Annotated in this window: 51 protein-coding genes, 1 tRNA gene and 1 other RNA gene (2 of these 53 cut by a window edge); 34 read left to right on the plus strand and 19 right to left on the minus strand. The window is 67.0% G+C overall.

The features are described 5' to 3' along the window. From AB0H12_RS31130 to AB0H12_RS31140, 3 genes are all read right to left on the minus strand, one after another. A protein-coding gene (locus tag AB0H12_RS31130) for a hypothetical protein (protein ID WP_499627778.1) crosses the window boundary here: on the minus strand, positions 1-773 show its 5' portion. It extends 52 nt beyond the left edge of the window; 773 of the gene's 825 nt are visible here — the first part of the coding sequence; its start codon is at positions 771-773; its stop codon lies off the left edge, out of view. Between the two features lie 17 nt (positions 774-790). Beyond that, positions 791-1,360 (minus strand): hypothetical protein, encoded by a 570-nt coding sequence (locus AB0H12_RS31135; protein ID WP_499627780.1) that lies wholly within the window; start codon positions 1,358-1,360, stop codon positions 791-793. A gap of 61 nt (positions 1,361-1,421) precedes the next feature. Then, a complete protein-coding gene (locus tag AB0H12_RS31140; RefSeq protein WP_499627781.1) occupies positions 1,422-1,964 on the minus strand; it encodes a prepilin peptidase in 543 nt (180 codons plus the stop codon). Positions 1,965-2,325: 361 nt separating this feature from the next. Between AB0H12_RS31140 and AB0H12_RS31145 the strand changes: the two genes are divergently transcribed. Beyond that, positions 2,326-4,653 (plus strand): tetratricopeptide repeat protein, encoded by a 2,328-nt coding sequence (locus AB0H12_RS31145; protein WP_499627783.1) that lies wholly within the window; start codon positions 2,326-2,328, stop codon positions 4,651-4,653. Here the strand turns inward: AB0H12_RS31145 and AB0H12_RS31150 are convergent. Then, positions 4,602-5,195, minus strand: coding sequence for an LOG family protein (locus AB0H12_RS31150; protein WP_499627785.1), 594 nt, complete (start codon positions 5,193-5,195; stop codon positions 4,602-4,604). The genes AB0H12_RS31145 and AB0H12_RS31150 overlap by 52 nt on opposite strands. A 73-nt stretch (positions 5,196-5,268) precedes the next feature. Between AB0H12_RS31150 and AB0H12_RS31155 the strand changes: the two genes are divergently transcribed. The 10 genes from AB0H12_RS31155 to AB0H12_RS31200 all read left to right on the plus strand — a co-directional run bounded on the left by AB0H12_RS31155 (position 5,269) and on the right by AB0H12_RS31200 (position 13,439). Continuing rightward, positions 5,269-6,219: a nucleoside hydrolase gene (locus AB0H12_RS31155; RefSeq protein WP_499627786.1), complete on the plus strand. Its 951-nt coding sequence runs from the start codon at positions 5,269-5,271 to the stop codon at positions 6,217-6,219. Positions 6,220-6,392: 173 nt separating this feature from the next. Next, positions 6,393-7,682, plus strand: coding sequence for a helix-turn-helix transcriptional regulator (locus AB0H12_RS31160; RefSeq protein WP_499627788.1), 1,290 nt, complete (start codon positions 6,393-6,395; stop codon positions 7,680-7,682). A gap of 64 nt (positions 7,683-7,746) precedes the next feature. Further along, a complete protein-coding gene (locus AB0H12_RS31165; RefSeq protein WP_499627789.1) occupies positions 7,747-8,700 on the plus strand; it encodes a phosphotransferase in 954 nt (317 codons plus the stop codon). Between the two features lie 377 nt (positions 8,701-9,077). Then, complete coding sequence (locus AB0H12_RS31170) at positions 9,078-9,362, plus strand: HC3 family zinc finger protein (RefSeq protein WP_499627790.1); 285 nt, start codon at positions 9,078-9,080, stop codon at positions 9,360-9,362. Further along, positions 9,359-9,673: a hypothetical protein gene (locus AB0H12_RS31175; RefSeq protein WP_499627792.1), complete on the plus strand. Its 315-nt coding sequence runs from the start codon at positions 9,359-9,361 to the stop codon at positions 9,671-9,673. The genes AB0H12_RS31170 and AB0H12_RS31175 overlap by 4 nt, the downstream gene beginning before the upstream one ends. A gap of 250 nt (positions 9,674-9,923) precedes the next feature. Continuing rightward, complete coding sequence (locus AB0H12_RS31180; RefSeq protein ID WP_499627794.1) at positions 9,924-10,481, plus strand: helix-turn-helix domain-containing protein; 558 nt, start codon at positions 9,924-9,926, stop codon at positions 10,479-10,481. Positions 10,482-10,602: 121 nt separating this feature from the next. Then, positions 10,603-11,496, plus strand: coding sequence for a DUF5753 domain-containing protein (locus tag AB0H12_RS31185; protein ID WP_499627795.1), 894 nt, complete (start codon positions 10,603-10,605; stop codon positions 11,494-11,496). A 25-nt stretch (positions 11,497-11,521) separates the two neighbouring features. Continuing rightward, entirely contained in the window at positions 11,522-11,770 is a 249-nt protein-coding gene (locus AB0H12_RS31190; protein ID WP_499627797.1) for a transcriptional regulator, read from the plus strand. Next, positions 11,767-12,477, plus strand: coding sequence for a hypothetical protein (locus AB0H12_RS31195; RefSeq protein ID WP_499627799.1), 711 nt, complete (start codon positions 11,767-11,769; stop codon positions 12,475-12,477). The genes AB0H12_RS31190 and AB0H12_RS31195 overlap by 4 nt, the downstream gene beginning before the upstream one ends. Before the next feature lie 242 nt (positions 12,478-12,719). Beyond that, on the plus strand, positions 12,720-13,439 hold the full coding sequence (locus AB0H12_RS31200) for a phosphoadenosine phosphosulfate reductase (protein WP_499627801.1): 720 nt from the start codon (positions 12,720-12,722) through the stop codon (positions 13,437-13,439). 514 nt (positions 13,440-13,953) lie between these two features. On the opposite strand, the gene AB0H12_RS31205 is transcribed toward AB0H12_RS31200, so the two are convergent. The 4 genes from AB0H12_RS31205 to AB0H12_RS31220 form a co-directional block, all read right to left on the minus strand. After that, positions 13,954-15,405, minus strand: a complete 1,452-nt coding sequence (locus tag AB0H12_RS31205; RefSeq protein WP_499627803.1) for a DNA phosphorothioation-associated putative methyltransferase — start codon at positions 15,403-15,405, stop codon at positions 13,954-13,956. A gap of 336 nt (positions 15,406-15,741) precedes the next feature. Further along, a complete protein-coding gene (locus AB0H12_RS31210; RefSeq protein WP_499627805.1) occupies positions 15,742-16,629 on the minus strand; it encodes a phospholipase D family protein in 888 nt (295 codons plus the stop codon). Beyond that, positions 16,626-18,503 carry an ATP-binding protein gene (locus AB0H12_RS31215; protein ID WP_499627807.1) on the minus strand — a complete coding sequence of 626 codons (1,878 nt, stop codon included), beginning with the start codon at positions 18,501-18,503 and terminating at the stop codon, positions 16,626-16,628. Before AB0H12_RS31215 ends, AB0H12_RS31210 begins: the two co-directional genes overlap by 4 nt. Beyond that, on the minus strand, positions 18,500-20,131 hold the full coding sequence (locus AB0H12_RS31220; RefSeq protein ID WP_499627808.1) for a DEAD/DEAH box helicase: 1,632 nt from the start codon (positions 20,129-20,131) through the stop codon (positions 18,500-18,502). The genes AB0H12_RS31215 and AB0H12_RS31220 overlap by 4 nt, the downstream gene beginning before the upstream one ends. A 578-nt stretch (positions 20,132-20,709) precedes the next feature. On the opposite strand from AB0H12_RS31220, the gene AB0H12_RS31225 reads away from it, so the two are divergent. The 8 genes from AB0H12_RS31225 (at position 20,710) to AB0H12_RS31260 (ending at position 31,381) form a co-directional block, all read left to right on the plus strand. Beyond that, positions 20,710-21,864, plus strand: coding sequence for a cysteine desulfurase family protein (locus tag AB0H12_RS31225; RefSeq protein ID WP_499627810.1), 1,155 nt, complete (start codon positions 20,710-20,712; stop codon positions 21,862-21,864). A 58-nt stretch (positions 21,865-21,922) separates the two neighbouring features. Next, positions 21,923-23,041, plus strand: coding sequence for a DUF4007 family protein (locus tag AB0H12_RS31230; protein WP_499627812.1), 1,119 nt, complete (start codon positions 21,923-21,925; stop codon positions 23,039-23,041). Continuing rightward, on the plus strand, positions 23,038-26,616 hold the full coding sequence (locus AB0H12_RS31235) for an ATP-binding protein (RefSeq protein ID WP_499627814.1): 3,579 nt from the start codon (positions 23,038-23,040) through the stop codon (positions 26,614-26,616). The genes AB0H12_RS31230 and AB0H12_RS31235 overlap by 4 nt, the downstream gene beginning before the upstream one ends. Then, positions 26,613-27,443 carry a phosphoadenosine phosphosulfate reductase domain-containing protein gene (locus tag AB0H12_RS31240; protein WP_499627816.1) on the plus strand — a complete coding sequence of 277 codons (831 nt, stop codon included), beginning with the start codon at positions 26,613-26,615 and terminating at the stop codon, positions 27,441-27,443. Before AB0H12_RS31235 ends, AB0H12_RS31240 begins: the two co-directional genes overlap by 4 nt. A gap of 258 nt (positions 27,444-27,701) precedes the next feature. Continuing rightward, complete coding sequence (locus AB0H12_RS31245) at positions 27,702-28,658, plus strand: DUF4365 domain-containing protein (RefSeq protein ID WP_499627818.1); 957 nt, start codon at positions 27,702-27,704, stop codon at positions 28,656-28,658. Between the two features lie 1,057 nt (positions 28,659-29,715). After that, the gene (locus tag AB0H12_RS31250; protein WP_499627821.1) at positions 29,716-29,958 is read left to right on the plus strand and encodes a helix-turn-helix domain-containing protein; all 243 of its coding nucleotides are present in this window, start codon (positions 29,716-29,718) and stop codon (positions 29,956-29,958) included. Positions 29,959-30,061: 103 nt separating this feature from the next. Continuing rightward, positions 30,062-31,246 (plus strand): tyrosine-type recombinase/integrase, encoded by a 1,185-nt coding sequence (locus AB0H12_RS31255; protein WP_499627822.1) that lies wholly within the window; start codon positions 30,062-30,064, stop codon positions 31,244-31,246. Positions 31,247-31,249: 3 nt separating this feature from the next. Then, positions 31,250-31,381, plus strand: a complete 132-nt coding sequence (locus tag AB0H12_RS31260) for a hypothetical protein (RefSeq protein WP_499627824.1) — start codon at positions 31,250-31,252, stop codon at positions 31,379-31,381. 383 nt (positions 31,382-31,764) lie between these two features. On the opposite strand, the gene AB0H12_RS31265 is transcribed toward AB0H12_RS31260, so the two are convergent. The 4 genes from AB0H12_RS31265 to AB0H12_RS31280 form a co-directional block, all read right to left on the minus strand. Beyond that, entirely contained in the window at positions 31,765-32,568 is an 804-nt protein-coding gene (locus tag AB0H12_RS31265; protein WP_499627940.1) for an aminoglycoside phosphotransferase, read from the minus strand. Positions 32,569-32,624: 56 nt separating this feature from the next. Further along, the gene (locus AB0H12_RS31270) at positions 32,625-33,374 is read right to left on the minus strand and encodes an AAA family ATPase (protein ID WP_499627826.1); all 750 of its coding nucleotides are present in this window, start codon (positions 33,372-33,374) and stop codon (positions 32,625-32,627) included. Between the two features lie 564 nt (positions 33,375-33,938). Continuing rightward, positions 33,939-34,559: a ribonuclease D gene (locus tag AB0H12_RS31275; protein ID WP_499627828.1), complete on the minus strand. Its 621-nt coding sequence runs from the start codon at positions 34,557-34,559 to the stop codon at positions 33,939-33,941. Beyond that, positions 34,534-35,334: a hypothetical protein gene (locus tag AB0H12_RS31280; protein WP_499627830.1), complete on the minus strand. Its 801-nt coding sequence runs from the start codon at positions 35,332-35,334 to the stop codon at positions 34,534-34,536. Before AB0H12_RS31280 ends, AB0H12_RS31275 begins: the two co-directional genes overlap by 26 nt. A gap of 620 nt (positions 35,335-35,954) precedes the next feature. Between AB0H12_RS31280 and AB0H12_RS31285 the strand changes: the two genes are divergently transcribed. The 12 genes from AB0H12_RS31285 to AB0H12_RS31340 all read left to right on the plus strand — a co-directional run bounded on the left by AB0H12_RS31285 (position 35,955) and on the right by AB0H12_RS31340 (position 48,523). Beyond that, entirely contained in the window at positions 35,955-36,197 is a 243-nt protein-coding gene (locus tag AB0H12_RS31285; protein WP_499627832.1) for a hypothetical protein, read from the plus strand. Continuing rightward, a complete protein-coding gene (locus tag AB0H12_RS31290; RefSeq protein WP_499627834.1) occupies positions 36,194-37,513 on the plus strand; it encodes an EsaB/YukD family protein in 1,320 nt (439 codons plus the stop codon). Before AB0H12_RS31285 ends, AB0H12_RS31290 begins: the two co-directional genes overlap by 4 nt. A 348-nt stretch (positions 37,514-37,861) precedes the next feature. After that, the gene (locus tag AB0H12_RS31295) at positions 37,862-38,545 is read left to right on the plus strand and encodes a MinD/ParA family ATP-binding protein (RefSeq protein ID WP_499627835.1); all 684 of its coding nucleotides are present in this window, start codon (positions 37,862-37,864) and stop codon (positions 38,543-38,545) included. Between the two features lie 8 nt (positions 38,546-38,553). Beyond that, on the plus strand, positions 38,554-42,522 hold the full coding sequence (gene eccCa, locus AB0H12_RS31300; protein WP_499627836.1) for a type VII secretion protein EccCa: 3,969 nt from the start codon (positions 38,554-38,556) through the stop codon (positions 42,520-42,522). Then, positions 42,519-42,872, plus strand: a complete 354-nt coding sequence (locus AB0H12_RS31305) for a hypothetical protein (protein ID WP_499627838.1) — start codon at positions 42,519-42,521, stop codon at positions 42,870-42,872. Before eccCa ends, AB0H12_RS31305 begins: the two co-directional genes overlap by 4 nt. Further along, positions 42,857-43,837: a DUF6177 family protein gene (locus AB0H12_RS31310; RefSeq protein ID WP_499627840.1), complete on the plus strand. Its 981-nt coding sequence runs from the start codon at positions 42,857-42,859 to the stop codon at positions 43,835-43,837. The genes AB0H12_RS31305 and AB0H12_RS31310 overlap by 16 nt, the downstream gene beginning before the upstream one ends. Before the next feature lie 291 nt (positions 43,838-44,128). After that, positions 44,129-44,464, plus strand: coding sequence for a hypothetical protein (locus AB0H12_RS31315; RefSeq protein ID WP_499627842.1), 336 nt, complete (start codon positions 44,129-44,131; stop codon positions 44,462-44,464). Positions 44,465-44,480: 16 nt separating this feature from the next. After that, the gene (locus tag AB0H12_RS31320) at positions 44,481-44,786 is read left to right on the plus strand and encodes a pore-forming ESAT-6 family protein (RefSeq protein WP_499627844.1); all 306 of its coding nucleotides are present in this window, start codon (positions 44,481-44,483) and stop codon (positions 44,784-44,786) included. Between the two features lie 42 nt (positions 44,787-44,828). Further along, positions 44,829-45,182: a DUF6507 family protein gene (locus AB0H12_RS31325; RefSeq protein WP_499627846.1), complete on the plus strand. Its 354-nt coding sequence runs from the start codon at positions 44,829-44,831 to the stop codon at positions 45,180-45,182. Then, positions 45,179-47,437 (plus strand): DNA/RNA non-specific endonuclease, encoded by a 2,259-nt coding sequence (locus AB0H12_RS31330; RefSeq protein WP_499627847.1) that lies wholly within the window; start codon positions 45,179-45,181, stop codon positions 47,435-47,437. The genes AB0H12_RS31325 and AB0H12_RS31330 overlap by 4 nt, the downstream gene beginning before the upstream one ends. A 53-nt stretch (positions 47,438-47,490) precedes the next feature. Beyond that, positions 47,491-47,949 (plus strand): hypothetical protein, encoded by a 459-nt coding sequence (locus AB0H12_RS31335; protein WP_499627849.1) that lies wholly within the window; start codon positions 47,491-47,493, stop codon positions 47,947-47,949. 256 nt (positions 47,950-48,205) lie between these two features. Beyond that, positions 48,206-48,523: a hypothetical protein gene (locus AB0H12_RS31340; protein ID WP_499627851.1), complete on the plus strand. Its 318-nt coding sequence runs from the start codon at positions 48,206-48,208 to the stop codon at positions 48,521-48,523. A gap of 355 nt (positions 48,524-48,878) precedes the next feature. Here the strand turns inward: AB0H12_RS31340 and AB0H12_RS31345 are convergent, their stop codons facing one another. The 6 genes from AB0H12_RS31345 to AB0H12_RS31370 all read right to left on the minus strand — a co-directional run bounded on the left by AB0H12_RS31345 (position 48,879) and on the right by AB0H12_RS31370 (position 53,793). Further along, entirely contained in the window at positions 48,879-49,217 is a 339-nt protein-coding gene (locus tag AB0H12_RS31345; RefSeq protein ID WP_499627853.1) for a hypothetical protein, read from the minus strand. A gap of 248 nt (positions 49,218-49,465) precedes the next feature. Beyond that, positions 49,466-49,538: transfer RNA gene (locus tag AB0H12_RS31350), tRNA-Ala, on the minus strand. Positions 49,539-49,668: 130 nt separating this feature from the next. After that, entirely contained in the window at positions 49,669-50,430 is a 762-nt protein-coding gene (locus AB0H12_RS31355) for a DsbA family protein (protein ID WP_499627856.1), read from the minus strand. A 67-nt stretch (positions 50,431-50,497) separates the two neighbouring features. Further along, on the minus strand, positions 50,498-51,814 hold the full coding sequence (locus tag AB0H12_RS31360) for an MFS transporter (protein WP_499627857.1): 1,317 nt from the start codon (positions 51,812-51,814) through the stop codon (positions 50,498-50,500). 61 nt (positions 51,815-51,875) lie between these two features. Further along, the gene (locus AB0H12_RS31365) at positions 51,876-52,688 is read right to left on the minus strand and encodes a GNAT family N-acetyltransferase (protein ID WP_499627859.1); all 813 of its coding nucleotides are present in this window, start codon (positions 52,686-52,688) and stop codon (positions 51,876-51,878) included. A 4-nt stretch (positions 52,689-52,692) separates the two neighbouring features. Beyond that, positions 52,693-53,793 carry a glycosyltransferase family 2 protein gene (locus AB0H12_RS31370; protein WP_499627861.1) on the minus strand — a complete coding sequence of 367 codons (1,101 nt, stop codon included), beginning with the start codon at positions 53,791-53,793 and terminating at the stop codon, positions 52,693-52,695. Positions 53,794-53,821: 28 nt separating this feature from the next. Between AB0H12_RS31370 and hrpB the strand changes: the two genes are divergently transcribed. The 3 genes from hrpB to AB0H12_RS31385 are packed head-to-tail and all read left to right on the plus strand — an operon-like array spanning position 53,822 to position 57,241. Further along, the gene (hrpB, locus tag AB0H12_RS31375) at positions 53,822-56,152 is read left to right on the plus strand and encodes an ATP-dependent helicase HrpB (protein WP_499627864.1); all 2,331 of its coding nucleotides are present in this window, start codon (positions 53,822-53,824) and stop codon (positions 56,150-56,152) included. A 55-nt stretch (positions 56,153-56,207) separates the two neighbouring features. Further along, positions 56,208-56,633 carry a hypothetical protein gene (locus tag AB0H12_RS31380; RefSeq protein ID WP_499627866.1) on the plus strand — a complete coding sequence of 142 codons (426 nt, stop codon included), beginning with the start codon at positions 56,208-56,210 and terminating at the stop codon, positions 56,631-56,633. After that, complete coding sequence (locus tag AB0H12_RS31385) at positions 56,630-57,241, plus strand: alpha/beta fold hydrolase (protein ID WP_499627867.1); 612 nt, start codon at positions 56,630-56,632, stop codon at positions 57,239-57,241. The genes AB0H12_RS31380 and AB0H12_RS31385 overlap by 4 nt, the downstream gene beginning before the upstream one ends. Before the next feature lie 130 nt (positions 57,242-57,371). Here the strand turns inward: AB0H12_RS31385 and ssrA are convergent. Next, positions 57,372-57,671: a transfer-messenger RNA gene (gene ssrA, locus AB0H12_RS31390) on the minus strand (it continues 73 nt past the right edge of the window).

Below are 57,671 nucleotides of genomic sequence, written 5' to 3' on the forward strand. Positions count from 1 at the left end.
TTGCCCGGCGTGGTCATGTTCGGGAACGTCCCGCCCTGACCAGCACCGGACCAGGACACCGTCCAGTGCACGGTCGCCGTCACCGGGTACGCCTGTCCCGGCTGGCTCGCCGAGGAGCGGCGGTAGACGTGGCCGCAGTCGGGCGAGGTCGCCTTTGGATCGGTGCCCGCCGCGTACGGCGTTCCCGCACCGGCGCAGGTCACCGTCGAGCCGTCACCCATCGACCAGGTCACCGAGGCCGGAGCCGCGACCGCCGTCACCGACACACCCGGAACCGACGCGCTCGCCGACACCTCCTGCCAACCACCGCTCAACCACAACCACGTCGGCAGGTTCACCAACTGCACCTCAGCGGGGCTGGCCGCGATCATGACCGAAGGCAGCCGCAAGCGGTTGCGCGCGATGGCGGCCACCTTCACCGGCGACAGCGCCGGTTGCGCAGCACCGCCGGTAGGCACCCACACCGGGCCGTGGGACAGCGGATCCTTGCCGTCCGGCGAACACAGCACCATGAACCAACCGCCCGGCTCCTCCGGCTGACCCTCCGGCGCGTGGTAGTCGACCGGCTTGTAGCTGCAGCCCGCATAGGGATCGTCGCCGTCGTCATGTTCGGAGGGTGGTTCTTTGCCTCCGGGGCGTCCGATCACCGGCCCGGGCCGGTTACCGATTCCAGCACCGAGGTCGCAGATCGGCGAGGGATCTTGGGTGCAGTTCACATCGCCCCAAGGGTCCTGGGCCCTGGCAGGCGCAGCTGTCATCGAGAGGATGAGCACTCCGATGATCACAGGACTCAGCATGTTCCCACCTCGTGTACGCCGAAGTCGCTGACCTTCCAGGATCCGTCGACCTGCTTCTCCACCACCGCGTTGATGTGCCGCTTGCCCCCAGGTTCGCCGTCAGCGAGGGCACCGCTGTCGGCGTAGTGCTTGGTCCATGTCGTCGAGTCACCGCAGTCGGAGACGATCACCTTGATGGGCAAGTCAGGAGGCTCCACTGAGGACACCGTCGGATTCAGAACGGGTTGCCCTCGCGTCACGATCCCCAACTCACGGTAGCCGAAAAGACCTCGGGTCAAGGTCGACAAGGCGTTGCCGGTGGCGTAGCGGGTCAGTTCCGGCGACTGCCAGTCGGCGGTGGTACCGGCTGTGGCGTAAGCAGTCCACATCTGCCGATAGGTTTGCACTCCTTGTTCCCGTGCCTCGTCGACCGGATTGGTTACCGCTGTTGATGTTCCAGGGAGGGGGCCGTCCACGTCGGCTGGCATGCCCGACTGGCCTGGCGACATGGAGGTTGAGGAACTGCACGCGGCCAGGAAGAGGAAGACGGCCAGAGCGGTGGCTGTGCCGTGGAAGATTTTCATATCAGCCCTCAGGTCTCGATCGTGGTGACGGGAGAAGGCACATCGGCAACCTTCCAGATGATCACGTTGCGACGAGAGCGAGCAGGGCCCCGCCGACGATGGCCGGACCGAAGGCGAGGCGGTCCGTCCGCGAGATTCGTCGGGCGATCAGCAGTGTTGTGCCTGCCATGGCGCCCAGAAGCAGCGCGAGCACAACGCCGCGCAACAGGTCGAGCCAGCCGACCCACCCAAGGTAAAGGGCGACCGCTCCCAGGAGCTTGACGTCGCCCGCCCCGAGAGCAGCAGGAATGATCATCGCCACTGTCAACGCCGCAGCGGACGTGATCCCGGCGGCGAGGAGCGCTCGCGTCAGGGCGTTCAGGTCATCATGGGAAGCCGCGACATATCCCAAGATCGCCACTCCGCCCACGAACAGGGCTCGGACGAGCGGGGAGGGCAGGCGGTGGCATGCCCAGTCGATCATCATCAGCGGAACGCCGATCGCTGCCAGCCACAGGACGGCGAACTGATGGGGCACACCGTCGAACCGCTGGTGAAGCACACCGAGTCCAACTCCGACGACCGAGCCCACCATGAACCCGTCGCGCGTCCCGAGCGCGTTCAACGAAGGCCAGGACCACAGCCCAGTCCCTGGACACGGAGCCTGTAGCCGCCCACCGATCACCTGAGGCCCGTCCGTGTCAGCTGAAGCTCGGGCCACGACGCCGAGCGTCACCGGGCCGCATGCCGTGCCGATCAATGCGACTTCAACCCACATGTCACAACCCTTCACGAGGTGAAGCGAAGATGACTTCACGTATCCGACAACCGCACCGTTCACTCGATCGGGGTTTCGTCGGATCGGTTGGACCATCGGTCTGCATCTGATCCCCATATCCTCGACTCCTGCCGGTCGCCATCAGGTCCGGCCAGCACCAACGGTGGCAAGGTCGCCTGGGAGGTGAAAAGAGGGGCGGTGTATTCACTTGGACGGAATAAAGAATAGGCAGGCCGACATAGGAACCGAGCTGCGCCGGAGGCGTGCCGCGGCAGGGCTCTCGCTGCAGCAGTTGGCGGACCGATGCCACTACAGCCCAGGGCACATCAGCAACGTCGAGCACGGAACCAAGCCTGCGAGCAAAGACTTCCTCCGCGCCTGCGACCAGGCACTCGACACTGGCGGCGCCCTGGTGGCACTGCTGTCCGCACGAGGCGACCGCGCCAACTCACGCCCGTGGAACAGTCCCTCGCAGTTGCCCCCGGTGCCACGACTGGTGGGCCGTTCCGCACTCGTCGACGAACTCGACAAGACACTTGACGCGGTGACGAACACCCGATCGTCGGGCATCATTGCACTGGACGGGGCGGCCGGTAGCGGCAAAACCACACTCGCTGTCACATGGAGCCACCGGATACGCCAAAACTTCCCCGATGGAGTGTTGTTTTACGATCTCCGCGGCTACTCAGCGAATTCCGCCCCAGCAGACCCGACCGAAGTACTGGAAACCTTCCTGCTCGATCTCGGGGTGCCGCCCGCAGACATCCCGGCGACCGCCGACCGCCGAGCCACCCTCCTGCGCACCAGGCTCGACCGGATGCGCGCCTTGCTGCTCTTGGACAACGCATCCAGCGCACAGCAGGTACGCCCCCTACTCCCTGGAGGGTCAGGCTGCCTGGTGATCGTCACGAGCCGTCAACGACTGTCCAGCCTGGCAGTCCGGGAGGGCGCCCGATGCGTCACTGTCCCGTCGTTCACCTCCGACGAGGCAGTGAACCTGTTGCGCGAAGCGATCGGCACCGAGCGCGTAAACAGCGAGCCGACCGCCGCACACGAGATAGCCAGATTGTGTGCGCACTTGCCGTTGGCGGTCAGGGTGGCCGCAGAGCGGATCAGCGCCCACCCGCACGTGACATTGGGCGAACTGGCGAGGGAGCTGTCCGCGATCGACAAGCGGTTGGACGTCCTCTCGCAGGAGGACGAAGCGGTGCGCGCGGTGTTCTCCTGGTCCTACCGCGCCCTGAGCGACGACGCGGCCAGGCTGTTTCGCCTGCTCGGCCTACACTCCGGTAACCGTTTCGGTCCGGACGCCGCCGCAGCGTTGTGCGGCATCGAGTCCCGCAGCGCGATGCCGCTGCTCAGGCAGCTGTCGGCCGTGCGGCTGGTTGACGAAGTCGGTCAAGACCGCTTTCGTCAGCATGACCTGCTCAAGGCCTACAGCGTCGAACTGGTCCGCATCGAAGAATCCGAGGATCAACGCGTCGGGGCCGTGACCAGGCTCGTCGACTGGTACCTGCACACCGCCTATCGAGCCAACCACGCCCTGGCCCCGCAACGGCGCGATCCCGAACTGGTTCCTCCTGCCGACGGGGTGCCGTCGTCACCGGCCAGCTTCACCTATGAGCAGGCGCTCACGTGGTGCGAAGCGGAGCTGCCGAACCTCGTCGCGGCCACCCGGTTGGCACATCACAGCGGCCTGCACAGGCAGGCGTGGCAGCTACCAGTCGGACTCTGGAACTACCTGCTCCTGCGCAAACCGTGGACGGCCTGGATCACCTCCCACACCATCGCCTTGGCCGCCGCAGAGGCCAGCGGAGACGTTTTCGGTCGGGCATGGGTGCTCAACAACCTCGCTCACGCCCACCGCGAGCGTCAGGAATACGACCTGGCCGGTCGCGAGCTGGACGAGGCGTTGACCCTACGTCGCCAGATCGGGGACGAGACGGGGCAGGCATGGACACTGACCGGCAGCGGCTACCTGGCCGCCGAACGGGGCCGGCGAGACGAGGCGGTGGAGCTGTTCAGCGAGGCGGTGGAGTTGTTCCGCGGTGTCGGCGATCGCCACGGTGAAGCCATCGCATCGGCCAGTCTCGGTGAGGCGATGCGACGTTCCGGCCGCGACGCGGAAGCCTTGCACCACCTGGGCAGCGCTCTGGAGATCATGCGTAGCACCGCCGATCGCTACGGCGAAGGCTTCACCCTGACCAAGCTCGGCACCACACTGCACGACCTGGGCCGGTATCAGGAAGCTCTCGGCCAGTTCGACCTCGCGCTGAAGACTCGTCGACAGGTCGGTGACAGGTGGGGCGAGGCCGAGACCCTGGTCAGCCGCGGCCACACCCTGAATGCTCTCGGCGACCGGCAAGAAGCGCAGGCCTCATGGCTCAAGGCGCTGGCCATCCTCGACGAGCTCGACGACCCGCGCGCGAACGAGGTCCGGGATTACCTGAGCTCCGCGAGCGATGACATGCCAACGCCTCGCAGTCATGAACCCGACGGTCCGGCGGTGTCCACCGGATCGTCCGACCAGGTGTAGTCGGGCGGTCGGTAAGCGATGAAGAGGTCCAGTAAGCGGTCCACGTCGTCGTCGACCAGCAGCATCTCGCGGTACGGCGGCTTGAGGAACCCCTCGACCACCATGTGGTCGATCATCGTCAGCAACGGGTCGAAGAACCCGGCCACGTTGAGCACACCGACCGGCTTGGCGTGCACCTTCAGCTGCGCCCACGTCCACGCCTCGAACAACTCGTCCAGCGTGCCCGCTCCGCCCGGCAACGCCAGCACCGCGTCCGACAATCCGGTCATCATCGCCTTGCGCTCGTGCAAGCCCGCCACCACACGCAGCTCGGTCAGCCCTTGGTGGGCGATCTCCCACCCCACCAGCGGCTCCGGGATCACCCCGATCACCCGACCACCGGCCTGCAGCGCCCCGTCGGCAACGGCTCCCATCGTGCCCACGCGGGCACCGCCGTACACCACCTCGATCCCCCTCCGGGCCAATGTCGCGCCGACCTGCCTGGCCGCCGAGAGGTAGGTCGCCCCGGCACTGGAGGAACCGCAGTAAACACACACCCGCATGACACCGAACCTAAAGGCACACCGCTCGAACGAGTGATAGCGACGCCCCTGACGAACCTGATTGGGTGACCACGTGCGCATCGTTCTGGACACCGACCCCGGCATCGACGACGCACTGGCCATCCTCTACCTCGCCGCTCAAGAGCAAGCCGAGATCGTGGCCGTGGGCAGCGTCCACGGCAACGTCCCGGCTCCCCAAGCCGCCGACAACGCGCTTCGGGTGCTCAAACTCGCGGGCCTGGACACCGTGCCTGTGGCAATCGGCGCACGTCGCCCATTGGCGCAGCCACTACACACCGCCGAGTTCGTCCACGGCCACGACGGCCTCGGCGGTCATGCCGGTCCTCCCACCGAAGGCCGTCCGATCCAGGAGTCCGCAGCCGAGCAGCTCGTCCGCCTGGCCCGCCAACACCCCGGCGAACTCACCCTCCTCGCCCTCGGCCCGCTGACCAACATCGCCCTGGCACTGCTGCTGGAACCCGAACTGCCCAGGCTGTTGCGCTCGGTCATCGTCATGGGCGGCGCCCTGACCGCCCCCGGCAACATCACCCCTTCGGCCGACGCCAACTCCTGGCACGACCCCGAAGCGACCGACCTCGTCCTGGGAGCCGGATTCCCCCTAACCCTCATCGGCCTGGAGGTCACCGAAGCAGCCCGCGTCGACCAGACGTGGCTGGACACACTTGCCACGATCGACAACCCCCGCGCCCGCTTCGCCACGAGCATCATCGGCCACTACGCCAACTTCTACGCCGCTATGTTCGGCCGTCGCGAATGCACCCTGCACGACCCGCTCGCCGCCGCCATCACGCTGGATCCCGAACTGGCCACCTACCGTCGACTGGCTGTGGCCGTCGAGCTCACCGGCACCCACACCCGCGGCCGGCTCATCGCCGACCTGCGCCCCATCGTCAACACCACCCATATCGAAAGCTCCATCACCACGGACCGCCATCCCGTTGACGTCGCCCTCACCGCCGACGCCGACACCTTCTTGTCCAGACTGCTCGAAGCACTCAGCTGATCAACAGTCGCGCCCAGCGCTGCCATACCCCCACGCACCACAGCACGTGTCCATAACCTTCTTGCAAGTCTCCCGGCATTCTCCCTGAAGGATGGTGCAGCCGTCGCAGTGTGGACCACTGGCCATTGCTTTATTCCGCTATCGTGGTGCATTCCAGCATACGGAGGGCAACAATGGGGTCGCAGATCAAGGTGCCGCGAGAAGCTCTGGCGCAAGCACGAGATCAAGCTGGGTTCAGCCAGGAGAGCCTTGCTGATGCCCTAGGGGTGCACCCCACCACGGTCGGCAACTGGGAAAACGGCAGGACGTCCCCGTTGCCACACCACCGACGCCCTCTTGCGCAACTACTTCACATCAGCTTGAGCGAACTTGCCAACCTACTCGGCCCAGGGCAGTCCCCGACTGCCCCTAATACGTTGTCCCTGAGCAACGGCCAGTCAAGTTCATCACGCGATCGACCCAGTCAAGAGCCGCTTGTAGACGATGACGCCGAACGGGTTCGAACGCGACTGGAGTCGTCCCTGAGCGAGTCGGCCTCACCAGCTCGTATGGAACTAATTGACCAGCAAGTAGCGCACCACATCGGTGAGTACACCCGAACCGGTCCAGGTCAGGCGTTGGAGTCGTTGATACCGGCCTTGGCGGACATGCAGGCATTGGTCGCACGGCGCCATCCGGTGGCCGTGCACCGGCAGCTGTCCACGGCCACGACCACGTTGACGCTGCTGATCGCCGATGCGTTCATGAAGTTGCAGCACATCGCCAGCGCACGCCGGTGGTACGGCACCGCTTTGCTGACCGCGCGGGACGCCGATGATCCGGTGTTGGTCGCGTTGGTGTTGGCTCAGCAGACCATGCTGGCGTACTACTACGAGAACGCGCGGAACGCGGTCGCGTTGGCACGACGCGCACGTGCTTTGACCTCCGACTTGGTATGCGACGCCGCAGCGCTCGCCGCAGCGGCCGAGGCGCGCGCCTTGGGCAAGCTCGGCGAAACCCGCGGTGTGAGGGAGGCGCTGGACGACGCCCGACGCCTGACCGAGAAGCTGTCCGACCAACTGACCGGACAAGACGACCCGTACGCCGCCTTCCGCTTCAACCCAGGTCGTCTGTACTTGTACGCCTCCGGCGCATGGGCGAATCTGGGCGATACCTCTCAGGCTCACACCGCCCAGGAGGCCGCCTTGAGGGCCTATGCCGACGACGAACGCCTGGTGGTCGATCCCGCCCTCATCCGCTTGGACCAGGCACTGACCGAGGCACGCTGCGGCGACATGGTCGGCGCGACCACACTTGCCCTGACCGTGCTCACGGAGTTGCCGCCCGCACACCGCACCGGAGTGGTGCTGACCCGCGACCGCGATGTGGTCGCCGCGACGGAGGCACTGCCCCGACCTCGTGGCCAAGTACCGGAAACCGTGCAGGAACTGCGAACGCTCACAGCATCCGCCGCTCACCGTTGAACACGGAGGACAAGACCGTCACCCCGGTCGGTGCACGACGACCGTTTGGCCGCAGACTTGGCTGGTGACCTCACGGCCGTTCGCGACCGAGAACGACTTCACCGTCGACCGCACTCGCCCGCTTCTCCAGCGGGCATGCGAAGCGATCGGCTTGGATGCACGGGATGCACAGGTGTTGCGCCACCACACCAACGCCGTCTACCTCGTCGGCGATGTGCCGAACGCCGTAGTCGTCAAGATCAGCCGCCCAGGCTCCAACCCTCGACAGGACCTGAGCAACGCACGAGGACTTGTCTCCCTCGTCGCCTGGCTGACCCGTCACCGGGTACCCATCAGTCCCCTGCTGCGCGGCGCGGAACAGCCCGTTGTCATCGACGATCACGTCGCCACCTTCTGGCACCACCTGCCACAGGACCGACCGGTATCGACCGAGGCCATCGCCAAGCCACTGCTGGCGCTGCATCAGGCGCTGCAACCGTCGATCAACCTCCCTGCTCTCGACCCGATCACCGCGATCACCCGCTCGGCGGATGCCAGTCGCATCCTCAGCGATGAGCACAGAGCGGTGATCAAGGAGAAGTTGGATGGCCTGCGGACTTTCTGGGCGCATCTGATCCAGACGACGTCACCATGCCTGATTCATACTGATCCACAGCACCGCAACACCCTGTGGCGACCTGCCACCAGCGACGAACGGGCAGCCGTGCGCGGTTTTCCGACGTCAGCCGTTCTGTGCGACCTGGACGGCGTGACACTCGGCCCGGTCGAATGGGATCTGGTCACCGTCGAGGTCCACTGCCGCAGGTTCGGCCACGCCGACTACGAGACCTTCGCCGCAGCATACGGACGTGATATCCGAGAGTGGCCAGGTTACCCGAAGCTACGCGCCCTGCGGGAGCTGCGGATGATTACCACCAATGCTCGGAAGTCCCAAACCGGCAGTCCTCAAGCCGCCGAGGTTGTCCGACGTGTTCACAGCATTGACGAAGACGTCACCCTGCGGTGGAACATCATCTGACTCCTGACCGGGACCAACCGGGCCGAGCACCTCTTTATGCACAGCCTCCCGAGTAGCGACTCTTTGGAAGGTTCAGAGCGCTCACTCCCCGATTCGGCCTGGATTGCAGCTGGATTGCAGCCGGGTTCTATGGCGGGTGTTGCGCGGACGCGATTGACTATCCACATAGCGCAGCGTTTCACCTTCGCAACGAGCTTCATCTTCCCGAAGACCGTCGCTTCACCGAATAACCAGAAAAGGGCAAGCGTAACGAGGAGGCTTACGGTGACGATCACCTGGGCTGCCAATGATCCACTCGCTGTCACCTACCGTCTGGGCCGCAGCCGATCAGGAGCGACGGCGAGCTCTTGCTCGAATCGCGCCCCAGGTCGGTTCTGATGGGGACCCGACCGTTTCGGTGGTTGCCGCACCAGGGACGTCGTCACGCCATCCCAGACTCGATGGCAGCCAACGACGACGGCCAGACACTGTGCGGGGTTGCCGTCACCGTGCCACACGACCCACCACCACGCTCCCCCGACGGCTGCTGGCCCACATGTCGTGACTGCGACCAGGCGTGGCGCCAACACGAAGGCATCCCCCTATTCCCCTGGCCCCGCGAGGCAGTGGACAACGCAACGACCACCGCAGCACGACAAGGCGCTCGTGGGAGTGGGCCGTGATGGTGGCGCAGAACAACCACGTGGTATTCGCCGCGATCCGTGACCAACTCTGGTCCGACCTCGAAGCGACATGCGACGTCGTGCTCGAGGGCGACGACCACGCCGCCGCCCTGGCCGCACGGACACAGCTGCCCGGCCTGATCGCGGGCCTGCGCGCCCCGGTCGCACAGCACACACCCGATGCGAACGGCTACTACCGACAGTGTCGAACCAGACGCTGGTGGCGCAGGATCCCGGCTCTATGCCATGCGCTGGTCAAGTTCCGACTCACCCGAGACGACTCGATCGACCACCGACTCCGAGGACGGTGAAGCGGCTCGCGCGCTGATCCACCCGGCTCGGTTCGCACGCAGCTCACGCACACCCCATCACGTCGCCCCGCGTGAGCGAAGTGCGCAGAGCGCAGAGCGCCGAACACAAGCCGGTCACCGGGGCGGCAGGAACCCCGACCCCTGCCGCCCCACCCAACTCCGCCAACCACCCCCTCGCCCAACTCGCAGCTGGAGAATCCTGATGACCGGAACCGGTAACCAACCCCCGCATACGAGCCACGTTGACCCCTTGGACGGCAGGGCCACGCTGCGTGCCCGCCTGCTCGGTACCGAACTGCGCCGCGTTCGCGAAGCGGCAAGCCTGACCGTGGGCGAATTGGCCGCACTCACCGACCTCGAACCCGACACGATCCGGCGACTCGAAAGCGGTATCGGTCCGGACGTCCCCGCGTCCGAGTCGACGGTCTGGTGTCCGTGGGGCACCCTCACCATGAGCATGATCAACGCTCTGTGTCGCAACGCAGAGCGGATCGATATCTTCGCGCCTCTGGGCATCCACCCCGCTCTCGGACCGCTCGATGTCGACCGGTGCACCGCCTACGTGCTGGAGGAGTTCGCCGTCGACCGTCGCGACGTGACCGTGCGCGTGATCCGGCACGGAGGGCGCCTGTACCCGGGCGTCGATCACCACCCGCTTACCCGCTTCACCCTGCCCGACGGCCCGGCCGTCGTTCTCTATGTCTACCTGCACGCGGCCCAGTTCACCGAGGAAGAACAGCACCTGCTGGCGGCGTACACGCTCTTCGACGAACTCGCCGGGTTCACCGGAGCCGCTGGTCCCGCCTAACGGATCAGAAGGACGCCGTGAGCCGGGATCGCAGCTCGTCGTCCACGGCCCGCCCAACACTTTCTTTGACCTGGCGGCGACTTCAGCGGAGCTGAAGCCGTGAAAGCTCCCGGGAGGACACATGCGCACGCGCACCAAGCCCGAGTCACAAGGACAGTCGACGGAGGCCGACGAGAAGAAGGCCGCTCCCCGGCTGAGCAACGCGCGCAGCCGCGAGCTCGGCGAGGAACTGCGCCGGATCCGTCATCGCGCCCGCAGGTCGTCCGCGGGCACCGCCGAGGCGATGGGCTGGTCACTGGGCAAGCTCAGCAAACTGGAGACCGGCAGCCGTGGTACCCGCGCGTGGGAGATCGCCACTCTCATCGGACGTCTCGGCGCCGACAAACCCGCGCGTGACCGCATCCTGGCCATCGCCGACGAGCCCGACAACGGCAACTTCCTCCGCCCCTACAACGACGTCCCCGACACCCTGACCGCCCTGACCCTGCACGAGCAACTCGCACAGACCATCATCACTTACGAGCCCCTCACGGTTCCCAACCTCGCACAGACCGAGGACTGCGCCCACGCCCTGACCGGTGACCGCGCGCTGGCCACGGCCCGGACCGCCAGGCAGGACGCCCTACGCCGGCGAAGTGTCGGTCCAGAGATGGTCGTCCTCGTGCACGAGGCCGCGCTGCGCACGATCGTCGGCGACCCGCAGGTCATGCGGGACCAGTTGCTGCACCTGACCCTGATGTGCGGATGGGCCCACTGCAGCCCCCGAGTGATCCCCATGTCGACGCGGTCCCACGCCGCCCTCCGCAACCCGGCCACGCTGCTGACCTTCGACCACCCGATCACGCCGCTGGCCTACATCGAGACCGACACCGCGGTCGTGTTCCAGGACGAGCCACAAGCCGTCACCCACTACCAGGCCAAGATGCGGCGTCTCGCCGCACTCGCGCTGAGCCCCGGCAAGTCCCACGACGTCCTGGCCGGCTGGGCCAACCGCTACGACCGTGACACGCGCTGACCACCGCACAGCCGTCGGAGCAACGATGAACACGACCTACACCGTGAAGCTTCGGACCGACACCTTCGGCAAAGCCGCACTGCTGGCCGGGTTCGGCTCCGACTACCGCACCGCAGCGGCGATGGGAGTCAACCGCTCCACCCTCAGCCGAGTCCTGTCGGGTGAACTCCAGCCCGGGGCCACGTTCATCGCCGGCGCGCTGATCGCGCTGAAACCGATGGCCTTCGAGGACCTGTTCGAGGTGGTCCCCAACGCGGACAGGACCCCCGAGTGAGTGTCCCCAGGCATGCCGCCTCACAGTTGCGTCGTGAACTGGCACAACACCACGACGGCTCCACCTTCACCCCTGACCGCATCCTCACAACCCTGCACGCCGTGCTGGACGAACCGGAGACCGCAGTCGCCCTACTGGCCGAGGTCTGGCCCGCCGTCCCACCCGATGTCGAGCAGGACTGGATCCGCCGGACGAGCGACGTCGGAACCCACCTGCTGACCGTGCTGCCCACGTCCCAACTGCTGGCGACGACGTTCCGCCGCGCCGCCCGAACCATGCGTGCACACGGGCACCTCCGCCTCGCCGCCATCCACGGCATGCGGGAACTCGCTATCCACCGGCAGCGCGACGACGACCCGGACGCCACCGCCGCGTCGCTGCACGACCTGGCCGAGACCTGCCGCGCCCAAGGCAGGATGCACAAGGTCATCGGCTGCGCCGACGAGACGCTGGAGACTTACCTGCTACATGGGTACAGACCCGGTGTCGCGCGCACGCTGGCCCACCTCGCCTGTGCGTCAGGCTCACGTCGCAGCCGACCACGCGTGCGGTGTGCCCGGGTACTCGATCCCGCTCTCAAGCCGACTCCGTCACCGTCCTTGCGATCCCCGTCAGGCGCGGATAGCCAAGGTGCACTAGCAGACACTGTCATCAGCCCTTGGCGCTATATAAACAAAAGTCAAGCATCTGCCGCCAACCACCTTTGAGGTGCCAGAATCCTCCAACGTCCCAATGTTAAAGTTCTTGTCGACACTGTTCTATCGTATGGTCAACCTTGACTACTGCGGAGAAAGATGCGAACTGAACCAATCGCAATCGAGTGCCTCCACCGAGGCGCCATAAGGGTTACCGAAGCCGGAGGTTGCAGATGAGAGTCGTTTCGTATGGAGGCGGTGTCCAGTCCACAGCGCTTCTCGTTCTAGCAGCTCAACATCACATAAACTATGAGGTGTTCCTGTTCGCCAATGTAGGAAGCGATAGCGAGAATCCCGCCACCCTGAATTACGTCCAGACTGTGGCAGCACCATTCGCTGAAAATTCCGGCCTACTGCTACACCAGCTTGAGCGCCAACGTCGTGATGGGACAACGGAGACGCTGATGCAACGTCTTAATAACCCAAGCAGTCGTTCAATACCAATCCCCATCCGTATGACGAACGGTGCTCCGGGACGCCGTTCCTGCACTGCTGATTTCAAAATAAAGGTCATCGGGCGATGGCTGCGCCAGCATGGCGCATCTGTCGAGAGTCCAGCCACCGTGGCAATTGGAATATCACTCGACGAAATCCACCGCGCCAATCGACGACGATGTGATCCGTACGAGCGGATCGAGTATCCCTTGCTCGACCTAAAGCTGGCCAGGGAGGACTGCGAACGAGTCATCGCGAGTGCGGGACTCCCGGTACCGCCGAGAAGCTCATGCTTCTTCTGTCCGTTTCAGACCCTCGACTCCTGGAAACGGCAGCGACAGAATGAGCCAGATCTGTTCGCCAAGTCGGTACAGCTTGAACAGACGCTCAACGAACGCAGAGCCGCACTTGGGCGAGATCCTGCTTACCTATCCCGTTTCGGTCGTCCACTTCCCGAAGCTATACCAATCGTGGATGTGGCGGGTGCAAGCGATGATCCCGATGGCGGCGAATGCGATTCCGGCTGGTGTGCGACCTGACCTACTACATCTATCGCCGTGCAAGCGTGTCTTTGAACTGGGGTGCACAGCCAGGAACTCCTACGTTGTACGCAATACGAACAACCTTCGCGCCCGCGTGATGTGAGCTATCGGCAGAGGACTACACGATCCTTGAAGGCACCTCGGCTTGACAATTTCGCGGATCGTAAAGCGCCTAGGTCATCCTCGCTCAACCCAGCCTCGGCGCCCAGCGCATATACCACCTCTAGGATGTCAGCCAACTCTTCAGGGTCGCTCGATGCGAGGAACTCTTGCACTTCCTCACGAAGTTTTGCCCGAAGAAGCTTGCGATACTCCGCAGCACTTGCTATACGGAAGTTCGCCGTTCGTCCATCCGTGTCAATCAACTCGGGTATTCGGTCGCGCACCAGCTTGTCTCCGGAGCGTTTAGTATTCGAGTTGCCCAAGTTCTCTTTCATGCGGTACCGCCCGTTAAGGTGTTAGAACCTTGATTCGATCAACATCTATTGTCGTTTAAGGTGGGTCGCGCACGTTACTGCTGCTTTTCGCGCATCAGCCTGTGTCCACCTAGTTGAACTCCTATCTGATCAAGCCGTGCCTGCCATCCTGCACGTGTTCCGATCGTCGCGGTGTCAGCCAGCAGACCCGCCCGCTCCTCCTGGAGCGTCAGCCGTGCAAATTTGCTACGGCCCGGGTAGTCGACTGGCACAAAGGTTTCCTTTCGATGTAAGATCGGAGGGTTTGATGATTCTGAAAAGTCAGTATATTTCACGTGCAGTCGGCGGAGATCTGCGCGAATCGAAGCCAGCAAGGCCGGGTGCGGATCTTCATCGAAAGTCGGGTACGCCAAATATGATACCTTTGGTCCCAGGCGGTTCAGCTTCACCAGCGTTGCGCTGTCTACCGCACCTGTGAGAGTTCGTCCGCATCCTTCGTACACTCGCAACACCGGACTGAGCCTGCTTAGTGCCGAGACGTGGACGTAAAGGGCTTCCGGTGTGACTTTGCCGAAGGATGCGGACATACATGCCGAGTTCAGGACACTCTGATCAGCTACTGAGAAGAGGAGTTTGTCAGCGGCATCGCAGGCAGCTTTGTATGTTCCGTACAGCGCTCTGACATCAAGCTGCATGTCATCGGAGAGGTCGCTGTACCTGACTCGACCACTAAATGCTGCGAGCGCCAGATACACACCGAGATCGTCCTGTGCCGTTTCACGGGCGTTCTTCCAGTCAGCCTCGTCGATCAGTCCACGCACGATCGCGAGGGCACGTTTCGTGCTGCCAAACGCTTCATAGATTTCAGCGTCATTGCTAACTTCCCACGGGTCGGGAAGCCGCCCGCGCTCCATCGTAAACCGAATAATGGAATCAAGAAGCGAGCGGTCTGCGTCGCGCAGGGTTTCACTGAGCTTGACTGTCTGGCCGGTAGACCGTCCATGGCGAACCCTGGATGCCAGAAACTGATGGCCTCGACTGTCGTCGCGGAAGACGTAGAAGATACCCGGAGCAGCCGCGATGGACCGTGCGCCGAGGTTCGTGTCGATCCATGATCGAAGCTCGTCCTGCTTGAAGAACTTTTGAAACGTGCCCTTGGTCGTGAGCACTCCGTCGCCGTGGCGGCGCCCTTTCACATGGCGGGCCTCCCAGTCAGGCCGGGCGGCGACGACGAGAAGCTGGCGGGCTAGGGACCAGGCCGATCGCAGCACGTCGACTCGTTCGAATGGGTCCTCGATAACGTTCACCACGTAGCCGAGATTGACAATGTCGGCCTCGCGGCGTGGCGAGGATGCCGCATGATCCGGATCCCATCCTGTGACGTCGTAGCCCAGTGCCGAGAGCCGCAGCACATCACCGCCGCGGCCGCAGCCGTAGTCGAAGACTGATAGGCCCGCGTGCAAGAGCCCGTCGGAGAGTGCGGCCGCCATCGGCTTGCTGAGACCGGTGCGCATCATCGCTGTCCGGCCGCGATCAACGATGGTCATGCGCCGCTACACCGTCCTACCCGTGACTCCGCACCGTTCATGGCGCGTTGTCTCGACGTCGGCGCGGCAGGCGGACGGCTTGAACGTTGTCACGGTTTGGGTTGATACCAGCATTTGCTGGGAAGTGCCACAGCGGCCCGTCGTCGAAGGCGGAGCAACGCCTGCACGGCCCCGCTACCTGTGCGCAGGTCAAGGCGGTGCCCTGGAGCGACCATCCTGACCGACCAGCAGCCACACGTATGGTCCGTCGACCATGCTGCCCGTGGATGTGGAGCAGCATGGTCGAGGACGTGTCGCCAACTTTTTACGGTATGGCGAACAGAATGCGCATGACGCTCAGCCCAGTTCGCGGCCGTGGCGAAGTTCCCACGATCCGACCTCGGTGTAGTAGGAGCCGAAGTGCTTGAGCCACGCGGCGATGATCTCTGTGATCCGGTGTGCTTGGCTTCCCGTGACGTCGGCTCGTTCTTCGATGGCTTGCCGCAGCTCGGTGTTACTGAGGGGCTGTCCGTTCCGAAGTTTTCGTAGCTCGGGGATCGCGTGCAACCGATCGTGCACTGCGGTGTTGAACTGAGCCTCGGATAGGCCAGCGGGAATGTTCATTAGCGCGAGGTCCTGGACTAGACCTGCCTCAACAGCTTCCGCGAAGCGCGATCGTCCACTGTAGAACATGAACAAAGCTTCCGGCCGCCGAGTCACCGGATACCAGGCCATGACCGGACGCGGCTCGGTCGCACCGTCCGCAGTGAGCAACTCGGCTTGCTGGCGAACAAGAGCGGCCATGTGAGCGGTGGCCGGAATCGAGGCCGCCTCGAGCTCACGCACAACCCGTTGCACCTCAGGGTGGGAGGCAGGTGCTTCGATTAGCAACTCGATGTTCGCGTCCGACGCACGCCCTGTCGCCTTGCCGGTCAGATTGGCCGAGCCGATCAGGCAGCGGTCGTCGGCGCGGTAGACCTTGGCATGTAGCGAAGGGCAGAGCGCGACATGCACACGTCCGTCCTCGCTCGCCAAGTCCAGGATCTCCGGATCGGAGACCCCGGCGGCCACCTCGGCGGGAGTCCAACGAGTCACGCAGTCGACTCGTTGCACCGACGGAGGGATCGCGGCCAGCACGGCCTCGAAAACGGCCTTCTTGATGAACGGTGCTACAAGCAGCGCTGCCGTCTCGGCCCTGCCTAGCAGTGTCTCGATCTGACGCCAGACGTGGTCTGGTTCGGTCACTCGGCACCCTCGCCGTCGATGAAGGTGCGGGCGTAACGGCCCCAGTCCCGGCGGGCGTCGGCGATCCTCTCCCGCTGTTTGTCGTTGGGGACCTCATCCTCCATGCGGGCCCAGGAGAACAGCAGCAGCTTGAAGGTTTCGGTCGCGCGGCGCAGGCGGTGCCGCAGCTCGTTCTCAGTCGCGTCCTCGGGGATTTCCTCAAGGACCGCAAGCAACTGGTCGTGCAAGGGATGGCTGTTGTTGAAGATCACCTGCAGCATGCCCGCCATGAGGTCGATGCTGAAGAAGGCGTAGGTGTCCTGGAAGCTGGAGATCCACCGTGCCCGCCACTTCTTCTCCAGGGCCTCGTCGACCAGGGACTGGGCGGTGTCCTGATCAAGGTGGTGCCGCTGGGTGAGCGCGGCCATCTGCTCCTGGCGCTTGTCCTGCTCGGTGGCAGCCTCGTCGAGCAGGTCTGTCTTGCCGGTGTGTCCTTCGTCCCGCCGGCGGTTAACCGCGTCCGTGGCCTTCGACGTGACGTCGTCTTCGTGTCGCTTCTTGGTCTTGCGGGTACCGATCGTCTGCTGCTTGAGTTCGCGCCGAATCGCCGGCAGCAGCTTGGTTTCCAGGTGCAGGGCGAGTTCGAACAGTCGCAGCCGCGGATCGCCGAGGTCGGCTAGCCGGTCCTTGAACGCCTTGAATGTCTCATCGGCCTCCGCTTCAGCTTGCCAGTCGAAGTGCGCGAGGGACGAGAAGATGGTGGCGGTCTGCTTGTTGTTCGTGACGCCGAAGACCTCGTCAAGGGCGGGCGGGAAGTCGACCTCGATGCCCCACCACCGTTCAACTGGGTCGTAGCCGATCGCCCAGGCCGAGTCGAGGTCGAGTTCGCGGCCCTGCCGCACCAGGGAGATCCCAACGTTGCGCTTGGCGTGTTTGCCCCACGGATGGTTACCCGCGTCCTTGTTCGGATTTGCGTCAGCGGGCCACGGATGATCCTGGACATTGGAACGTCGCGCCTCCGGCCGCGCGATGGAGGCTCGCACGGTGACCTTGTGCTCAACGCCGTCGACGACGATCGGGAAATCCATGACGCCCGGTGTCTGCGCGTCGCCGAGGTTGAAGGGTTTGAACATCGGAGCGTCGTCGAACGGTGCTGGGGTGGTGGTCGACTTCATCAGGTACAGGGGATCGTTCGGCTTGGCGTAGTACTCGTCGTTGGCGAGGACCTGGCCGTCCCGCACCGGGGCCATCCGGATATCTACCTTGCTGTCGTTGAGGAAGTGCCGGTAGACGCGGCCGATCAGATCCGAGGTGTTCTTCAACGTGGCGGCGGCGCCGTACCAGTTCACCCGATCGAGGTTCGACCACACGACGAGGGTGCCAGTGTCGGTGAGACCCTCGCTGAGGTTGCGCCACTCGTCGGGAACGCCTCCCGCAATGTGCTCGGGGACGGGGACGTCATCGCGCCCCTTGTCGATCTCGGCCAGATCAAGATAGGTATACAGGGCGTTGCCCGGCCCATTGGTCCAGGACCAGACTTCGACCTTCGTGCACTGCGACATACTGGAGTTCGGCAAACCCATACCGAATCGGCCGATCCGCTGCCGGTCGTCGCCGCGGCCATCGCCGTACTTCAGGGCACGGCGCAGCGTCTCGGCGTCCATCCCCTTGCCATTGTCGAGCACTCCGATCTTCTCAACCCGGTGGCTCGTGCGGGACGACACCAGCACGGGGTTCTCCCAGGCGAAGACTTCCACCAGCGTTGCCTCGGCGTCGATGCTGTTGTCGATCAGCTCGGCGAGCGCGTACGCGGTGTTCTTGTAGCCGCTGTCGCGCATCGCTTTGACCGTCAGCGCGGGGCTGACGATCCGGTAGTTGTTGTCATTGCCGGTCACGCGGGCTCCCATACGTCTTCCCAGTTGGTGAATGCCTCCGCCACGTCGCCGAACCCCGGCAGTTCGGGGTCCACGACGGTGACGATCTCGCACGTGGACGTTCCGCCGGCCTTGGGCCCGCGGATCACCCTCCCGACCATCTGGCTGTAGAGCACCAGTGACTTCGTCGGCCGGGCGATGACGGCGGCACTGGCGGCCGGGGCGTCGAACCCGGTCGTGAGCACACCGAAGTTGCATAGGATCATCGGACGGCGCCCGCCGCCCTTGAAGCGGGCGATGACCTGGTTGCGGTGCCGCGGGGAGGACTCTCCGGTGACGAATTCGGCGTCCAGACCGACAGCGGACAGCACCGCGGCGGTCAAACGACAGTGATCCACTGAGGCGGCGAACACTAGGATGCGGCGGTGCTCCCGTTCCAGCAGATCCATGATCGTCTGGACAACCTTGAGGTTCCACTGCTCATCATGGGCTAGCGCGTCCACGATGCTCGCCGGAATGTCAAATGAGCGCGCCAGCAGTGCGCGGTCGCTCGCTGATAGGTGCAGACCCGCGCCTGCGGCCACCGTTGTCATCGTGGGCTTGGCCAGGTATCCCTGATCGATAAGCGCGGTGACGGGGTTGCTGTAGCCCTCGATCTCCAGCATCACCTTCTGCCGCCAGAAAAAGTCTGACAACCGCTCGTCCTGCGCGATGTCGGCCCAAGTCCGTCCCGGCGTAGCGGTCAACCCCAGCAGACTGGCGTCCGGGCGGATGATAAGGGCATCTACGACACGCTGGAACGTGGGCGCAATGATCTGATGCGCTTCGTCGAACACCGTGAGACTGCTGCGCGAAGCGAGAGTGTGCAGGAACTCGGGACTGCTCTTCGCCGCCGACACGGCCTTCTCCAGCCCAAGGATCACAACCCCGTCCGCGACATCGTCGAGCGTCGTCGGCGCGTTGCCCCACATGCGCACCACGGACACCGGGCGGTTGCCAAGCTGCGACCAGGCGCGTTCGAACTCCGCCGCGGCCTGCTCCAACAGTTCCTGTCCATGAGCGAGCCACACAACGAGGGTGGGCTCGCGGTCGCGGAGGTGATCACAGATCAGGTTCATGCCGGTACGCGTTTTGCCGACCCCGGTCGGCAGGTGTAGCACGGCGCGGCGCGGCCCGTCGTAGATCAGCTCCTTGACCCGTGCGGCGGCGCGGCGCTGATGCGGGAACAGGCCGTAGAGCGGCTCAGTGTCCTGCCGGAACAGCGGTGTCCGCGTAGGCGCCCGGTCGATCGTGAAGCCCAGAAACTCCAGCAGCTCGCGTCGCTGTTCGATCGTCCATGTCAGATGATTGACTGCGTCCAGAACATTCGGGCCGGACGTGTCCGCGGCGAGCCGCTTCGCCAACTCGAGCTGCTTGTCGGCCGGCAGCAGAGCGAGCAGCTCCTTGCGTTCGGACTCGTTGGCTACGAGCTTTTCCGCGTCGATGGCCACCAGGGCGACCGCGCGCAGCCGTTCGTCCGATGCGGTGCCTCCCTCGACGAGGTCTAGCAGGGCACACAGGTCCTTGCCGAGCTGTTCGCGGACATAGGACATCGGAGCACGCTCAAGAACAGCACCGAAGGAGATGCCGGGCGACCAGCCTGCGGTCACGTGACCACCGCCATGGGGCGCGCGAGAACCGGGCACCGGTCAGGGGATACGTGGTTGTTCATCAAGCTGGCAGATCCCTACCTTCTCGAACAGCCGGTGGAGAGTCGCACCGATGAATGACTCATCGCTGACGGGTGCCATCACCGTTACAGTGCGCGACCACACTAGCCTCAGGCACTGACGATTTCGGTCAGTTCGCCTGTACGCGCTGGTCAGAGTGCTACTGGGGACCGTCGATCGTGCTACAGGCCGTAGAAGAGCCGAGAGTTGAGCACCTCAGTCCCTGCCCACGCTGGCGAACACGTGTTCGACTGACAGTGGAGCGGCCCCGGGGTGTCCCTCCGACGTGCGCCGAGCGCCGGGCGTGCACCCGGCTCACGAGCCGAAGTCGTACGGGGGGTGTCCCGTCACTCGTCATGCCACGAAGCTTGGGCAAATCGATCACGCCGATGTAGGGGCGACACGCTGCTCCTGGTGGAACCCCCGTGGCGGCTCATCGCTTCCACCAGGAGTACATTGGGCAGGGCTTAACGATCAGTACGAGATGGGGAGCGTGAGGTGCATTGGAGCAGTCGCCGGTGATCTACCTCGACTACAACGCGACGGCACCCACCCGTCCCGAAGCGCTCGCTGCCGTGGTCGACGCAATGCACTATGTGGGCAATGCCTCAAGCATGCACCTGCCTGGCCAAAGCGCTGCGCAACGCGTCGACAGCGCCCGTCGGCAGGTGGCCGAACTGCTGAACTGCTCACCCGGCGAGATCATCTTTACATCCGGCGCGACGGAAGCCAACAACCTGGCGCTTCGCGCGGCGCACTCTAGCGGACGCCGGCTGGTCACGACCAACGTCGAGCATCCGGCAGTGCTCGAAACGGCCCGCGACCTGACTGCAGATCAACCTGGCTCGCTGATCCTGCTTGAAGTTGACGCTGACGGGCTGGTGGATCTAGCCGCTCTGGAGAACACGCTGGGCCACGGCGATGTTGGGCTGGTGTCGCTCATGGCGGCGAACAACGAAACCGGTGTTCTCACCGACCTCGCGCCCGTGGTCACCGCAGCTCATGCTGTGGGAGCTCTTGTCCACACCGATGCGACACAGATGGTCGGTCGCCTGAGGATCGATCTCGACGACCTCGATGTCGACCTGCTGTCCTTGTCGGCGCATAAATTCGGCGGTCCTCAAGGGGTCGGAGCATTGTTCGTGCGCCGGACCGCGTCGATTCCGTTCCGGCCTCAACTCACCGGTGGTGGACAGGAACGAGGTTGGCGCGCTGGCACACTGAATGTGCCTGGCATCGCGGGGGTAGGAGCCGCTGCCGCCGCCGTGCACCGCAGCCTCGCCGAGGAAGCAGTCCGCATCGGCCGGTTGCGTGACTTACTCGAGCATGCCGTCATGGCATCCATCGACGGGTGCAAGGTGAACGGGTACCGAGTTGCTCGACTGCCGGGAGTCAGCAGCATTACCTTCCCCGGTGCTCCCGCAGATGCCGTGATGGCTGCGATGCCACACGTGGCGGTGTCCGACGGGAGTGCCTGCGCATCAGGAGCACCGAGCCCTAGCCATGTCCTGCTCGCCATGGGGATCAACCGACACGACGCCGACTGCACACTGCGCTTCTCGTTGGGCTACGCCACGACCGAGGACCACGTCATGCAGGCCGCGGAGGCGACCGCGCACGCCGTCAAGCTGGTCCGGGCCTCGATGGATGCCTGCACGCCAACTCCAGGCTGAGCTTGAACGAACACCACGACATACAACCATTCCGCATGGACACCGAGAGGTCCCCCGCATGGCAGACACCAGGCTCGCGGCAGCAGCACACTCCAGCTTCGCGCGCCACGAAACCTTCGCACCGCGCTTCGGCTGGTTGCACAAGGCGTACATGCGGGTGAAAGACAACCCTGGCACCTTTATCGCCGAGGACGCGCCGGTTGAGCTCGGCGTGGGCAAGAACATGGTCAATGCCATGCGCTACTGGTCCAAAGCGTTCAAGCTCACCCGCGAACACCTGAGCGAGGACGGCAAGACCAAGGCCCACATCGCCTCCCCGACCTGGGAAGCGCGCTGGCTGCTCGACGAAGACGGCGCCGATCCCTACCTCGAGGATCCGGGAAGCCTCTGGTTGCTGCACTGGTGGCTGGTATCGTCCCGGCCAGGCGCCAAGTGCTGGGCACCGACCTGGTACACCGCGTTCCACCTCGCACCATTCTCACGGTTCTCGGTCGCCGAGATGACCCAGGTCGTCATGCGCCACGTGAACTTCTCGTTCCCCGAAGGTCCTGTCGAGGCGTCCGTCACCAAGGACGTGGATTGCCTCACCAAGATGTACGCCCGCACCCCGGCCGAGCAGCTCGCAGCGCGGACCACCGATACGAAGACCGGGGCCAAGTCCAACTTCGAAGATCTGCTGGCCTGCCCGTTCCGCGAACTCGACCTTCTCACGCCCGTGGGTAGCCGCGGAAACCAGCAGTGGCAGTTCACCACCGGCACCCGTAACTCGCTTCCCGCGAGCGTGCTCGTCTACGCCTGTTTGGATTACGCGGCTCGCGATACCAGCAGCTCCGGATCTATCTCTCTGGCCCGGCTCGCTAACGAGCCGGGCGGACCAGGTAGGGCATTCCGCGTCAGGGAACCTGAAATTGCCGCGGCACTGGACAGGGTCGCCGCAGAGCGCGCGGACATCAGCCGAGTCGACGCGGTCGGCCAGCGCAGCATGTCCTTCACTGGCAACCCGTTCGTTCTGGCCTGGGATGTGCTCGACGAGCAGTACGGCTACGTCACCCGCCGTCCAGGCTTCCCGACCCGTCGGGAATGGGACCAGAAATACCCGATGCTCGCGAAGGTCGCGATGGCCGAGTCGCAGCAGCAGAAGCACCAGCCGCTTGCTCTCATCGAGGAGATCGCGTGACCGTCGCCGCCCCGTCGCCGCCCTCCAGGGACATCCGTACGGCCGTCCCGGAGTTTCCCGCCGGCATCGCGCTGGTCGGCTCCCAGATGCGCTCCACCAACCTTGAGCGCGACGTCCGCGATGCCCTGCAGTCGCCCTACATTGGTGCACGGGCCGTGGACGTGCTGGAGCGGATTACCAGCGCAATCGCCGACCTGCGACGCACCCGCGCCTGGTCGTTCACCGGTCCTTACGGCTCCGGCAAGTCAACCCTGTCCAACTTGATCGATGCCTTGCTCGGCCACGATGACTCGCGCCGCGACGAAGCGGAGTGCATTCTCGCTGGCACAAGTCCCGCCCTGGCGCAACGTCTCGCCGCAGCCCGTGCTGAGCGGACCAGCACGGGCTTCCTCGGAGCCGTGGCTACGGCGCGACGCGAACCGCTTGTCTCCACCCTGGCACGGGCGTTGGAGACCGCGGCCGCCAGGCGATGGGGCAAACGCGTCCCCAAGCCCATTGCGACGGCTCTCGCTAACTGCACCGATTCCGCGGTCACCGGAGCAAAGCAAATCATGGCCGCGATCACGGCCATGACTGCCGAGCAACCACTGCTGCTGATCATCGATGAGTTCGGCAAAACGCTCGAACACCTCGCCGGGCACAGCGAGTTCGCCAGTCCCGAGCACGACCTGTTCCTCCTTCAGGAACTCGCCGAGCACTGCGCCGGCCCTAACGGACTACCCGTATACTTGCTAACCCTGCAGCACTTGTCCTTTTTGGACTATGCGTCCCGGACAAGCGACCTAGAGACCCGCGAGTGGGCCAAGATCCAGGGACGATTCGAAGACATCACTTTCGTTCCGCACCACGGCGACTCCCTGCAACTGCTACGCCGACGGCTCGACCACTCTGCCGTCAATCCGGCTGGCGAAGCGCTGATCCAAATGTGTGCGGATGCTGCAGCCCGTGAATGGAAAGAACACGGCCTCAATATCCTCGCCGAGCTCGACAGCAAGGACTTCGCCGACCTCTATCCACTGCACCCACTGACCGCGATCGCCGCACCCATCCTCGCCGCTCAGATCGGCCAGCACGACCGCAGCCTGTCAGGCTTCCTCAGCAGCGGAGAGCCCAACACTGTCCGCGACGCCCTGACCGCCCACTCCCGGACCGACGCCGAACGCGCCAGCACCGTACGACTTCCACAGCTGTACGACTACTTCCTCAACGCCGGCCGCACCTCCCTGCTCGCATCCCCGAACGCGAGCCGCTGGATCGAGATCGACGCGCGCATCAGGGATGCCAATGGCCTTCCCGACCCTGACCAGGACTTGCTGAAAACCATTGGCGTGCTGAACCTGATCGACGCCGATGGCGCCCTCAGTGCCACCAGCGAAATGATCCATTTTGCTTTGCGTGATCCACATGATCTTGTCGACGCAGCCGCCTACGTCGCGCTGGAAGAACAGGTTTCCGATCTCGTTCGTCGCGGCTTCCTCGTCTACCGCGAATTCAGCGGCGAGTACCGCTTGTGGCAGGGCACCGACGTCGACATCGACGGGCGGCTCAAGGAGATCACCAGTCATCTCGACGAAGCGTCGGTGATTCAGCGATTGAGCGCCTATGTCCCCTCTTCAGTCGTCGCAGGTCGCCACAGCCAGGTGACCGGGATGCTGCGCGTGTTCGTTACCGCCGTCAGCGGACCGGAGACGAACCACATCGACGCGCCCGACGAGATGACCGGACCGGCCGACGGTCTCGTGGTCTTTCATCTCGGCACGCCGACGAAGCGACCCGTCTTGGACTCGACATTGCCCGTCGTATTCGGTACAACCCTCAACCCTGACATCGTGCTCAGCGCGGCCACGCATCTCGTCGCGCTCAAAGAGCTCCAGGAGCAGGCGCTCGATCACGTAGCACTCAGGGAAGTCACGGATCGTGCCATCCAGGCCGAAGCCACATTCCGAGAGATCTTCCAAGCAGCGTTCTACCCACCGGCGACTGAAGCCACCTGGAGTACGTGGCATGCAGGCCTGTCTGCCGACCGGGATCCCGACACCGCGCAGTTGACGGCGCGCAGCCTGAGCGGCCTCGTGTCACGGGTATGCGACGAGGTCTACTCGCAGACGCCACATATCCGCAACGAGATGCTTGGCCGGCATGCGCTTACCAGCCAGGCCGCCCGAGCACGCAGCGATCTTCTCGACGCGATGTTGACTTCCTCGGGCAAGCAGGACCTTGGCTTCCCCACCGACAAGTATGGTCCTGAGCGTGCCATGTATCGCGGCGTGCTGGCCTATCTCGGTCTGCACCGGCAGAACGGCGCAGTTCAGGCGGAACAGACCAGCGACAGCCTTTTTCCGTACGGCTTCTCGGCACCAGGCGACAAGGATTCTGAGAGGTACGCCAAGCCGGCGTGGGAGGCGCTGCAGCGGGCCCTCACCGAGGCAACCGAACGTACCTCGCTCGATCACGTTGTTCGCGTCGTGATGAGCCCGCCGTTCGGTGTGAAGGCCGGTGTCTGGCCCCTGCTCGTCGTTACCGCGCTGTTGATCAGGAGGCACGATGTAGCGCTGTTCGAGGAAGGGACGTATCTTCCCCGCCTGACCCAAGACATTGTCGAACGTCTGGAGAAGGTACCGAGCCGCTTCCAGGTCAAGTACACGCCGGTCAGCTCCGGGCAGCGCGCCAGTGTTGTCAAGAAGCTCCTGGTATCACTCAAGGTTGAGCCCGCCCGATCGCAGGCGTTGCGCAACCCCGACATGCTGTCGGTCACCCGTGCGCTGCTGGAACGCGTTATGGTTCTCAATAAGTACGCACGACAGACCAAGCAGGTCTCGTCCGACGCACTCGCCGTGCGTAAGGCGTTGGTTGGCTCCCAAGATCCGGACGACTTGCTCTTCAATGCCCTGCCCAAGGCACTCGGTCTTGGGCCAATCGGTCCGGCTGCCCGAGCGGACGCTGCGGCCGTTGATGAGTACGTCACCAGGCTGACTGCGGCTGTCGACGAAATTGCTGCCATCGACAGCAAGCTCCGCGCCAAGGTTGTTGAGACTCTGGCACACGAGTTCCGTCTTCCCAGCGAATTGCACGAACTGCGCTCCACTCTCGCCGCACGCCTCCGCGGCTTCGCCGACGTCGCGCTGAGTGCGGAGCTGAAAGGCTTCGTCGACTTCGCACTCAGTGACAGTTTGTCCGACGAAGACTGGCTTGACCCGATCGTTGTCCGCCTGACCAATAATGCTCTTGGTGACTGGGATGATCGTGAAGCCGCGATGTTCCCCCGCCGGGCACGCGAGATGGCAGCAGCACTGGACCGAGTCGGTCACCTGCACCGCACGACCGATGCAAGCGCTCAGGAAGAAAACCTGGAGGCGCAGCTGTTGACCTTGACGGATAAGGCAGGTGTCGAGCACCGCACACTGATCTACATGCCCACGCGCAGCCGCGCAAAGGCAGAGAACCTCGCCGCAGACGCCTTGAAGAGGGCCGAGAAGGCACTCGGGCCCGACGGCGCGCGGATCTTGCTCGCCGCACTCGCGCAGCGAGTGGCCGAGGCGACGACCGTCGCACCAGAGACGAAGGAGCAGTCATGACAGGCGCGAACAGCTCGAAGGTGCGGCACGTACTAGGTATCTCGGGAGGGAAGGACTCCTCAGCTCTGGCCATCTACATGCGAGACAGGGTGCCGGAGATGGAGTACTTCTTCTGCGACACCGGTGCCGAGCTCCCAGAAACCTACGAGTACCTCAATCGCCTCGAGGCAGCACTCGGAAAGTCGATCGCTCGCCTCAACGCATCCCGCGACTTCGACCATTGGATGGAGGTCTACCAGGGAACGCTGCCCAGTCCGCAGATGCGCTGGTGCACAAAGAACCTCAAGATCAAGCCATTGGAAGAGTGGGTTGGCGACGACGAGGTCATCTCCTACGTAGCGATCCGCGCCGACGAGAACCGGCTCGGCTACGTCAGCACCAAGCCCAACATCGAAGCGGTCTTCCCTTTCCGCGAGGACGGCATCGACAAGGACGGCGTAATGCGCATCCTCGACGAAGCCGGCATCGGCCTCCCTGGCTACTACGAGTGGCGGACTCGCTCCGGCTGCTACTTCTGCTTCTTCCAGCGCAAGCACGAATGGGTAGGACTCAAGGAACGACACCCCGAACTGTTCGAAAAGGCGGTCGCCTACGAGGAGAAGGTCCGATACCGCCACACCGCTATGGAGGGACGCAACTACACCTGGTCTCAGGGAGAATCCCTGCACGAACTCATCGACCGCAAGAACGAGATCGAGGCGAAGCACACGGCGGCCTTGGAGCGTGCATCCAAGCGGATCAAGCCCAATCGGCCACTCCTCGAAGTGCTGTCCGACGCACTCGATACCGACGACGATGAGGCTGGTTGTTCGGTGTGTCATCTCTGAGTGAAATGGTGCCCTGAGGCATCACTGGTCACCTGTACTGACTGGACTGGAGACCAGTGACGCCTTAAGTTTGTATACTTTGGTGACCCGGTATGTGAATCCCAGCGATTAGATCGGACTGAGCGCCGACAACAGTACCAATCAGCAGTGGTTGTTGGCGGGCGACACCTTGTTCTCGCGGCGAGCGTTCGGGTCTGCTGCACGGATTGGTGACATCTGAGATGGCTTGCCGTGATGGCGAGCTGGGAGGATGTCGGGATGCGACGCAAGCCTTCCGCCAGGGTCGCCAGCGAGGGAGTGACCCATACCCAGCTGGCCATCCAGGACGAGCTGGGTTGGTTGTTCCGCGAGCAGCCGACCGAGGACTACGGGATTGACGCGCATGCCGAGGTTGTCGACGGCGAGAACGTGCGCGGGCGCCTACTGGCCCTGCAGATCAAGGGAGGGATGAGCTGGTTCCGGGAGACTGGGCCAAGGGGCTGGTGGTTCCGGCCGGATGCTGAGCATGTGGCCTACTGGCTCAACCACTCCCTGCCGGTGGCCGTGGTGCTGTACCACCCGGAGACCAAGCGCTGCCACTGGCAGCTGGTGAACCGCCAGACGCTCCAGGCAACGTCAACGGGCGGTTGGAAGCTGCTGGTGCCGGAAGCCCAGGTACTGGATGCAAGCGCGGCGGACAGGCTGCGCGAGGCCGCCGAGGGCGACCCATACGTTCTGCGTATCCGCCATCTGCAGCTGGCAAAGCCGTGGATGAAGCTGGCGGCCAATGGCAAGCGGCTGGTGGTGGATATTGAGGAGTGGATCAACAAGACGTCCGGACGCGGCTCCATCTCGCTGGGCGTGGACAACGAGGACGGCGAGAAGCCTGAGGAGCTGGCCAGTTGGGGCGTGTTTCTCGGCTTGGCGAGCTACGCCGAGGTGGTGCCGCGGCTGTTCGCGTGGGCGGACGTGCACGTGCACGAGGAAACCTACGAGGACGCGGAGTACGACCAGTACGAGGCTGAGTGCGTCATCTACGACAACGAGGGTGACCGCTTCGTCACCGAGGACTTCGACGAGTGGCGCAGCGGCAGGTTGGCACAGGGCCTGCGGCCCTACGCCAATGGCGCTGGTGAGGTGGACTTCTGGCGGCTGGAACTGACGCTCAACGAGCTGGGCAAGGCGTTCCTGGTGGTGGACAGGTTCGGGATGGACGGCGGGAGGTTGTTGACGTAGGGCTGGTTGCCGACGACCGAGTCGTTCGCGCCATCACGTTGATCATCGACACGGTCGTCGCGCACACCTCAAACTTCGAGTTCGGCAACGTCCTAGACCTGTCCTGCGACTGGGCGCCCCGGACGTCTACCGGGGCAGCGCTGGGACTCATGCCCCAACGCCCCGTTGGGGACGGGTCGGAGCCCTGCCCCCAACGGGTGCTACTCGGGCGCGGACAGCCCGAAACTTGACTCCACCACCAGGCTGCCTGCGTGAAACCGCTGGTCAGCGCTGTTCCCATCCTTTGGTACTCCCGCCCGAGGTCCCGCCCTCCGCAGAACGATCTCGCGCAGGTTGGTGGCCTCCTGGGGATTTGAACCTGCGCAGCCCTTCGACATGCTGAACCCCGGCCATTCGGTGGCGGCGTGGACGTCACCTACGGGGCAGTCACCGCAGTGCCTTCGACGTGACAGTCGAACGGGCCGATGTGCGCTGCTTCAGCGCCGTGCCATTGCCACCGCAGCGATCGTGGGCCTGTGATCCGCAGTCTGTGTCCAACCGCGTCGGTTCAGGTCGCCAGGCGGCCGTATCAGCAGGTCAGGACCCGCCGAGGACTCTCGACGCACCTTGAAAGCGGTTCACACCAACAGGTGTTGCTTGACGTCGATTCGGCAGATTCACCCGTTGGGACGACCCCATTTGGCGTCGGTCAAAGATCTGGAGCGACCCGCTCCTGATTTCGCTCCTGAACACCATTCATCAAGATCGCAACATTACCGTTTCGTGACCAATTCAAGACCGACACCATCGCACGAAGAACCCGCTGACCTGGGCCCTTATCCAGATCGAGCGGGCTTCTTCAGACCGTCGGGACTACAGGATTTGAACCTGCGACCCCTTGACCTCAAGTTATGGCGTAGTACCAGGTTGACAAGAGGCTCGTGCCTGCCCAGGCAGCCTTCCTGTGTCACCCGTCCGGTGGAACCCGCGAAGGACCTTGGTCGGCACGCGTCCCCTGGCGACCCCTATTTCGGAGTTCTGGAGTGTCCACCGCACTCGTTCGCCTCCGGAGGGCTCCGTGTCCCGTCCAGATCTCGATACCTCCCGCCTGCTGCACACTCCCGCTGAAGCGGCAGCGCTGCTGGCCGTCCGCGAGTCGTGGCTTCGCCGCAAAGCCGGACGCCGGGAGATCCCGTGCACCTTCCTCGGCAAGCACCTGCGCTTCTCCCCCGCCGACCTGACCTCGATCGCCCACGCCGGTGCCCGCCCGGCACGCTCCACGCGACCGCCAGCCAGACACCACAAGTCCTTTCGAGACTGACGAAAGTTCCTGTGCCGCAACGCTTGCATTGCTCGGCCACTGGAGCGTTCATCCTCCTGTCACGCCGTGACCATCACACCACCGCCGGGAAAGGACAGCACACATGGCTTGGGTGGAGCAGTCGGGAAGCAACCACTGGCGCGTCCGGTTCCGCCGCGACGACGGCACCATCGGGTCCATCCCCGGTTTCAGGAGCGAGAAAGCCGCCCAGGACCACGCCAACGACCTCGAATCCGACCAACGTCGCGGCACCTGGCTCGACCCCACCGGCGGCCGCACGACCCTGGAGGAGTGGCTCACCGACTGGTGGGACGCCCTCGACGTCGACACCCGCACCGAGGACAACTACCGCAGCATCGTGCGCAACCACATCCTGCCCCGCTGGGGCGACACCGCCCTGGCTGACATCACCAACCTCAAGGTCCAGGCCTGGGCCAAGCAGCTGCGCGCCGGACACCTGTCACCGGTGACCGTCACCGGGTTCGTCAAGCTGCTCTCCCAGATCCTCACCGACGCTGCCGAGGACAAGCTCATCATCGCCAACCCCATCCGGCCCCGACGCCGCGGACGCCGCAACCATGCCGCCCGCATCCCCGAGAAAGTCTGGGCCGAGCCCGCCGAGGTGCTGCGCATCGCCGACCAAGTCGCCGCCTTCTACGGACCCGTCGGAGCAGTGCTCCTCATCACCGCAGGCTGGACCGGCGCACGCTGGGGCGAACTCACCGGCCTGCAACGCCACAACCTCCACCTCTTCGACGACGACACCGGCTTCCTCGTCATCGACCCCCAGAACGGTGCCCTGCACGAATCCGCCGGCGGCAAGCTCTGGCTCGGGCCGCCCAAGACCCACGCCTCCGCTCGCACCATCACCCTCAACCCCTCACTCGTCCGACTCCTGCGGGCGCACCTGGACCACCACGTCCACCCGCACGTCTTCACCACTCCCGAAGGTGCGCTCCAGCGCCGCAGCAACTTCAGCAAACGCGCCCTGCGCCCCGCCGCCGACGGCAACCTCAACCAGCCCCGCGCCGTCCTGCGCCTCCAGCCGGTCAAGCCCGGCCTGACCTTCCACGGCCTGCGCCACAGCCACAAGACCTGGATGATCGCCGACACCATCCCCGAGATCGCCCAATCACTCCGACTCGGCCACATCCTCAAAGACCCCGTCCAACGCACCTACTCCCACGTCGCCCCCGAAGTCACCAGCCGCCTGCTCCAGTGCCTCCAAGACCGCTGGGACAAGGCCGTCATCGATGTCGGCGACAGCACATGGCGCAGGATGGCATAGCCCATGCATGGTCTCCTCATCTATCACTTCAACGGCGACGACCACGCCGACGAGCCGGTCACCATGCACTCCGAAGCCACCCTCGGCGAGGTCCTGACCGACATCCTGGCCACCCGCAGCCGCGCCGAACCGTGATGTACGCCCAAACCCACCAACGGTCGGCCCGGCTGAGCTGCCCGCCCTTCAATTCATATGGCGCAGGCGGAAGCGACATGCGCGACGAACGAACACTCCGACATGATCGCCACCGGCCGCATCAACGCCGACGCCCTCGACCAAGCGGCAGTGGACGCCCCTTGCCTCTTTACTACGGCAAGCGCCAAATTCGGCATCAGCAGGGCCACCGCGCACACCGCTACCACGACGAGGCCGTCACCGTGCTCGCCGGCCAAGCCCCTGACCCGCACGACGCCCTGCGACGCGCCGAGGACGAGGGACTGGGCCACGTGGTCCTCGACGGGAAGGCCTTCTCCGCCGACCGCCTTCGCGAGAAGACCACCTATCGTGAAAGGCGATTCTCAGTGACCGAGCAACGTTCGCGCGTGTCTTTCGAGCGGTTCGGCGAGGTCGGGGAACTCGCCGCCGCCGATTCGACGCGACAGCCGGGCGATGGTGTAGAGCTGCGCGAACCGACCCGTGTCCGTGTCCGTGTCCGTGTCCGTGTCGAGGATGTCGGCGTAAACGTCGTGTACTCGCTGCGCGATCTTGGGCGTCAGGAGGCTGTAGCACAGCAGGGTCGCCGCGTCGGTGCCCGCGGGTCCGCGTCCCCACCATTCCCAGTCGAGCAGGCCGAACCGTGGACGCAGCAGGTTTGCCCAGTGGACATCGCCGTGGACGGTCTCCCATTCGGGCACGGTGGGGTCGACGGCGTCGCCGAAGCGTTGCACGATCCGGTCGGTGATCTTGTCCTGGCTGCTGTTGACGCGCGCGGTCGGTGTCGCCGCGACGGTGTTGGTGGTGCGGCGCAGCTCGGCCCACCACTCGTCGGACAGGTCGACCTCGGTGCGCAGTGCGTCGGTGGGTGAGCAAGGTTGACCAGGCATGCGGGTCATGAGTTCGGCGCGTTGCTGTCGCCATTCCTCCCACTCGACCACGTCCAGAACGCGGGGTTTGGCGAGGTCTGCGAGGACGTTCGCGTCGAGGTTGCCCGTCCAGAAGTCGCCGTCGATCCACTGCTTGTCCTCTGACACGACGCGTAGCCAGTACTCAGTGTCGCCCTTACGGACGGGGGTGCTGATCGACCGGTCGTGCCAGCCGAAAAGCGGGTCCCCGGTTACGACCACGCCGAAGTGTTCGGCAGCGCGGTCGAGGTTGCCGCGCATCCACTGCCGGAACCGCGCGTCGGCTTCGCTGGTGTCGACCGGCACCTCGCCCCCTTTCACTGTTCGGTGACGTATCGCAGATAGGCGGCCGGGTTGTTCATGTACCGGCGCCAGTGGTCGACCAGTGCGAGGTCTTCCCACTTCGTCCGCCGGAACCCGTGGTCGCCCACTTCGATGATGTCGGCGCCCGGCGTGGCGGCCAGGACCGGCGAGTGCGTCGCGCAGATCACCTGCGCCCCCGATTCACCGAGGTCGTACAGGAGGTTGACCAGCCGTAGGCAGGACGTGAACGACAGCGCCGCCTCGGGTTCGTCCATGAGGTAGAAGCCGGGTTCACGGAACATGTTCGCCAGCACGGTGAGGAAGCCCTCGCCGTGGCTCATCTCCCTGGTGTCCTCTTCCCAGTAGCCGCGCATGCCGCTGACGGCGTCCATGAACCCGAACGCCGTCTCGGCCCGCAGGAAGTACCCCCGGCGCTTGGTCCGCGGCCCGCTCTTGTGCCGGGAGCCCGCCGCCGTGGTCTCCCATTGGAGCAGGTCACCCAGCGCCGTTTTCGGCCGGTCGTTGACGTACTTGCGACCCGCTCGCCCGCCGCGCGCGTCCAGTCCCCATGCCTCGGCGAACGCCTCGACCAGGGTCGACTTCCCCGAACCGTTCTCCCCGACCAGGAAGGTGATCGGCCGCTCGAAGACCATGCCTTCCTCGGCCATCTGCGCCACGCACGGCACGGTGAGCGGCCACGGTCGTGAATCCGGAAGACCGGAGGGCAGTAGGTCGTCGGGGATGTACGCGCGGCGGGCAAGCATGGGCTGTCCTTGATCAGTACTCGGTCGGGACGCATTTCCCCTTGGACGTGCAGTTGCCCGCAGGGTTGCACGCCGGGCCACAACTCGGCCCGCACTGCGGGTCACACATGTTCGGCACACACGGCGACACCGGTCGTTGCGCGAACCGCTCGGCCAACGCCGCGCCCGTTGACGGCCGTTCGGGACCATTGCAGGGTCGGTACAACGGAGCCTGGCATCGGCGGCCGCTACGGGCGCCGAAAAGTCGCCGGGCAGAACCACCCGGCCGGGTCACAGAGACCTGGAGCACAACGCTGACAACATTTCGTGTGGGGCGACCGCCTGCTCCAGATTTGCTCCAGCTCGGCCACCGCAGTCCACAGTGGACGGAAAAGCAAGATCGCCCGCCACCTGCATTACCGCAGGTCAGCGGGCGATTCGTATGCTGTATTCGATTGTGGAGCTGAGGGGACTCGAACCCCTGACCCTCACACTGCCAGAGCAGCGCTTCGACAAGATCCCACTACCAGGGGTTCACTATTCGCACCGAAGCGTTTCCAACCGCTCCAGCTCAGAAATGGGCGATTAGTAGGCGAACACGTCCTCCCACCCCAGCGTCTGAAGAAGCACGTGCGTGGGAAGGAAATCACAACACTTGCGATAGTACTCAAGGCGATCCATCTCGCCCAGCAGCCGCATCAAGGTCGCGTGCAGTGGAAGCAGGTACTCCACGTCCCGCGCGGCGTACTCGATCTGCGCCACTGAAAGTTCCGATGCCCGCCAGTCGCTGGTGCGCTGCTCCTTACTGATAACGACATCGAGATATTCCAACAGGAGTGACTGCAGGCTGTACGCCGAACCCGCTTTCGCCGGGTTGAGCAAGCGGGAAGCCACCTTGGTGCAGCCCACCCGGGCCGGTGACACATCCCAGTGGTGGGTCATGAAGCGGAGGTCGAACGGTGCGTGGTGGAAGACCTTCACAACACCAGGGTCTTCCAACAGGGCGCTGAGATTCTCCGGACGCGTGCCGTCGACCTGCACGATCAAGGTGCCGACCGAGCCGTTGTGCACCTGACACGTCGCGATCTGATCGTTCTTCCAGTCAAGGCCGGAGGTTTCGATGTCCCAGGCGACAGGTGCACCACCGGTGCGCAACTCCGCCAGCTGCGCACCGGTGATGTCACCTGTCTGAACCCGACGTCGCACTGCGCGACTCCTCTTCACCGGTAGACGGGAAAACAAGCCTGCTCTGCTTCTGGATCGCGTCGATGTCCTCACGCACGAAGTCGTAGAGCGAGCCGGGCTCGCTGCACACGATCGTCGGCACACCACCGCGCTCCCTGCGGTGAGCATAAAGGGTCACGATCGCCGTCCTGTCGAACCGGTACGCACTGAACAGCGAATCGCCGATTCGGTAGTAGACGAAAACATCGGCGCCGCCCGGCTTCGACAAGGCTTCGAAGTCCTTGCGGGCCTGGGTGATCCGGTCGATCATTTGAAATTCGGTCAAGCTGAACCGTTCAGCGAGATTGCGCACCGTGCCCACGTCGTCCGGGTCCGGTAAGTACACCCGAATCCTCGACTTCTTGCGAGCGGCGAGGCTGCGCAGGTTGTCGTGGTTGTTGTTGCGCCAGGTCTGCCCGTACGCCAGGAAGATGTCCAGCTTGGTGGCCTGCCGGAAGAGAACATCCCAGTCCGCGTCCCTGAGGTAGTTCGTGCCGATCCGGGTCACCCCGGACCGCTCGATGTCGTTGGCGAACTTGGTGTTCTCCAGCACCTCACGGGCGAAGGAGCGCTTGCTCACCAGCTCCCACAAGATCATCAGCGCCACGCCGGTGATGATGGCACCCCCGAGGTTGTTGAGGATGCCCTGCAAAGCGGGGTTGCCCCTGATCGCGTCCACGCCGTTAGCGATCCAGAGGAGGGCAAGCCCCACCAGTGCCGCGAGCAGCGACACCAACAAGGTCTTGTAGTTGGTCAAAGCCCGCCGCGGTCGATCACGCTCAGAACTGATGACGACCTCCGTAAGCTCAAGCTCGTGGTGTGACCTGCACGAACACGGTCGAAGACGTTCGGACGAGACTACCGTTCAGCGACTGAACAGGTTGTTGACGGCGTGTCGGGTCGCCCGTGCAGGTGCGCGGTAACGCCCGCAGCACCTCGCACGCTCGGAGGCTGATCATGACCCGCCGCGCGGCCGAACGGTCGCCGGCCCGCATCACCGAGCAGTCGGGCGTGCACCGCGCAACGGCGCAGCAACTCTGGAACGGCTACTTGCTCCCGTCGCCGCACTGCACAGCCTGATCGAGTGGTCCACGTTCGACAATCGATCCGGCTCACGAGAGCGAGCGTGGCGAACGACGCGGTCAGCGACGTCGGCACGCGGGGCCGGCGGTCGTGGACGACGGCCCAGCCAACGACCGACCGTCGATAGCAGTGCGTAATTCACACAACCTCTTCTATACGTATCGACCACCCGAACGGACGAACAGTGACCGTAGAATCGCACGTTATCCGACTCCGGGTAGCACTACCGCCTTTTGACGCAGAACATCACCTGATCCGACCCTGACCGAGGCGTCCGGTCGATAACATGACGTGGTGGCACGGGAGTACGACGCGCAGTTGCTGGAATCGGTTGCCGTACGTCGCGTTCGGCTGCGCGAGTCCCTCCTCTGGGGATGGGACAAGCGCGTCCGCGCGACTTCGGACAACCTGAAGTTCATGGCGATCAGCTTCGTCCTGGCCACGGTGGCCTGCGCCGGCTGCGTCGGGTGGTCCTTCGTGAAGGACGCCCTTCAGGAGCGCGGTGGAACCGCCACGAACGTCACCGTGTCGCGATGACGGCGTCAGCGCCCACGGGCCGGCTCACCAGGGTGACCCTCGTCGGATCCGCACGTCGCGTCGACGTGGTGCTGCCGTCGGACGAACCACTCGGGGTGCTGTTACCGGAGGTCGCCGCCATGCTTGGCTACGGCCCGAGCGGTCGGCCGCACGGCTTCCAGGTGAGCACCGTGGACGGTTCCGCGCTCGACCCGGTCACCAGCCTGCGGGCAGCCGGCATCGCCGACGGCACGTTGCTGCGCGTGGACCCGTTGACCGAGGCACCGCCCGCCGCGATCGTGTACGACGTCCCCGACGCGGTCGCCGACGACCTCGCCCGACGGCCGGGGCGGTGGGGTGATCGGGCGCGGAGGTGGACCGCGACCTGTGTCGGCATGACAGCGGCCGTGGCCGCGGTGGTGCTGGCCGGTGCGCAGGTGCCTCCGTGGCTCTTGGCGCTCGCCGGGCTCACGGTCGTCAGCGGCGGTTTCGTGCTCGCGCTGCCCACCGGTCGAGCGGTCGGTGTCGCGCTGGTGCTGGGCGGTGCGGCCTCGGTGGTGGCGGTCGTCCCGGGGTTGACCGCGAACTGGCTGCTGCGGAGCGGGCTCTGGACGCTGGTGATCAGCGCTGTGGTGGCGCTGCTGGGCCTGGCTGCCGGGCGCCGACGGGCAGGGCTGTTCGGGAGCGGCACCGCCATCGCCCTGCTCACGCTGTGGTCCGCGCTGTTCGCCGCCGGCCTCCCTGCCGATCGGGTCGCGGTGATGATGACCGTCGTCGCTGTCGGTGGGTTGGGGTTGCTCCCCCGAATCGCCGTGATGTCGTCCGGGTTAACGAAGTTGGACGACCGGCTCGCCGCCGAGGAGACCGTCTCCCGCTCCTCCGCAGAGGCCGCGGTGGACGCGGCGCACCGCGGCTTGGCCCTCGCCTGCGTGGCGGTGGCCGTGTCCTCGGCCGTCGCCGGTGCGCTGCTCGCGTGGACCGGTGGCACGTGGGCGGTCGTCCTCGCTGGCCTGCTGGTCATCGTCATCCTGCTGCGCCTGCGCGCCTTCCCGTTGACCGCCGAAGTGGTCGCCTTGGTCATCGGGGCGCTGGTGGTGCTCGGCTTCTTGGTGACGCGTTGGGTGAACGAGCGACCGGACTGGTGGTGGGGCGGTACGGCATCGATGACGGTGGTGCTCCTGCTGTGCCTGGTTGTGGTCGGCTACGCCCCATCGCCCCACGCACGTGCGCGGGCACGTCAGTTCGCTGACCGGTTGGAAGCCCTCGTGGTGATCGCGGTCGTGCCGGTCGCCGTCGGCGAGTTCGACATGTACGCGCGGCTCCTCAGTACGTTCTGAACGGGTGACGCGATGTCCACACCAGCACAGCCGAACCGCGGTTTCCACCCCCCGGTGCCTCCGCCGGTCCCCGTGCCACCGGTTTCCCCGCCGGTCTTCACACCCCCGGTGCCTCCGCAGCCCCCACAGGCACCGCCTCCACAATCACCACCTGCGACGCAGTTGGTTCGCCGCGTCCGACGTGGTGATTCGCCCCTTCGCCGGGTGTGGCGAACCGCCGGCTCGACGGGACGGGGTACCCGCGCCACCAGGGAACTAGCCGAGTTGGCCGACGCGGCGCGCATACCGCTGACCACGGGTCGTCGGTTAGCGGTGGTGTCCATGCACGGCGGCGCGGGTAGGTCGACGGTGGCGGCCCTGCTTGCGCTGGTGCTCGCCGCCCGCCGTCAGGAGCCGGTGCTGCTCGCCGACGCCGACCCCGACGGCGGCCCACTGCCGTGGCGGTTCGGCTTCGCCAACCTGCCGACGCTCACCGCGCTCGCCCCGCGACTCCTCAACGCCCGGGGTGGCGACCTGCGCACGATGGATCGGCTGTTACCCCGCATCCCGGCCGGTCCGTGGCTGTTGCCCGGCGGTGCGCCAGTGCAGCCGCAGTTGTGCCGGGATGTCACCAGGTCGTTGTCCCGGCTGTTCGCCGTGTGCGTCACGGATTGCGCGGGCGGCGTTGCGTCACCGGCCACAGCGGCGGTGCTCGACGAGGCCCACGCCGTCGTGGTGACCAGTGCCGCGAACCCGAGCGCGGTGCGGGACACCCGCTCGGGCCTGGCGCGGCTCGCCGCAACGCGCGGCCCGTCCGTGCTGGCGCGCACCGTGGTGGCCTTGAACACGATCACTCCGGACGGCTTGGCCGCGCTGCGGGTGGACGCGGTGACCGCCGCGTTCGCCGGCATGGGCGTACCGGTGGTGACGTTGCCCCACGACCGCCACCTGGCCGCGGGCGCCGTGGTGACGGCGTCCTGGGTCGGGGAACGGACCATGGTCGAGGCGACCCGCTTGGCGGGCAGCGCGCTGGCCCGCGCACGGCAACTGTAGGAGGTGACATGACCACGCGCGTGGTGCACCGGCCCACCAGGGCGGTCCGGCCCCTGACCGCAGAGGACCCGCAGGTGGTGGACGAGCCTCCGGCGCTGCCGGACGGCAAGACCGCATCGGGCGTCCAGAGCCTGATCCCGATGGTCGGGGCCGGGGCGGCGATGACCATGATGATGTTCCTGCGCGGCTCGGGATTCGCCGCACTGGGAGCGGTGGTGATGGTCGTGGCCCTCGGCGCCGCGGGTGTCTTCTACTTCACCCAGCGGGGACAGGCCACCCGCAAGCGCCGGACGCAGCGCGAGCACTACCTCGACTACTTGGAAGAACTCCGCGAGCAACTGCGAGAGCACGAACAACTGCTGCGTGACCGCGCCGTCCTCCTCGACCCGCCCGCCGCTCACCTGCTCGGTGTGGTCCGCGACCCGGCGCGGCTGTGGGAGCGCAGGCGCGCCGATGTCGACTTCCTGCGGGTTCGGCTGGGTACCGGCGCGTTGCCGGTGCGTTCGGTGCAGATGAGGGAGCAAGGCTCGTCGGCCAACCGCCCGGACCCGTTCATGCGCCGCCAAGCGCAGGCGCTGATCCGCCGTTTCGGCACGACTCCCGGTCTTCCGCTGCGCGTCGGGCTCGACCGGGCAGGCGACGTCAGCGTGGTGGGCGAGCGCCGGGAGGACACGCTCGCCGTGGCTCGCGCGCTGCTCGTCCAAGCCGCGGCCTTCCACGCGCCCGACGACCTGACGGTCGCGATCATCACCTCGGCCGAGCACGAGGCCGACTGGGCATGGGCACGCTGGCTCCCGCACCTGCTGGACCGCACCGACATCGGACCGGCGGGTCCGACGCCGCTGTTGGTGACCGTGCCTGAGACGTTGACCGCCCTGCTCGCCGACGACCTCGCCGAGCGGTCCGACCGGGCTGCCCAGGCGTACCGCCACGGTGGAGGGACGGAGAACGCCCGCACAAGGTCGCGGCTGCTGGTCATCGATGACGCGTTCGGGCACGTGTCGAGGACGCTTCCGGTGCCGGACCAGGCGACGGGTCTGGCGGCGCTCGGCGTCACCGTCGTCCACCTGGTCGCCGACCGGCTCCACGAGCCGGGAGAGGTGTCCAGCCGGGTCACCGCCGACGGTCGCTCGTTGGTGGTCGAAGACCTGCTGGCGGAGCCGCCGGTCACCGTGCGGGGAACGGCGGACGACGCGCCGCCGGCGCTCGTCGAAGGCCTGACGCGCGAACTTGCCCCGCTGCGCCTGTCCGCCGACTCCTACGACGACGGCACCGGAACCCCGCCCGCCGATTTCACCGAGCTGCTCGGCGTACCGGATCCGACGCGACTGGACATCGGGTCGCTGTGGCGGCCACGGGGCGAACGCGACTTCCTGCGGGTCCCGCTCGGCGTCGACACGGCGGGGAGGCCTGTGCTGCTGGACCTGAAGGAATCCGCGCAACTCGGCATGGGACCGCACGGCCTGTGCGTGGGTGCGACCGGGTCGGGCAAGAGCGAGCTGCTGCGCACGCTCGTGCTGGCGCTGGCGGTCACGCACTCCCCCGAGCAGTTGTCCCTGGTGCTGGTGGACTACAAGGGCGGTGCCACCTTCGCCCCGTTCACCGGGTTGCCGCACGTGGCCGGGTTGATCACCAACCTGGTGAGTGACGAGACCCTGGTCGAACGGGCTTACGAAAGCCTCGACGGGGAGGTGCAGCGCCGCCAGCAGGTGCTCGCCGACGCTGGGAAGCTCAACGACATCACCGAGTACCGCCTGCGACGCGAGGAGCTGGGCGCTACGGACGACATGCCGCCGTTGCCGCACCTGCTGGTGCTCATCGACGAGTTCGGCGAGTTGCTGACGGCCAAGCCGGAGTTCGTCGACCTGTTCCTGCGCATCGGGCGCATCGGCCGGTCGATCGGCGTGCACCTGCTGCTGTCTAGCCAGCGGGTGGAGCAGGGCAAGCTGCGCGGCCTGGAGTCCTACCTGGCCTACCGGATCGGTCTCCGGACGCTGAGCGAACTGGAGTCGCGCACCGTCCTGGACACCCCGGACGCCTTCTACCTGCCCTCGTTGCCGGGCATCGGCTACCTCAAGGTCGATGTGACCGTCTACGAGAAGTTCAAGGCCGCGTATGTCTCGGGGCCGTTGTCCGACGGCTCCGAACCCGAACTGGCACCCCTCATCGGGCCGCTGGTCAAACCGATGCCGCGGTTCGGCGGAGCGCAACGGCGGGGCGACGCGAAGCGACCCTCGACATCACGGGCAACCCGACGCGGAAGTGGTCCGACCCTGCTGTCCACCGTGGTCGACCAACTGGCCGGGGCCGGCTCACGAGTACCGGCCATCTGGCTACCGCCGCTGCCCGGCGCCGTCACCCTCGACCAGGTCGGTGGCGGTGTCGACGTGACGCCGCAAGGTGTGCGCCTGCGGGTGGCCGGATCCGCGGAGCCCCGTCTGCGGGTGCCGCTCGGACTGCTGGACGACCCGACCAGGCAGTGGCAGGGCCCCTGGCAGGTGGACCTGTCGGCCAACGGCGGGAACCTGCTCGTCCTCGGTGGACCGGGCATGGGGAAGTCGACCGCGTTGCGCACCGTCGCGCTGGGCCTGGCCACCGCACACCGCCCTACCGACGTCGGGATCTACGGCGTGGACCTGCTCGGCAACGGTCTGCGGCCCCTGGCGAACCTGCCACATGTCGGCGGCGTCGCAGGCCGCGACGACCGGGAGCGCATCCGCCGCACCGTCGACGAGGTGCACGTCATGCTCGCCGAACGCGAGCGGTTGTTCGCCCGCCACCAGTTCGACACGGTGGAGGACCTGCGGACCGCCCGCCTGCGGGGCGCCGATGACGGGCCCACCTGCACCGAGGTGGTGTTCCTGCTGGACGGCTACGGCCAGCTCTTCGCTGAGTTCGAGGAACTCGAAGGCAGGGTGCACGACCTGCTCGCGCGCGGTGGCCGCTACGGCATCCACGTCGTGGCCACGGCGCGGCGCTGGAACGAGGTCCGCAACGCGCAGCAGAACGCGTTCGCCAACCGGGTCGAACTGCGGCTGCCCGACCCCGCCGAGTCGAGCATCGACGGCAAGGCCGCTCGCCGCCTTCCCACCACGCAGCCCGGTCGGGCGCTGACCGGGGACAAGCGGCAGGTCCAGATCGCCCTGCCGCGGCTCGACTCGGTGGCGGACCCCACGAGTTCGGGCTTGGCGGAGGCGTCCACCCTGGTGCGCGGCGCGTGGACGGGCTTCCTGCCACCACCGGTGCGCGTGCTGCCTGCGGTGCTGCCAGCAGCCGATCTCGCCGGAGCCGCCACGAAACCGGGGACGGTCGCGCTCGGTCTGTTCGAACACGACCACAGCCCGGTCGTGCTGGACCTGTTCGGCCGTGACCAGCACCTGCTCGTGCTGGGTGACGCCGGTGCCGGCAAGACCAACCTCGTCCGCCTCGTCGCCGACACCCTGATCAGGCAGCACAGCAGCGCGGAACTGGTGTTCGCGGTCTTCGACCCCCGCGGCGCCCTCGACGGCGTCGTGCCGGAGCAGTACGTCGGAGGACGGGCGACCAACGCCTCAAGGGCGCTCGAGCTGACCGCGGCCGTGTGCCAGGAACTCGCCAAGCGCGACTCGGGCCCGGCCGGACCGGCGGTGCGGGTCGTGCTGCTCGTCGACGACTACGACGTCCTCTCCGCGTCGGGCGCCCAGCCGCTCGGCGCATTCACCCGGTACCTGGCAGCGGGCCGCGACATCGGGTTGCACGTCGTCATGAGCCGACGGGTGACCGGGGCGTCCCGCGGCCTGTACGAGCCGTTCACCCTCGGCGTGCACGAGTCCGGGTGCCTGGGGCTGTTGATGTCCGGTGATCCGAGTGAGGGGCGGTTGCTCTACGGCGTGCGCCCCTCGGTGCTACCCGCCGGTCGGGCGCAACTCATCCGGTCGGGCGACCAGGCGCGTTCGGTGCAGACCGCCTACCTGGGGCTACAGGAGGAAATGCCGTGACGTTCGACATCGTGGCCCTGTGCCGGGACAACCCGAGCCCTGGCACCGTGATCGCCGCCATGCTGGCGGCGGGGCCCGACCTGCGCGTGGACACCGTGAGCCATGCCCGGCTGGTCCAGCTGTACCACCCTGGGGGACGCCTGCTGCTCACCATCGAAACCGCCCGACTGGTGCAGGTTCCCGGTGAGGTCCACCGGTTGCTCGGCGTGCACGGCGACGACGTGCCCCACCCGGCCTGGTGGGTGGAGAGCCGCGCCCCGGGCAACGACCCCGTGGCCGAGGAGGCGGCTCGCCGGTTCACCCGGGCCCTGCTGGCGTCGACCGGAGGTGTGTCGTGGTCGAGCCGGTGAACTGGCACCCGGCGGCCGACCGCTCGACCGCCGAGGCGCTCGTCGTGGAGCAGGACCGGCGAGTGGTCGGTCTGTCGGGGTGGCTCGCCGACGCGGCCGTCGAGACCGTGACCGGCGGCCGGTTCCTCCAGGTGCTGACGCCGTCCCGGAGCCACGTCACGTACCCGCTGGAACTGATGTTCGGCCAGGGAGGCAGCCACTGGGTCGTGCGCGACGGCAACGGCTTCCGCGACGGGTTCACGGGCGCCCCCATGGCGTGGACCGGTGCCAGGTTCGCCCAGGTCCCCGATTCGCCCGTGCCGGCAGTCGAGCCGGTATCGGCCGGGCACGGCGGTATCGAGGTGCACGTCGTGACCCGGTACCCGGCGGACGGCGCGTTGGAGCTGGGGGGTGCGGCGGACGCCGTGATGCGGTCGTTGACAGGGAACGGCCCGCGGGGCTGGGGGGTGGCGGAGCCTGCCACCCAACCCTGGTCGCCCCGGGAGATCACCGCGCACTGCCGCGACCGCGCTCCCTCGCCGACCAGCCTGGTCGTCGTGGGGGACGGGGCGCTGGGGGTGCTGAGGGTGGAACGCGTGGACTCGGGGGTCCTGGAGCGGCTCCAGGTCAGTGGCCCGGCGAGCGGAACCGTGAGCCGGGACGGCATCGACGACCTCGTCGACCGGTTGGCCCCGACCGCACGCACCGCGCTGGTCGCCGTCCACCCCCGCCGGGTGAACGGCTTGCGCCCGGCGGCACCGAGCCCGCCGGCGCTCCCGTACGGCATCCTCGTGGGTCACGAAGCGGTCGGTGAGCGGGGGGCGGAACACGCCCGCGACGCTCCGGCGGTCGCGGTGCGGCTGACCGGGTCACCGGAGCGACCCGCGTGCTGGTGCCTGCTGAGCGGTGGCCGGCAGGCCCCGTACGAAGTGCTCACCGCCGTGCTCCACCACTTCGGCCTTCCCGAGCCCGTCGACCGGGGATGATATAGACACCTTCACCGAATCCGCATGATTGCGGCTATAACCCCCATCCGCTATAGCCGGACTTGCTCGAGGAAATCTTCAAGAGGATCCCTCTATTTGCTTACAGTTGTTCACGCTCCGCCGAACGGGTGTATCGCATGACGATTCTCCGGTTCGCCTGATGCAGAACCGATCGACAAGTAGCCTGTGCACCACAGGCACTTCGACGACCCCCGCCGAGCGCGGGTGGATCGAACCGATCGCGGACCACCGCGCGAGTTCTCCGCTGGTCGGGTCCGAGAGGAGTGAGTGATGAAGTTCGACATGGGCGCGCAGGCGCTCACGAACCTGACGCGCCAGACGCAAGGGGCGTCGGAAGACCTGGGGTCGCTGATCCGACAGCTCATCGCCGCCGCGGAGCCACTCCAAGGCGTCTTCAACGGCGCTGGTCGCCAGAGGTTCGACGCGTTCAAGGCCAACGCCGACACGATCACCGCCGAGCTCAACGGCGCGCTCAACGCCATCCTCGGCGGGCAGGGCGGCATGGACACCGCGTTCGGCCAGGGTGACACCGAGATGGCCGACAACGCCGCCTCGGCGCAGTCGTCCGCCAACTTCGACGCCGCCCGGTTCTCCGGCAACCGCTGACGGGAGGGGACAACAGATGACGATGGACCGCAGGAGCTTCGACACCGGGGTGTCGCAGCAGGTTCAGGGCGACCTCGCCGGCATCATCGCACGCCTCGAGGCCACGATCGGCCGCCGCAGCGCCGACGTCACGGCCGCTATGGCCGACTTCCAGGCCGACGGCGTGTCCGACGAGTACCGCGTGGTCGAGGACCGGTGGAACCGCGCCGCGGGGGAGGTCCGCCAGATCATCGAGCTGGTCAAGACCACCATGACCCGCAACGACGAGACGGCGGGGACAGCGCTGACCCGCGCCCGGTCGGCGGTGCAGGGCATCGGCTGACCCAGAGCGCCTGTTGGATCGAGTCGCAGGGGGACTGCAACCGTGAGCAAGTGGGACATCTCTCCCGACGGGGTACGGGGTGTGCTGGCCAGGACCCAGTCCGTGGCCGCTGACTTCGAGCGGGAGATGACGAGCCTCAACTCGGCGCTGCAGGGCGCGAGCGCCCAGTCCAGCTCGGAGATCGTCGCCGGGGCCATCGCGGGCTTCGCCGAGGCGAAGATGCGCGACATCCGGTTCGTCTTCACCCGGACCGGCGCGTGCCTCAACGGAGCCGCGCAGGCGACCAACGCCTACCTCCAGGGAGACCTGGAGATGGCGGCGAACGCCCAGGCGTCCGCGACCGCCGCACCCGACCCACGGACCACCATGCCGCGCGGCGGGAGCGGACCGCGATGATCAACCCAGCTGAGATCCCGCAGATCCCCGGCGACATGGACGCCTTGGTCGGGCACGCCACGGCGATCACCCGTGCGGGCACCGACTTCGCGAACACTGGGCAGCAGGTCAACAGCACCTGGCAAGGACTGGCCGGCGTCTACCGGGCGCCGGAGTCCGGGCAGCTGCTCGCGGCCACCGCCCCCGTGCAGGCGATCGCGGCCTCCGTCGGTGAGGACGTCCGCGCCGTCGGCGCCGCGCTGAACACCTACGCCGCCGAGGTCCGGCAGATCAAGGCCCAACTCGCCACCCTGCGCGCGCAGGCGATCGCGTTCGTGGACTCGGTACAGGGCGACGAGGATTGGCGCGAGGACGAGGGCAAGGTCGACCGGCACAACAAGTTGCGCGACGACATCAGCGTCCAGGTCGCGGCGTTCTTCGAAGCGCAGCGCAGGTGCGCCAACACCATCAACGCGCTCTACGGGGGGACGCAGTACCGGGCCGAGAACGGCGACGGACGAGCGGACGCCGGTGAGTACGGCTACACCGCCGACCAGTTGAAGGCCGCGAAGGAATTGCCGTGGGGCACCGCGGAAGAGCACGACCGCGGTTTCCTCGGCGATGTGGGAGCTTTCTTCTCCGGTGTCGGCGAAAGCTTCATGACCATGCTCGGCGACCTCGGGGCCCTCATCGGTCGCGACCCGACGACCGGCGAGTGGAGCTGGGGCACCGCGGGCAACGCCTGGAAGGGCGTCGGCACGTTCGCCTTGGCCGTCGGCGTCTACATCGCACCAGGCGGTGCGATGCTCGACCAGACCTTCGGCATCCCGGGCTTCGACCGCGGCGCCATGGGCAACCTGCTGCTGAACGCGGGCAAGAGCCTCATCGCGTACGACCAGTGGGGCCAGGACAACGCCAGGGCGGCCGGTACCGCCACGTTCAACATCGTGTCCGCGGTCGTCGGCACGAAGGGCGCGGGCGCCGCGCTGCGAGGCACCGGGACCGCGGTGCAGGCCGTCCGGGGCGGCGCTGTGGCGACCAGGGTCAGCGCGGGCCTCATCCGCGCGGGCCAGTTCCTGGACAACCTCCCCACCGTGGGCGAGCTGGCCACCCGCGCGGCACAGCGGTTCAACATCCAGATCCCGACCATCGGGCCGGTCCTCGCCATCGCCGGTGACGCGCCGGTCGGCGGACACCGCTTCGACGTCGAGATGCCCGGACCCGGCCGGGGCACCGGGACCGTCGACCTGCCGCCTGTCGACTCCCCGAACGTCCACGACCGCCCCCGAGTGCCCGACAGCATCGAGGGATCGTTCACCCGCGACCCCGACACCACGCCGACCGACACCCGCACCCCAAACGACGCGAACACCGGGGGCGACAGGGTCACCGGATCGCTCGACCCGAACGGCACCGGGCGTGGCGACGGGACGCCGGCAGACACCTCGCGGACCGCGCCGGAGCCCTCCGAACCAGTCAGGATCGGCCGCGACGACCCCGACGCACCGCCGAAAACCCGCCCCTTCGGGCGCGAAGCCGACGGCAGCCTCAGCCGGTTGGAGCCCAACACGGCCTACGAGGTCACCGACCGGGCCGGTCGCGACCGCGGCACGTTCATCACGGACGAAAACGGCCGGATCAAAGAAGTGCACACCACCGCGGGCCAGAAAGGTGACTGGCGGCCGGATGCCCGGCAACCTCTTCCCAACGTCACCTACCACATCACCGGCCACCACGGTAGTGAGTACCACTTCACCACCGATGCCAACGGGCAGACGAGCCGCGCCGAAGGCGATCTGGTGCTCAGCGGCTCCGATGACCACCGCCGCAGTCCCGACCAGGCGCCCGTTGGGCACGAAGGGCGTGACGAGTACCGCGAACACAACAGGGAGACCATCGAGCGCTTCCAGGACGAGCACGGCCGCCCACCCGAGCACCACGAGGCCGTCTTGTACGAGGACGTCGGCTGGGACGGCGGGCATCTGTTCGGCACCCAGTTCGACGGGCCGGGCGAGTACATCAACATGGTGCCGATGCTCGAAAGCCTCAACCGTCACCAGGGTGGTAGCCATTTCGTCAGCAACTACCGCGCGCTGGAGGACAAGTTCGTCTCCATCCTCCGCAGCAGCGACCCGCCGCCGAAGCTGTCCGTGTCCGTGGCGGTGGACTATCCACCGGGCGGCAAGGCACCGAACAAGATCACCGTCGAGTACCGGGTCGACGGCATGCAACCCAAGACCCTGATTTACCGCAACGTCCCGCCCAGGTTGAGGTGACGATGTATCCTGCGGAATCAGCCGGACCAGTGCCGAACACGCGGGGAGTTGCGGTGAGCGAGACCGTTCCGATCGGCCCGGACGAGCGTGACCAGGTGTTGCGCGAGGTGGCCCTCTCACTAGTGGACGCCGCTCCTTCGGACTGGCAGGAGATAAGCCTGGAATTCACGTCCACGGTCGCGGTCGACGGGGCGACCCTCCAGGTCACCAGGACGTCCGGAGAGGTAGCGTACCCCTCTGTGCCGGGAAAGGCTGTCGATGACCTGCACGATCTCCGCGCAGCCATGCGGGAAGCAGACAAGGGGTCGTGGTTCACCGCGAGGATGAAGGTCCTGCGACCCGGCAAGTACGTAATCGACTTCGACTACGACAATGAGCCCCCCTTCGATCCGCCTTTGCAACCCAGTGCGTACTGGGTCGATTTCGACTACTTCCCCCGATCGCCCGAACACACCCCGGACTGGTTGCGAACCATGCTCGACCAGGAGAAGAACTCCGCCTCAAATGGTTGAACTCCATCCGGTTCGACATGCGGATTCGTCGATCCACCCCCCATCGTGATCGTGCGCCTTGCACTGGGGAGACATCCTCAGCCGCACCCCGCCACCGAAGCTCACCGTTCAGGTCGAGATGGACTACCTCACGACCGGCGGGAAGGTACCTGACTACATCGCGGCGCAATGCTGGGTCGACGGCGTTCCCACGGACCCCCTGGTCTACAAGAACGTGCCACCGCGCGTGCGCTGATCGAGTAGACGAAGGAAGCGCATGCCCAACCAGTTGAACCCGGTCGAGCAGGAAGGACTGCTCCGCGACGCCGGTGGCGTCCTGCTGTCGGCGGCGCCGCAGGGCTGGCGGGAACTGGAGTTGTCGTTCCGCTCCACCGTAGCCGTCGACACCTCCACTTTCCTCTGCACCACGGAAGGCGGGGAACAGGCCCGACTGGCGCCGCCTACCCGCGCACTGCGCCTGTTCGGCAAATTGCGCGAAGGCATGTACATCGACGGCAAGGGCGCGTGGTTCACAGCACGCATGACGATCCAATCGCCCGGTCGCTACCAGGTCCGAGTACGACTACGACGGTGAGCCGGTGTTCACCCCGCCGTTGACGCCAGACACCTACGCGTTGGACTACGAGCACTTCCCAGGTCCGAGGAGAACACCCCGGAATGGCTGAAGCTGAAGTTGGCGGAAGCCAGCCGGAAGACCGAGAGCTGAGACGGTGCTGTCGCCGACCTCGGCGACAGCACCTGGTGCAGGAGTGAACCGACATCTTCTAGGGCAAAAATGGCACCACATGCCCGCTGACGGTCGTCCGGATCGGTTGCGGAGGGCTTCACCGGAACTGGGCGTTGACGGCTGCTACGGCAGCCGAAAAGTCACTGAGCAGATCCACCCCAATGGGATCACTGAGTGGCCCCCGAAGCGGCTGTTCTTGCTGTCAACGTCGTTGGGCAGCACGAACACGCCGCGCGGTGATGACGACCGTGACGAGGCTGATCGCCATGCCGATCACAGCGAACACCACGATGGCGACAGCCGGTGCGATCGGCAGCTCCACGGTCACCTCACCGCTTCGACAGACGACGGCCGGTGTTGCGTCGAGACGCAACTCGGCCACCGCCCGGGTCGACGCCAGTTGTCCCGCTGCATCGCTCTCGCACCACTGGTGGGTCGACGCGATCTGGGCGAAGCCGAGCGCCGCGATCCCGAGGACGGTCGCGAGAACCAGTGCGCACGCCACCGCGAGGCCGCGGTCGTTCAGGAGTGGTCGTGTCATGTCAGCGCAGGAGACTCCGGTATCGAACATTGACTGCAGCCACGGCGACCGAAAAGTCCCGGGCAGATCCACCCAGCTAGATTGGTGAGACTTGGAGCACACGCCTGACAACATTTCGTGCGGAGCGACCGCTTGCTCCAGATTTGCTCCAGCCCGACCACCGCAGTCCACAGTGGACGCAAAAGCAAGATCGCCCGCTACCTGCATTACCGCAGGTCAGCGGGCGAATCCGGTCCTACATTAAGTTGTGGAGCTGAGGGGACTCGAACCCCTGACCCTCACACTGCCAGTGTGATGCGCTACCAGCTGCGCCACAGCCCCTTGCCCGCACGTTTCCCGGCGGTTGGGGCCGCCGTTCTCGTGTGGCAATACCGTACAACACAGCACCCGCAGGGACGAAATCGGGGGGTGCCACACGACGTCCGGGCTGCTGGGCGGGGGTGTGACAGGCCTACTTGAGCAGGTTGGTCAGCCAGTCGCCGTCGTCCCACTTGACGACCTGACCATCCCTCATCACGGTGGGGGTGCCTTCGAACTTGCCCGTCGCCCGCACGGCGTCCAGCTCGGCCTGCGCGGCCTGCTCGTGGGCACCGCTCTCGACACACTGCTTGAACGCGTCACCGGTGATCCCGAGGTCCGTGCCGAGCTTCACCAGCTCCTCCTTGGTGTGCCCCGGACCACCTTCCTCGGGCTGACGGAGGAACAACGTCTCGTGGTACTCCCAGAACTTGCCCTCATCGGCCGCGCACAACGCCGCGTTCGCCGAATCACGCGAGTAGCCCTCGGGGTCCGAGAGCCGGTTCAGGAACGGCAGGGCGTGGTAGCGGACCCTGAGCTTGCCCGCCTCGATCTCCTGCTTGATCTGCTCGCCGTACGCCTTCTTGAAGGCGCCGCACGCGGGGCAGAGGAAGTCCTCGTACAGGTCGAGGGTGACCTTCGCGTCGTCCTTGCCGACCACCACCGCGCCGGCCTCGCGGACGATCGGCGCGGACACTCCGGTGACCGCGGGCGGGTTGGCCAGCGAGTCGTCCGAACCCGAGTCGGACGACGACCAGATGACCCCGCCGATCACGGCCACGGCCAGCACCACGACGACCACGACCCCGATGATGACCTTGGTCCGGTCGCCGGACGTACCACGCGCCGCGACCACCGCTTTGGTCGCCCGCTGCTGCTGCTTCTTCTTCCGAGCGTTGCGCTCCGCGCCACCCACCGCACTGCCCTCCCGGTCACAACCCGGCCCGCAGGCTACCGAGAGATGCTGAGCAGAACCTGAGCGCTCACGCGTCCGGCTGACGCGGACGACCCGCGACGCGCTCGCCCACCGGCACCTCGGGCCCCTCGTCCAGGCACCCCGCCTCCCCGGCCACGTCCGACGCGACGTGCGTATCCTCCTCCCGAGGCAGCGTCTCGGGCGAGAACAGCCAGAACACCAGCGCCACCGCGGCCATCGCACCCGTCAGGGTGAACGCCGCCTGGTACGAGAACTGGTCCACCAGCACGCCGGCGAGCAGCGGCCCGACGATCGCGCCGCAGTCGGCGACCATCTGGAACGCCGCCAGCACCGGCCCGCCCTTGGCCTTCGACCCGATCACGTCGGCCACGACGGCGTTCTGCGGCGGGTTGAGCAGACCGGCGCCGACGCCCGCCACCAAGGACGCGACCATGAACATCGGCACGCCGACACTGAACCCGAGCCACACCGTGCCCACCGCGGACACCGCGAGCCCCGCGATGGCGACGGGCTTGCGACCGATCGAGTCCGACAGCTTCCCGGAGATCATCAGCACGGCGGCGTTGCCGGCCGCGAACACCGACAACGAGATGCCGGCGATGGCGGGCGTGCTGTGCAGCGCCTCCACCACGAACAGCGGCACCAACGAGATCCGCACGCCGAACACGGCCCAGCCGTTGGCGAACCCCGACGCCAACGCCGCCCGGTACGCCGACAGCCGCACGGCCGCGCGCACGGGCATCGACTCCTGCTCGACCGACTTGTCCAACGTCGCGGCGAGCGTGGACCGGCGCAGGAACCACCACACGAAGACCGCGGCCACCACGAGCGCCGCCGCGTAGGTGACGAACGGCACCTGGATCGAGATCTCCACGAGCGCCGCGCCGACGATCGGGCCGCCGATGTTGCCGAGCAGGAACCCGGTCGCCCACAGCCCGGACGCCCGGCCGCGCATCGGCGCGGGCGTGATCCGGATCAGCAGGCCCACGGCGGCCACGGTGAACATGGTCGACCCGATGCCCGCGAACGACCGGAACACGATGAGCTGCCAGTACGCGGTGGCGAAGCCGCACGCGCCGGTGCCGACCGCGACGATGAGGATGCCGACGACGTAGACCCACGTCTCGCCGAACCGGTTGACCAGCCGACCGCTCATCGGTGCGAACAGGAGCCTGACCAGGGCGAACGAGCTGACCACGGCGGACACGGCGAACGTGCCGACGTCGAAGCTCTTGGCGTACGCGGGCAGGACGGGCGCCACGATCCCGAACCCGAGGGCGATGATGAAGCTCGCCACGACGAGCACCCACACCTCGCCGGGTAGCCGGGGCTTGACCTTCACGTCGGACCCGGTCCCCAGCACTGTGCGCCCCTTCCGATCTCCGTTAGCTGTGCTAAGGATATGCGGTACGGCAACTAAATACTCAATCGAGCAGCTCGTCGACTCTGCGCGCATACGCCGTCACGGGGTAACAAACGTCGAAGCCGCAAGCTTCCACGAACCGCTCCCCCGCGCCGCCCTCGGCCACGTGCGAGGCCACCAGCAGCGCGCCCGCCTCGCGCAGCTCGGCCACCACGCCGTCGACCAGCGCCTTGCCCAACCCGCGACGACGACGTGCCGGCCGCACGACCGCGTGCTCGACCAACCCGACCCGGCGCTCGCCGAACCCGGACGCGAACCCGCCGATCCGCTCGCCGTCGTCGACCACCACGAACACGCACCGCGGGTCGTCCAGCCGCTGCCCCAGGTGCCGCAGCAGCCTCGGCCCGTCCACGCCCAGGTCGTCGGCCAGCAGTTCGGCGATCCCTTCGAGGTCCCCGTCCCGCGCCGGCCGCACGAGTGGCGACCGCCGCACCTCACCCCGGTGCACGACGGCCAACGACTCCTCCACCGCGTGCCACCCGGTGTCGTCGGCGATGCCCTCGATCTCGGCCACCGTGGTCGGCGAGGCGTACAGCACCGCCTCGGCCCGCCCCACGTCGGCGAACGTCTGCTCCAGCCGCATCAACGTGCCCGCGACCTCCGCCGACGACCCGTACACGCCGCACGCGTGGTTGCCGCCGGGCAGCGGGTTGTCGCGGTTCACCACGACCTGGGCCACGCCGACGCGGCCGACCTTGCCGTACCGGACGGCGCCGGCGGCCAGCCGGGTGGTCTCCACCAGCCCGGCCAGGTCACGGGCCCGGTACGGGTCGAGCAGCTCGGGGTCGTCGGGATCGCGCAGCGGGTCAACCACGACGTCAGCCTCGCACGTCCCGGCCCTTCCACTTCGTGGTCCCGCGCAACGCCCGCCACGCCGCGTCCAACGACATCGCGCCGAACGTGACGTAGGCCAGCGGCGCGAGCACGGCCGCCGACTGCGGCTGCCTGCTGCGCCGCAGGAAGATCCACTCGGCGAGCGACTGGCCGAGCCAGGCCAGCATCCCGGGCTTCGACCCGCGCAACGCCGTCACCACCGGCACGACCCCGTACGCGATGTGCGCGAGACCGGTCGACCCGAGCGACAGGAACGCGCCGGCCGGCCCCTTGGCGTACAGGGACGTGCCGGCGACCATGCTCTTGCGCATCGACGCCCACGTGTCGCCGAACGTGTCCAGTCCCGTCGTGGTCAGCGAGTCCGCGCCGTCCACGTACCGCGTCCGACCGCCGTGGTCGCGGACCAGCGTGGCGAAGCCGACGTCGTCCGCGCGCGACCCGGCGATGGCGGCCCAGCCGCCCGCCCGTTCGTACGCCGTGCGGCGGACCAGGATGCAGTGCCCGACGGCCAGCGCCATGCCGCGCCGCCCGTCCACGGACGTCGTCTCGAACAGCAGCTGGTTCACCGGCGGCAGCAGCAGCCACCAGCCGGGGTTCGGCTCGCCCGCGCGCCCGGACGTGGACACCAGGTCGAGGTCGTCGCGCCGGGCGCCCGCGAGCAGCCTGCCGACCAGGTCGGGCGCGGCCTCGGTGTCGGCGTCCATGAACAGCAGCCAGTCGGTGTCGGCGTCGGCGGTGCCCACGTGCAGCGCGTGCACCTTGCCCGCCCAGCCGGACGGCGGCCCGGAACTGCTGACCAGCCGCACGCGCGGGTCCTCCGCGGCGTGCCGCCGCACGATCTCGGCGGTGCGGTCGGTCGACGCGTCGTCCACGACGACGATCCGCAGGTTCGCGTGGTCCTGTTTGCGCAGGCCGGTGAGGCACCGGTCGATCGAACGCTCCTCGTCGCGCGCGGGCACGACGACGGTCACGGGACCGTCGTCGACCTGCGCCGCGGGCAGCCGCTCGACCTCCTGCCACACCTTGATCGTCACGGCCGCGCGGGCCAGGGCCACCGTCGCGCCGAGGACACCCCATTTCCCCATGGGTCCACAGTGGCACAACACTGGGGCCGTGGAACTGCCGAACCTGCCGATCCGACCGCTGCTCGGCGAGATCGCGGCGACGCTGACCGCGCACGGCTCGGCGGTCCTGGTCGCGCCGCCCGGCACCGGCAAGACGACGTTGGTGCCACTGGCTCTGGACGGTCGGGTGATCGTGGCCGAACCACGCCGGCTGGCCGCCCGTGCCGCCGCCGCGCGAATGGCGAGCCTGCTCGGCGAACCGGTCGGCCGGACCGTGGGCTACTCGGTGCGCGGCGACCGCAGGACCTCGAAGGACACCCGGATCGAGGTGGTCACCTCCGGTCTGCTGGTGCGGCGGTTGCAGCACGACCCGGAGCTGGCGGGCGTCGGCACGGTGCTGCTGGACGAGTGCCACGAGCGGCACCTGGACGCGGACCTGCTGCTGGCGCTGCTGCTCGACGCCCGCGCCGGGCTGCGGCCGGACCTGAAGCTGCTGGCCACGTCCGCGACCGTGGCGGCCGACCGGCTGGCCCAGCTGCTCGGCGACGCGCCGGTGATCCGGGTCGAGGCGCGGACGTTCCCCGTGGACGTCGTGCACACCCCGCCGGCGCGCCGGGAACGGGTCGAGGCCACGACGGCCCGCGCGATCCGCCAGGCGTTGTCCGAAGTGGATGGTGACGTGCTGGCGTTCCTGCCTGGCGTGGCGGAGATCCGGCGGTGCGCCGCGCTGGTCGGCGGCGACGTGGACGTGCTGCCGCTGCACGGTCGCCTCGCCACCACCGCGCAGGACGACGCGTTGCGACCGGGAGCCAGGCGGCGGGTCGTGCTGGCCACCGCGATCGCCGAGTCGAGCCTGACCGTGCCGGGTGTGCGGGCGGTCGTGGACTCCGGCCTGTCGAGGGTGCCGCGGGTCGACCACCGGCGCGGGCTGTCGGGCCTGGCCACGGTCCGGGTCAGCGCGGCGGTGGCCGACCAGCGCGCGGGCCGGGCGGGACGTGAGGCGCCCGGCAAGGTCTACCGGTGCTGGCCCGCGCACGAGCACAGCACGTTGCCGCGCTACCCGGAGCCGGAGATCCGCACCGCCGACCTGACCCGGCTGGCCCTCGAACTGGCCTGCTGGGGCGTGCCGGACGGCGAAGGGCTCGGTTGGTGGGACGCGCCACCGCCGGGCGCGCTGGACGCGGGCCGCTCGGTGCTGCGCGCGCTGGGCGCTCTCGACGCGAACGGCGGCGCGACCGATCGGGGCCGCCGGATGGCCGACCTGGGCCTGCACCCCCGGCTGGCGCGGGCGTTGCTGGACGGCGCGGCGGCCGTGGGCGCGCGCAAGGCCGCCGAGGTGGTGGCGCTGCTGGACGACGACCGGGCGAACTCCGGTGTCGAGCTGTCGACCCGTGACGCCGACCCGCGAGAGGTCCGCCGCCTGGCCGCGATGGTCGACGGCACGGGCTCCGGTGCGAGCGACCCTGCCCTGGTGGTCGCCCTCGCCTACCCGGAACGGCTGGCGCGCAGGCGTTCCCCCGGCTCGCCGGTGTACCTGATGGCCGGCGGCACGGCGGTGGAGCTGCCGCCGGGCAGCGGGCTGGCCGACGCCGAGTGGCTCGCCGTGGCCGTCGCCGACCGCGAGGCGGGCCGCGCGCACGGCCGCATCCGGTCGGCCGCGCGGGCGGACGAGGAACTCGCCGTGGCCGCAGCGTCGTCCCTGCTGACCACCGAGGACGACGTCCGGTGGGACGGCGACGTGGTCTCGAACCGGCTGCGCAAGCTGGGCGCGATCACGTTGTCCAGCAAGCCGCTGCACGACCGCGAGGCGATCCGCGCCGCCCTCCTGGAAGGCCTGCGGACGGAGGGCGCCGGCCTCCTGCGGTGGGACGCGGACGGTCTGCGCACGCGTGAGCGGATGGCCTTCCTGCACCGCGTGATCGGCGACCCGTGGCCCTCGGTGGACGACGAGGCGCTGCTCGCCGTGGTCGACGTGGGCGACGCGCGCCGCAAGGCCGACCTGGCCCGCATCAGCGGCGAGCAGGTCGTGCGCCGGCTCCTGCCCTGGCCCGCCGCCGCGCGGTTCGACGAACTCGCCCCGGACCGGCTCGAAGTGCCTTCGGGTTCACGCATCCGGGTGGACTACTCCGCGTCCGGGCCGGTGCTGCCGGTGAAGGTGCAGGAGGTGTTCGGCTGGACCGAGACGCCCCGCTTGGCCGACGGCCGCGTGCCGATCGTCCTGCACCTGCTCTCCCCGGCCGGTCGCCCGACCGCCGTGACGGGCGACCTGGCGTCGTTCTGGCGGACCGGGTACCCGCAGGTCAGGTCGGAGCTGCGGGGCCGCTACCCGAAGCACCGCTGGCCCGAGGACCCGATGACCGCCCGCCCGGCTCGCCGCTAGCCACTTGACGGAATGCGTCAAGTACTTGACGATAGCCGTCAAGGAGGTGGCGCGAGTGCTCGCAGAACAGATCGCCACGATCATCCGCACGCGGTTGCTCGACCCGTTGGAGATCCTCTTCGACGACGTCGGCGACCTGCCGTCGCGCGCCGACGAGGTGGCACGGCGGATGGCCGCGACCATGCGGGGTGACGACGACTCGGCGGCCGTGCACGCCATCGCACGGCTCATCGGCGCCCTGTACCCCGGCGACGCGCCGTTCGACCCGCCCGCCGACTGGTGGCGCACACCGCTCGGCCAGGTCGTGGCACGTCGGATGGGCCACCCGGCCGCGCAAGCGGTCTCGTACTCCGTGGCCGGCGCGATGCTCGGCGTCACCAAGCAGGGCGTCCACGACCTGGTGCGACGCGGGAAGTTGGAGCGGAACACGGACGGCGGCGGCGTGACCGTCGCCTCGGTGCGGAAGAGGTTGGGCGCATGAAGGTGCTGGCACTGCACGGCGCGGGCGGTTCACCCGCGGACTGGGACCCGATCGTGACGGCGCTGCACGGCGTGCACGACATCGTGCCGCTGTCGGTGACCGGCCCGTGGGACTGGGACTCGGTCCTGGACCGGATCGAACCGCACGCCACCGACAACCCCGCCGTGCTGGGGATGTCCATGGGCGGCATGATCGCCGCGCTCTGGGGCCGGCGGCACCCCGAGTGCCCGGCCCTGATCAACATCGACGGCCACGGCGTGCCGACCCAAGCGCAGCGCTACCTGAACCCCACCGCCGTCGCACCGAGGATCGCGGCGCTCCGCGAGCAGTTCCGCGCCTACGGCCAACCCGAGCTGCAACAGGCCCTCGAAGACCTCGACTGCTTCGACGTCTTCCGCGACCTCCGCTGCCCCATGCTGCTGGCACTGGCCACCGAGCCGATGCCCGGCCACCCCCTGTTCGAGGAGTACCGGGAAGGTTTGGCCCGCGACGTCGCGACCCTGCCGCCGAACATCGAGGTGGTCCACCTGGACGCCACCCACGCCGCACCCCGGGAAGACCCGACCCTGGTCGCCACCCTGATCACCCACTACCTGGCCACCCGCTGACCCACCCGGCTCGACCACCCACGGATGGGTCCGGGGGGGCAACGCCCGCCGGGCGCGGCCTGAGGAGTTGCACCGCAGGAACACGACGGGCGAGGTGGTCGACGCTCTCCGTCGACCACCTCGCCCGAGCGAGTGGAGGTGCCGGGAATCGAACCCGGGTCCTCTGCCGCATCATCAAGGCTTCTCCGTGCGCAGTCCGCTACATCTCTACTCGGCCCCGGTGATCACGCGGACAAGTCACCGTGATGAGCCCAGCCACTGTGGGTGTCCCGACCGTTCCCCGTGGCCGGGAACGGCGGTGAGCCTCCTAGCTGATGCCGGCGACCGGAGCGGAGGCGCCCCCGGGCCGACAGCGTCGCTCCTAGCCTCAGGCGGCGAGGGCGAACGCGCGCTGGTCGTTAGACTCGGCGCTTATTGGTTTGCGATGACG

It is taken from the genome of Actinosynnema sp. NPDC023794 (genome assembly GCF_040639675.1).
Taxonomy (GTDB): Bacteria; Actinomycetota; Actinomycetes; order Mycobacteriales; family Pseudonocardiaceae; genus Actinosynnema; species Actinosynnema luteola.

What these genes read in the sequence shown, in the direction of transcription:
- AB0H12_RS31260 (WP_499627824.1), top strand. Translation starts at nt 31,250, where the DNA reads ATGCATGGTCTCCTCATCTATCACTTCAACGGCGACGACCACGCCGAC.
- AB0H12_RS31320 (WP_499627844.1), top strand. Translation starts at nt 44,481, where the DNA reads ATGACGATGGACCGCAGGAGCTTCGACACCGGGGTGTCGCAGCAGGTT.
- AB0H12_RS31270 (WP_499627826.1), bottom strand. Translation starts at nt 33,374, where the DNA reads ATGCTTGCCCGCCGCGCGTACATCCCCGACGACCTACTGCCCTCCGGT.
- AB0H12_RS31135 (WP_499627780.1), bottom strand. Translation starts at nt 1,360, where the DNA reads ATGAAAATCTTCCACGGCACAGCCACCGCTCTGGCCGTCTTCCTCTTC.
- AB0H12_RS31370 (WP_499627861.1), bottom strand. Translation starts at nt 53,793, where the DNA reads ATGGGGAAATGGGGTGTCCTCGGCGCGACGGTGGCCCTGGCCCGCGCG.
- AB0H12_RS31345 (WP_499627853.1), bottom strand. Translation starts at nt 49,217, where the DNA reads ATGACACGACCACTCCTGAACGACCGCGGCCTCGCGGTGGCGTGCGCA.
- AB0H12_RS31150 (WP_499627785.1), bottom strand. Translation starts at nt 5,195, where the DNA reads ATGCGGGTGTGTGTTTACTGCGGTTCCTCCAGTGCCGGGGCGACCTAC.
- AB0H12_RS31240 (WP_499627816.1), top strand. Translation starts at nt 26,613, where the DNA reads ATGACAGGCGCGAACAGCTCGAAGGTGCGGCACGTACTAGGTATCTCG.
- AB0H12_RS31230 (WP_499627812.1), top strand. Translation starts at nt 21,923, where the DNA reads ATGGCAGACACCAGGCTCGCGGCAGCAGCACACTCCAGCTTCGCGCGC.
- AB0H12_RS31340 (WP_499627851.1), top strand. Translation starts at nt 48,206, where the DNA reads ATGCCCAACCAGTTGAACCCGGTCGAGCAGGAAGGACTGCTCCGCGAC.
- AB0H12_RS31185 (WP_499627795.1), top strand. Translation starts at nt 10,603, where the DNA reads ATGCGCACGCGCACCAAGCCCGAGTCACAAGGACAGTCGACGGAGGCC.
- AB0H12_RS31190 (WP_499627797.1), top strand. Translation starts at nt 11,522, where the DNA reads ATGAACACGACCTACACCGTGAAGCTTCGGACCGACACCTTCGGCAAA.
- AB0H12_RS31290 (WP_499627834.1), top strand. Translation starts at nt 36,194, where the DNA reads ATGACGGCGTCAGCGCCCACGGGCCGGCTCACCAGGGTGACCCTCGTC.
- AB0H12_RS31385 (WP_499627867.1), top strand. Translation starts at nt 56,630, where the DNA reads ATGAAGGTGCTGGCACTGCACGGCGCGGGCGGTTCACCCGCGGACTGG.
- AB0H12_RS31245 (WP_499627818.1), top strand. Translation starts at nt 27,702, where the DNA reads ATGCGACGCAAGCCTTCCGCCAGGGTCGCCAGCGAGGGAGTGACCCAT.
- AB0H12_RS31315 (WP_499627842.1), top strand. Translation starts at nt 44,129, where the DNA reads ATGAAGTTCGACATGGGCGCGCAGGCGCTCACGAACCTGACGCGCCAG.
- eccCa (WP_499627836.1), top strand. Translation starts at nt 38,554, where the DNA reads ATGACCACGCGCGTGGTGCACCGGCCCACCAGGGCGGTCCGGCCCCTG.
- AB0H12_RS31205 (WP_499627803.1), bottom strand. Translation starts at nt 15,405, where the DNA reads ATGACCATCGTTGATCGCGGCCGGACAGCGATGATGCGCACCGGTCTC.
- AB0H12_RS31330 (WP_499627847.1), top strand. Translation starts at nt 45,179, where the DNA reads ATGATCAACCCAGCTGAGATCCCGCAGATCCCCGGCGACATGGACGCC.
- AB0H12_RS31255 (WP_499627822.1), top strand. Translation starts at nt 30,062, where the DNA reads ATGGCTTGGGTGGAGCAGTCGGGAAGCAACCACTGGCGCGTCCGGTTC.
- AB0H12_RS31265 (WP_499627940.1), bottom strand. Translation starts at nt 32,568, where the DNA reads ATGCGCGGCAACCTCGACCGCGCTGCCGAACACTTCGGCGTGGTCGTA.
- AB0H12_RS31160 (WP_499627788.1), top strand. Translation starts at nt 6,393, where the DNA reads ATGGGGTCGCAGATCAAGGTGCCGCGAGAAGCTCTGGCGCAAGCACGA.
- AB0H12_RS31170 (WP_499627790.1), top strand. Translation starts at nt 9,078, where the DNA reads ATGGGGACCCGACCGTTTCGGTGGTTGCCGCACCAGGGACGTCGTCAC.